Raw genomic sequence first — 56,727 nt, 5'->3', positions numbered from 1 at the left:
GCTATCTGAAAAAGTCAGTACTCAGTTCACGCAATATCCCCGTTGCATCGGTTCCGCCGTTCAGGGCGGTCTGGTTCGTTATGGGTGGAAAGGAAGGTGATTACGAGCTGCCCGGCGTTATTGCTCTTGTGGCGGCTATTTATTCTGAGCTTAGTTCACGCTCGAAAAATAGGACAGCAGGGAAGTGGTTAAGGTTCATTAAAATATGTTATCGCCAGCGCCTTTTTGTAGCGCTGTGAACCGGGGCGCACGACAGCTGAGCCGCACGCCCGTAAAACCGGTTTCGCAGAACGGGGATTTACTGCTTGATCAGGCGAAAGACGCTTTCCGTGGCGCCATCCAGACCCTTACGCTTGGCGAAGGGATGGTCCCGTGCCAGCGTATTGGTGCGCAGGTGTTCGATGTCGTAGTCGTCGGCGTACAGTTCCCGGACTTCATCGTCGCTTACATTGAACGGTGGCCCCTGGAGGTTGCCCTCGTAGTCAAGGGTGATCAGCAGTATGCGGGTGCCGTCCGGGATGATCGCCGTCAAATGTTCAACGTAGCCGCGGCGCATTCTCGGGGGCAGGGCAATCAGCGCGGCGCGGTCGTAAACCAGGCGAATGTGTTTGAGGTCCTCCGGGACCAGCTGGAAGAAATCACCGCACCAGAGCTCCAGGTTGCCGTGTTTGAAGGTGGTGAAGGGTTCGCCCGGATGAACCTTGGCTTTCTCCTGGCCTTCCTCGAAGAAGTCCTTGCAGGCCACCTGGCTCAGCTCCACCCCGATGACCGGATGGCCGCGGTCGTGCAGCCACCACATGTCGTGGGCCTTGCCACACAGCGGGACGAAAACCGCATCGGCGGACTTGCCGGCCAGATCGGGCCAGTGGTCGTGAAGGTACTGATTCACCGTGCCTTCGTGGAAGCCGATTTCTTTTTTTGCCCAGCGCTCATGCCAGAATGCATGTTCCATGATAGCGGCCCTCGTTTGCGCGTTTGCTTCAGTCTAACCTAATCTGTGCCTGTCTGAATTCAGGAGCGAAGTATGAAAGCAGTCTTTCTCGATGCCGATACGCTGGGAAGCGATGTCGACCTGTCTCCCCTCGAGCGGGCCGCCGGTTCGATCCAGCAGCACGGGCGAACGACGCCGGAGCAGGTGCTGGAACGTATCCGGGGCTTCGATACCATCATCACCAACAAGGTGGTGCTCGGCCGGTCTCATTTTGAAGCGTGCCCGGAGCTGAAACACATTGCGGTTGTGGCCACGGGTCTGAATAACATCGATCAGGAGGCCGCCCGGGCACACGGCATTCGTGTGATGAACGTGACCAACTACGGCCGCTCGACGGTTGCCCAGCACACCATGGCGCTCATGCTCGCGCTGGCCACCCGCTTGCTGGATTACGACCGGGACGTTCGGGCTGGCCGCTGGGCCAGAAGCGATATGTTCTGCCTGATGGATCACCCGATTCTCGAGCTGGAGGGCCGCACGCTGGGTATCGTTGGTTACGGTGATCTCGGTCAGGGTGTGGTCGAGCGGGCGCGGGCGTTTGGCATGAACATCCTGCTGGGAGCACGGCCGGGCCAGGAAGCCGGGGAGGTGGATGGTTTGTCCCGCTTACCGCTGGACGAGCTGCTGCCAAAGGTGGACGTGCTGTCGTTGCATTGCCTGCTGACCGACGAGACCCGCAACCTCATCGGGGCCCGTGAGCTGGGCCTGATGAAAAAAGACGCCCTGCTGATCAATACCAGCCGTGGTGGTCTGGTGGATGAAGCGGCCCTGGCCGATGCGCTTCGGACGGGGCAGATTGGCGGCGCAGGCTTTGACGTACTGACTGAGGAGCCGCCTCGAAACGGGAACCCGCTGCTGGCCGAGGACATTCCCAACGTGATTATCACGCCTCATTCGGCCTGGGCGAGTCGCGAGGCGAGGCAGCGGATCGTGAATATCACCGCGAACAATCTGGAATCCCTCGCCTAGTTGGATGGCAAAAAAAAGCCCCGGCAGAGTCGGGGCAAATGAAATCGTCCGGTGTTTTTCTCAGAAGGTCCAGCCAACGCTGGCAGAGGCACCAAACTGATACATCTCCAGGGCGATGGTCTGGTTGGGCGACAGCGGATTGGGTCCGGATACCTCTTTCGCCGGCGAGTAAAACACCATGCCGGAGAGCTGGAGGTCGGCGGCAAGGTGGTGAGTAAAGCCGCCTGTGAGGTGCCATTCCTGTACGCCCGGAGCGAGGATGTTGAACAGCACGTCTTCGTCGGAGATTGGGTTTTCTCCATAGCTGACACCGGCGCGCCAGGCATGCTCGGGCGTCTGCTGCCATTGCCAGCCCAGTTTGAAGACGGTCATGTCGTCCCAGCCAAAACCGGCTCCATCGTCATCGCCGAGCTGGGCGGTCTGCAGATTCGGCAGCAACGGGTTACCGACGCTGTCGATTTCGCTGTAGCGGATGTGCTGCAGGTCCAGCAGGAACCAGTGGTCCTGAAGCCCGGACCAGGCAATCCCGGCCTTGAACATCTGTGGAATATCAAAGTCACCCTGCTCGGCGAACAGGCCCCGATACTTGTCGAATTCGTTCATGTGCAGGATATTGCGCCAGCTGACGCCGCCGCGCAGGGTGTCGGTGATTTGCCCCTGCCAGCCAACCTGGAAACCATAACCCCAGGCGTCGTCGGTGCCGTTATTGGTGACGGCAGCGGGATCGGATGAAAAGTTCGAAAACGCACCGAGCCCTTTGGCCTCGAACTGCTGGTAGGCAAACAGCGGGGAAATCCCGAAGGCTTGATTGTCGGTGAATTCCCAGGACCAGGTCGGAGCGATGAACACCTGCTTCAGATCCACGCCCGTGTGGCCGCCGTAGAACGGTCCGCCGTTTGTGCCAGGGTAGGAGGTGTTCATGCCACCGTTGGCAAAGACCGACAGGCCGAGAGCGTGATTTTCGTTGAGCTGGCGGTTAAAGCCCAGGTGAGGAATAACAAAGCCATTACGGCTGCTGTCATAGGTGCCCGGCTGCAGTGAAAACGCCGGCTGCGGCAGAACGTCGCCTTCCACTTCGTACTGGCGACGTGGGGAAAACACTTCCAGGCCGCCGTCGATCCGGTTCCCGACAAAGGCCATGCCGGCCGGATTGGTGGCGGAGGCAATGCTGTCCTGGGACAGCGCGACGCCTGCACCGGCCATGCCTTTATTGATGGTGCCATAGCCGTGGGCAAAATATCCGTTGGTTGCCAGCGCGGCTCCCGGAATCATGGTGGTGGCCGCAACGAGGGCCAGCGAATACTGCAGACGCATAAATGAACACCTGTTCGGAAAAATCGTCAATTTCGGCGACGGTTTTACAGGAAATGATTTATAACCGGAAGTGAAAAGCTGAGATATAGTTATGCTTTTGGGTTTGGTTCGCATTTGGTCTGGAATTGACCATACTCTGTTGAGTTGGGTATCTGACTGATATCCTGTACAAAACCCCCGGACAACAGGATGGTGAGTGGCTTCTTCCCAAATGAGAGATCGGCTCAAGGCCGCTGAAAACTGGATTCTTGCCAACCCCACGCCACCAACCCAGTGGCCCTGGACCTGGCTGTACAAGATCGGTCGCACCTCCTATGCGCTGATCCGGGATCTGGTCAGCGGGCTCCTGACCCTCCACGCCATGGGCCTGGTTTACACCACCCTGCTGAGCATTGTGCCCCTGCTGGCATTGAGTTTTTCGGTGCTGAAAGCGATGGGCGTGCATCAGCGGATGGAGCCCTTCCTGTTCCAGTTTTTCGAGCCCATGGGCCCCCAGGGGGTGCAGATCGCCGAGCAGATTCTCGGTTTTGTGGATAACATGAAGGTCGGGGTTCTCGGCTCTCTTGGTCTGGCGCTTCTGGTGTATACCGTTGTATCCCTGCTGCAGAAGATCGAGCGCTCCTTCAACATGATCTGGCGCGTGCCGGACATGCGCTCGCTGGCCCAGCGCTTCAGTAATTACCTGAGTGTGATCATGGTGGGGCCTTTGCTCATGGTTTCGGCCATTGGCGTGAGCGCCACCATCTTCTCTTCGGAGCTGGTTCAGAAGCTGCTCGCTATTGAACCGTTCGGTTCGGCCATCCTGATGGTGAGCCGGTTAACCCCGTTCCTGCTGGTGGTTGGTGCTTTCACCTTCGTCTACATCTTCATGCCCAATACCCGGGTCAAACTCCGGTATGCCTTTATCGGCGGGCTGGTTGCCGGGGTGTCCTGGCAGGCGGGGGGCATGCTGTTCGCTTCCTTCGTTGCCGGCTCTGCGAAATACGCGGCCATTTATTCCAGCTTTGCCATCGGCATCATCCTGCTGATCTGGACCTACCTGAACTGGATGATCCTGCTGCTTGGCGCCAGCCTGACTTTCTATCTGCAGAATCCGGGGTCGGTGGCCAAGCGCCGGCAGGTGCAACTCGCGCCGGAGTTGCAGGAGAAAGTGGCGCTCTCGCTCATGTGGCTGGTATCCGTGCCGTTCAGTAAGGGAGAGCCCGCTCCCCAGCAGGAGGCGCTGGAGCAGCGGCTGCGCGTGCCCGGTGAAGTGACCCGGGGCGTGAGTGACAAACTGATTCGGGCAGGGTTGCTGTCGCTGGCCGGGCGTCAGGGCGATCAACTGGTGCCCGGCCGGGTTCTGGACCGCATAACCATTGACGATGTGCTGACCGCAGTCCGCCAGGATGAGGATGGGGTGGTGGACCGGTTGCCGTTTCCAATACCACTGCGGGAGATCCGGGGTGAACACGACCTGTTTGATAAGACCTTTGCCGAACTTGCCAAGGACCCGGACCAGGTCGACCGCGCCGTGAAAGAGGGAATTGAGATTGCTGAGCAGGATGGCAACAAGGCTCAGCAAGTTGAAACGCGAGCCAAACGGGATGAAGAGGCGGCCCGGCCTGAATAAAATCGCGGCCGCCTGAGCCCGGTGCGCCGTTACAGCGCGGCGTGCCCGAATACGAAGACCAGTTGGCAGATACCGGCGGTCATCCCCAGGAAGGCACCGACCAGTATCAGCTTGATCTCATCTTCCTGGAAGCAGGGCCTCAGCAGATCCTGAAACTCCTCTGAAGACAGCGCCGTCATGCGCTCCACCATAATCGATTCCACCGCCCGTGCCCGGTCCTGTTCGAACACCGGGTTAGTGAAAGAGGTTTTCGAGATCTCGATGGCTTTTTCACCGACCTGATTCTTCAGGGTGGCAAAGCCGGTGGGGCCGAAAGCAACCTGGGTCAGGGCCTTGCCCATGCCTGCGGTTTCATCCACCAGCGGTTTGATGTGCTTTTTGACCATGTTGCGGGCCCGGTCGCCCTTGGGGCCATCCATAATCGCCCGGATGATGTTGCCCACCGTGAGGATTTCGTGGGTCACGATATGGCAGAACGACTCGGCCACTTCGGGCTGGCGCTTCAGGAACAGCCCCTGAACCTTGAACGGCCCCACCTTTTTGGCGTGCAGCGGACGGAAGATAACATTCAGCGCGATCCAGTTGGTGGCCCAGCCCACCAGCAGTCCGAAGAAGGGCAATACCCACCAGGCCGGATAAACGTACCAAACGGCCATTTGAATGAGACCAAACAAAAAACCGAAGTACAGGCCGGAGTTGATGATGAAGCGGAACTCCACCTCGCCACACTCCAGGAAAATCCGGTTCAACAGACGTTTGTCCCGGGCGAGGCGGTCGATCACCATACCCTTGATGTCCAGCAGGTCCTCGATGTTGTCCGAGATATCGCCCACCAGGTTATCGACCAGTTGCGGAGTGGACTTGCGCACCCGCTCGTACACCATCTTGCGGGCCGAGGAGGGCAGGTTCTCCCAGAAGGTGGGGTGCTCCCTGGCCATCATCTCATCCACGTATTCCTCAATGCGGGGATCCACTGAACTGATAATGTGGGTCGCCAGTACCTTGGGGTCGATCTGCTGGAAGATTTCATCCACCGTGCCGATCTTGGCGATGGTGGCATCCACGCTTATGGCCGCCATTTTCCGGGCCTTGGAGGGAATGATCCCCTGCCAGCCGAAAATCGGTGGTTTGCCGATGAATTCGAGCGGGTAAAACGTCATTTTTATCGCCAGCCAGTTGGTGGTCCAACCGATCAGGGCGGCAATAACGGGGATACTGAGGTATTGCCAGAACTCAGGGTTGGTGAGCAAACTCGTCATCCGGAACTCGCGCTAGGTGATTCTTTAGTATCGTTTTTTGACCTGTGGGGCAGGCGCTCGAAACTACGGGCATTGACCCAGCATCATGTGGATCGGTGCGAGTACTGTCAATGACTTGGATGCCAGTCTGAGACGGCGGTACGGCCTTGTTCAGGCGCTGTCGCCAAAGTCGCCCCACAGCCACTGGCAGAGGGCGATGGCGGCCACGGGCGCGGTTTCGGTACGCAGCACCCTCGGGCCAAGGGCGACGGGCAGAAATCCGGCCGCTTCGGCCCGGGTAATCTCCTCGGCACTCAGCCCGCCTTCCGGTCCGATCATCAGCGCGACCTGCGAGGGAGGAGTCATGGATTGCAGGGATTGTTCCGTTCGGTGGTGCAGAACCAGACGCAGATCGCACTCGCGGCTGAATTCCAGCCACTGGTCGACTGTCATCACCGGGTGGATGTCAGGGACCCGGGCGCGGCCACACTGTTCAGCGGCACTGACGGCTACGGACTGCCAGTGGCGCAGGCGTTTTTCTTCCCGGTCGCCTTTGAGTCGGACGTCGCAGCGCTCGGTGGTGAGCGGCACAATCTGGGTCACCCCCATTTCAACCGCTTTCTGAACCGCGTAATCCATGCGGTCACCCTTGGACAGGGTTTGCCCGAGAACGATCTGCAATCCGGATTCGGTCGGATTGTCGGCCGGTGTGCCCACCGCAACCTCAACCCGCTTCTTACCGGATTCGGTGATGGTGGCCGGGTAGTCCTTGCCATCGCCATTGAACAGGAGCAATTCCTGGCCCGGTTGCATGCGCAGCACCCGGCCCACATGTTGGGCGGCGTTTTCATCCAGTTCCGTTGTGGCACCCTGGCCCAGAGGGGCGTCGGTGTAGATGCGGGGGATGCGCATGGTGTGTGGGTCCTGTGTCAGTCTCGAACGGCGATATCAATACCTTCGGTCGCCACCTGGGCCAGATGCCGGATCTGATCCTCGGTGATGACGTACGGCGGCATGAAGTAAACCACATTACCCAGGGGGCGGAGCAAGGACTCCCGCGTCAGTGCGTGCTGGTACACCCGGATACCGCGACGTTCCTGCCAGGGGAACGGGGTTTTCGAGGCTTTGTCCTTCACCATTTCCACCGCCAGGGTCATGCCGTGCTGGCGAATATCCCCGACGTGGGGATGATCTGCGAGGTGGGCAACACTCTCCGCCATGCATGCCGACAACCGGCGGTTGTTCTCGATCACGTTGTCGTCCCGGAAGATATCCAGCGTGGCCAGCGCCACAGCGCAGCCAATCGGGTTGCCGGTGTAGCTGTGGGAATGCAGGAAAGCCCGCAGGGTTTCGTAATCGTCGTAGAACGCATCGTAAACGTCGTTGGTTGTCAGTACCACCGACAGGGGCAGGTAGCCGGCGGTCAGGCCTTTGGACAGACACATGAAGTCGGGAGTGATACCAGCCTGCTCGCAGGCGAACAGGGTACCGGTCCGGCCAAAGCCCACGGCAATCTCATCCGCGATCAGGTGCACGCCATAGCGGTTGCAGGCCTCGCGGAGTTTGGTGTGATAGATCGGGTGGTGCATGCGCATGCTGCCGGCGCACTGTACCAGCGGTTCCACGACGACGGCGCAGATTTCCTCGTGCTTTTCGGCCAGCAGTTGCTCCATGGCTTCAAACTGGCGCAAGGCGTAGGCTTCGTCGGTCTCGCCCGGTTCTTTGTTGTAGGCGTCAGGTGACGGCGCGGTGAGCACTTCCATCAGCAAGGGCTGGTAGGTGTCCTTGTAGAGCGCCACATCCCCCAGCGCCAGGGCGCCCAGGGTTTCGCCATGGTAACTGTTGCTCAGGTTGACGAAGTTTTTCTTGGACGGTTTGCCGTGGTTCTTCCAGTAGTGGTAACTCATCTTGAGCGCGGCTTCGATGGCCGAGGAACCATTGTCGGCATAGAAGCATTTGTTTAACCCTGCCGGCGTCACCTCAATCAGACGCTCGGAAAGATTGACCACCGGTTCGTGGCTGAAACCGGCCAGAATCACGTGTTCCAGCTGTCCGATCTGCTCCTGAATAGCGGCGTTGATGCGCGGATTGGCGTGGCCAAACAGATTCACCCACCAGGAGCTGACTGCGTCGATATAGCGGTTGCCATCAAAGTCTTCCAGCCAGACACCGCTGCCTTTTTTGATAGGCACCAGTGGCAGGCTTTCGTGATCTTTCATCTGGGTGCAGGGATGCCATACGGCTTTGAGATCGCGAGCGACGAGATCGGCGTTGCGCATGTGTGGTCTCCGGTGACGCTGAGAGTTACTGAATGAGTGCTGTTAACCTCGGCGGATAATACAGTTAACAGCGGGGGCAGGCCACCCTGCCAAAGGCGCATGCCCCGTCGACCAATGTCGCTCCGGTATGAGCGCCCCGGAATGCCGGAAAAGTTGGATAAGGGTATAGCTATGGAGCTGGCACTGAGACACCCTTGGGGCGTGAGCCTCGAGATCGTGCTTTGCGCCTTTTTCAGTGAAGCGCATATTCTTGAGAAGAACGAGCGCTTGGGGCGCTTAATCGCTTTCTGGACTAGGTTTGTTTGAAAAGCAAACGCCAGTCGCTCAAGGAGGCTCTTAGGTGCCCGCCTCGGTTTATCGTTTTGGCAACTTTCGCTTGGACCTTGCCCGGCACGAACTGCTGTGCGACAACCGGCCCGTCGCGGTTGAGCCCCAGGTTTTTTCCGTCCTCAAGGCCCTGATCGAAAACCGGGAGCGGACGGTTGCTAAGGACGACCTCATGGCGATGGTCTGGCCGGGGCGAGTGGTGTCGGACTCGGCGTTATCCAGCCGTATCAAGAGCGCCCGCCACGCCATCGGCGATGATGGCAAAGCTCAGGCGCTGATAAAAACCATTCACGGTTTTGGCTTCCGGTTTGTGGGCGAGGTCGTCGAGGATGATGTTCGGCCTTCCACCGGTGGCTGCGCAGATCAGCGACCTTCCATAGTGGTTCTGCCTTTTACTCTGCTGGGCAACGATGTCAAACAGGCGGTGTTGTCGCAGGGCCTGGCCCACGACATCATCACCGGATTGTCGCGGTTGCGCTGGCTGAAGGTCATTGCCCGGGCCAGTGCTTTCCGGTTAACGGCAGCTGGTATGTCCTATGCCGAGATGCACCGGTTAACCCATGCCCGCTATTGCCTGGCTGGCTGTCTGGAAATAGACGGCAAAGAGCTTGCCATCAATTTTGAACTTATTGATATGGCCGCTGAGTCGGTACTCTGGGCCGAGCGAATAACCGGTTCGCTGGACGATGTGCACGAAGTGCGCTCGGATATCGTTACCCGAACCATTGCTGCTTTTGAACTGCAGATCTCGGCCCACGAAGTGCAGCGCGCCAAACTCAAATCTCCCGATAACCTGGACACTTGGGAGAGCTACCATCTCGGTATCTCGCACCTGTTTCGTTTTACTGAAAAAGATAATCAGGCAGCCACCACGTTATTTCGCCGGGCCGTCGAGCTGGAACCCGGTTTTGCCCGAGCTCATGCCGGCCTGTCGGCAGCGGAATTTCAAAATGCCTTTAACGCATACAAGGGGGTGGATCGGGATACCTCGGTGCGCATCGCCAGGGAAAGTGCCGAGCGCAGTATCGAGCTGGATAGCCTGGACCCCATGGCGAATTTCGTGATGGGGCGAACGCACTGGCTATCTGGTGATCCCACGGCCAGCTTACCTTGGCTGGAACGGGCGGTGGCCCTCAATCCGAACTACGCTCAGGGCTATTATGCCCATGGCTTGGCGTCCCTGATGGCCAGTGAGGAACTCAGGGGTTACCAGGATTCCGAACAGGCCGTATCACTGAGCCCACTGGACCCGTTCCTTTATGGGTTCTACGGCATTCGGGCCTTCTCTTACATCGCCGATGGCGATGTGGCCAATGCTCGCCTATGGGCCGTGAAGGCCGCGTGCCAGCCAGGGGCTATACCGGTCATGGATTTGCTGGCGGCTGCCACGTGCGCCATGGACGGCGCCAGTGATCAGGCGGAAACTTGGCTGAGAAAGGCCAGGGGGCGAAAACCCGATATTGATAGTGATTATTTTTTCCGGGCACTGCAGTTCAGTCCGGGTGTTGTTCGCCAGCGAATTCAGGCGGCATTCAGCCGTCTGGGGCTTTGAATCTCCATTTCCACGACTTCTCCAGAATTCCCCAGGAAATCTTCAAGCGGCTGTTTTGGCCATTTGCCTAAATAACCTCTCCGGCAACACGCAAAGCACGAGGTGATTTATGCAACGCTTTCCCATTATGGCCATTCATGGCTCTGCCAGTTCCGGCGCTATCTGGCGCTCTCTTAAAGAACAATGCGCCGGGCAGAGAACGGTATTCACGCCCGACCTTATGGGCTACGGCAAGGCGGCGTCGGTTGCCTTACCGGAACGTCCCAGTTTGGCGTATCGGGCCAGTCCTTTGGTTAAGGGCATCAGACGACATGGTCCCGTACACCTGGTCGCGCATTCCTTCGGCAGCTCCGTAGCACTGGAGATTCTAAGAACGATTCCCCACTGCATTTTGAGCCTCACGTTTTACGAGCCTGTCTTGCCCGCCATCTTCAAAGGCGGACAGGAAGAGCAGGATATGAAGTTCCTTGGGGATTTCGTGGACCTTTCCCGTCTTGTGTCCGGGGCCTCCCCGAGTGTTGGAATGGAGTCCTTCATCAATTTCTGGGACCGGCAGGGTGCCTGGAATGACCTGCCGGAGATCGGCAGAAACAAGCTGTTAAGGGCCGCGCCCATGGTTTACCGGGACTTCCAGGAGGCCATCAGTCAGCCCGAGGGCATTTACGAAACCATCGAGTGCCGACTGCCGACTCAGATCTTTGTCGGGCAGACCACTCAGCCTCATGCCAGGCGTATGGCGGACCTGCTACTGCAAACGGCTATTCCCCATGGTGAACTCACCATCATGGATGGGATGGGGCACATGGGGCCTGCTACCCACACGCAAACCATAAACGGAGCCATCCTTCGTCACGTACAGGAAAGTGAAACCCGTGCGATGGCGGCGTAACCAGGCTTTGACCTCTCGATAATCGGAGACACGTTATGAAACTGTTCAAACTCAGCTACAGCCTGGTGAGCTATCTGTTGTTTCTGGGCGTCTTTACCTACTTCATTGTGTTTATGGCCGGTGATGCGCTGGCGATTCTCGTGCCGGGCCTGGCGGGGCTCAAATCCGTCGACAGCGGTATCGTGGCATTGGTGATACCGGGCCTGCCGGCTGGGCTCAGCAATGTTGTGCTCTTGCTGGTCTTTTCCCTGCAGCACAGCATTATGGCCAGACTGGGATTCAAGCGGTTGATTACCCGCTTGGTTCCGGAAAGTGCCGAACGCAGTACGTATGTGCTGGCTACCTGCCTGGTACTGGCTTGGCTGTATCTGGCCTGGCAGCCGATGCCCACCGTGGTTTGGCAGGTTGAGGGAGGCGTGGTTTATCCGATCTTCCTGCTGTTTCTGATGGGGGCGGGACTGGTCTTGTGGTCAACCTTCATGATCAGTCATTGGCAGCTGTTCGGACTCGCGCAGGCGTGGCAGGAATTCCGGGGCATTGAGCCACAGGGGCAGCCCTTTATTGAGCCGGCTGCCTACAAGTACACCCGTCACCCGCTCTATCTTGGCTTGCTGATTGTGCTGTGGGCTACCCCTTCAATGACCGTGGGCCATATGCTGATTGCCTCTTTGTTGTCGATCTACATTTTCATCGGCATTGGCTACGAAGAGCGAGATCTGCTGCGCCAGTTTGGTCAGGAGTATCGGGACTATATGGATAGGGTGCCTCAGCTCCTGCCGTTTGGACGGAAGAAGTTATAAGTTGCGATGCATGTTGGTTTCAGAAATAGAACGGCCCGGTGGAACCGGGCTTTTTTTCTGTGACTTAATCGGGCTTCATCCATTGTCCCCATCGGAGTTTTGGCGCATGTATGTTCTCACGCATTTCGGGGAGGATAAGCGCGAAACTCTGCAACAGCTCATTCGAGAATACGGCTTCGGGCTGCTGATCGTCGCTGATGAGGACGGCATTGAGGGCGAAGGCGATGGTTGGCATTGAGATTTCGATGGAATCGCTCACTGGAAAGGTAAAAGCGGGCCAGAATCAGCCGCAGCACAACCGTGTCGGTGTTAAGGCAGGGCGTGAGAGCGCGGAAGACCTTTTGGGTGGCAAAAGAACGATATCCGATCTCGTGCCGGGTTCATGACTCTCTCCATCCGAAGGACCATCGAGCCAGATGTCCCCGTCCTGATGGCCCTGTTTACCCGCGCAGTTCATGAACTCGCCGCCGACAGTTACACCTTGGCCCAACGGGAAGCCTGGGCACCGAAGGTGCCTGATATTGGGTCCTGGAGGACCAGGCTTGATGAACTGACAACCTACCTTGCCGAAGTCGACTCGGAACCCGCTGGCTTTCTCTCGATTCGGGCGCCGGGGTGCCTATAACAATTGCCGCCCTCCCGCTCGTTCCAATCATGACCTGGACGAATTCAGTGAGCGAGAACCCGTGACAGAAACGCCTGGGTGCGTTCGTTCTGCGGATTATCGAATACCTCCTCTGGCTTGCCCTGTTCCACGATCTGGCCCTGGTGTATGTAGATCACACGGTCGGCTACTTCCCGGGCGAAGCCCATCTCGTGCGTGACCACCATCATGGTCATGCCTTCTTTGGCCAGTTCACGCATGACATCCAGCACCTCACCGATCATTTCCGGATCCAGCGCAGAGGTGGGTTCGTCGAACAGCATCAGCCGGGGTTCCATAGCCAGTGCTCGGGCAATGGCCACCCGTTGCTGCTGACCACCGGATAACTGAGAGGGATATTTGTCGGCCTGGTTGCCGATGCCCACGCGATCCAGCAGGCGTTCAGCGGTCGCCCGTGCCACCGTGTCCGACGTATCTTTGACCTTCTGGGGCGCCAGCATGATGTTCTTGCGCACGGTCAGGTGTGGAAACAGGTTGAACTGCTGGAACACCATGCCCACTTCCTTGCGGATCGCGTTCAGGGATTTCTGGTTGCCGCCTTTCGGGGCGAGCGGATGGCCGTCGACGATCAGCTGGCCGGATTCATACTCTTCAAGGCCGTTAACGCACCGGATCAGGGTCGACTTGCCGGAACCACTGGCACCGATGATAACCACCACTTCACCGGGCTCCACGGTGAGGTCGATGTTTTTCAGGACATGCAGCTCGCCGAAGTATTTGTTCATGTCCTTCATTTCTACGATATGAGTCATGACATCCTTCCCATCAGACAGAGGCGACACCGCGCCGCTCGAGTATGCGCAGTATGGTGGAGAGGGTGAGCGTGATCGCGAGGTAAAGGATCGCTACAACAAAGTACACCTCGAAGGCCGTAAAGGTGTTGGCGATGTAGATCTGGCCCTGTCGGACCAGTTCGCCAACGCCAATCACCGAGAACAGGGAGGTGTCCTTGATGCTGACAATCGCCTGGTTGCCCAGTGGCGGAATCATGCGGCGGAAGGCCTGCGGCCAGACGATGGACCAGAAGGTCTGGGTACGGGACAGCCCAAGCGACAGGCCGGCTTCGGTCTGGCCCTTGTCGATGGATTGCACGCCACCGCGTACCACCTCGGAAATATAGGCGCCGGAGTTGAGGGCAATGGCGGCGATGCCGGCGGTCAGAGGTTCAATGGGGTCACCGATCAGGTCGGGCAAGCCGTAAAAGATAAACAGTACCTGCACCAGAATGGGGGTGCCCCGGAAGATCTCGATGTAAGCGGTCGCTGGCCAGCGCAGGAACCACTTTTTATTGATACTGAGCAGGCCGAAAATAATGCCCAGCGCAAAACCAATAACCAGACCCGCGAAGGAAATCAGCAGGGTATAGGGAATACCCTTGAGCAGGAAAGGAATGGAGTCGATGGCGGCTTGCCAGTCGAACTGAAACTGGAATTCCACGGTGGCAATCTCCGAAGGATGGCGTCAGTGCGATGTGGCCGGGGCATCGCAGCCCCGGCGAGAGGTTAATAGACCCGGGGGGCTACCTCACATGTCTTCCGGCATCTCGCCAAACCATTTCTCATAGATGGCTTTGTAGGTACCGTCTTCCTTCATGGCGGCAAGGGCCTCGTTGACATCATCAACCCACTCACTTCCCTTTTTGAGTGCGATGCCGTATTGCTGCCCTTCGTAGAGCGGGCCGACGGTGGTGACCTTGCCGTCGCCTCTGGTGCGCGCAAAGTAGCCCACGTTTGGCGCATCATAGAAAACCGCGTCCACCGCCCGGGACATCAGTGCCATGTACATGTCGGAGCTGCCCGGATAGGGGGTTACTCCGTCATCCTCGTCGATGTTGGCCATCAGGTAGTCGTAACTGGTGGAGCCGATTTTGGTGCCGATTTTTTTGCCTTCGAGATCCTCCAGGGTGCTCACGCCATCCTCGCCGTTGCGCACCAGAATTCGCAGCCCGGAATCGTAGTATGGGTCAGAAAAATCGACGATCTGCGAGCGCTCTTCAGTAATGGTGATACCGGCAATGGCGATGTCGACGTTACCGGTCTGGAGTGCCGGAATGATGCCGTTGAAGTCCATGGTGTTCAGGTCGTAATCGAAGCCGGCACGTTCGGCCACTTCCGCGATGATCTCCATGTCGAAGCCGACCATTTCACCGGTTTCCTGGTCCATCATCTCAAACGGAACGAAGCTCGGATCAGTGACCACGCGCAGGGTTTCTGCGCTCGCTGCGCCTGCGGCAAGGGTCAGTGCCACAGTGGCGCCAATCTTTTTAAGCCAAGTCGTGCTCATGCTTTTCTCCTCTCGCTTCTCGCTATGCCCCTGTTGCCCGGTAAGGCTGTCCGACAACCACCGCGTCTGACTGCGAATGTCGGGGGCGCGTGAATAGAAATGCTCGGGGCGAGTTTAGTTCAGGAAAGCGGAGTGTGCAGATGTTGGCACGGGTGTTTGTGCCGCTAAGAGACTGGCTATTGAAGTGAGATAGGCATGGCCAGGGCCATCCGGACCATGCCTCGGAGGATCAGAACGAAATCCGTTCGTTCTCGTTGATACCCAGGTTTTTCCAGATGTTCAGGCTGGGCTGGGCCTGGTTCAGGGTGTAGAAGTGCAGGCCGGGAGCGCCGGCTTTCAGCAACTTTTCACACATGTCCGTGACGACCTCTTCGCCGAACTTGCGGATGCTGTCGGTATCGTCACCGTATGCCTCCAGCTGCTTGCGGATCCAGCGCGGGATTTCCGCTCCGCACATGTCGGAGAACCGAACCAGACTGGAGAAGTTGACGATCGGCATGATGCCGGGCACCACCGGTACGGTGACATCCATCTTCTCCAGACGGTCGATGAAATAGAAGTAGCTGTCCGCGTTGAAGAAGTACTGCGTGATCGCGCTGTTGGCGCCAGCCTTCACCTTGCGGGCGAAGTTTTGCAGATCCTCTTCCGCACTGCGGGCCTGGGGATGGAACTCCGGGTAGGCCGCCACTTCCAGGTTGAAGGTGTCTCCGCTGTGTTCACGAATGAATTCCACCAGTTCGTTGGCGTAGCGCAGCTCTCCGGATGCTCCCATGCCGGAGGGCAGGTCGCCCCGGAGGGCGACGATGCGGTTGATGCCGTGCTGCTTGTAAAGATCCAGCAGTTCGCCGATCTCCTCGCGGGTGCCCCCGACGCAGGACAGGTGCGGCGCCGTGGAAATGCCCTGCTGCTGCAAGCTGAGCACGGTGTCAATGGTACGGTCACGTGTCGAACCGCCGGCGCCAAAGGTGACCGAGAAGAAATCAGGGGTCACCTCGGCCAGCTGGTCGCGCACAGCTTGCAGTTTTTCCTTGCCCTGTTCGGTTTTGGGCGGGAAAAACTCGAAGCTAAAGCGGCGCTTGAATTGTTGTTGGCTATCCATGTGTCTGTCCGATCAGTACTTGTAACTTTCCGGCTTGTACGGGCCTTCAACCGGTACACCGATGTATTTTGCCTGGTCCGGCGTCAGCTTGGTGATTACGCCACCAAAGCCTTCCACCATGGCGCGGGCAACTTCCTCGTCGAGTTGCTTGGGCAGAACCTGCACGTACACGCCCTTGGCCTTGCCGTCTTCCGGCAGGTCGGCAAATTTGCGTTCGAACAGGTACATCTGGGCCAGCACCTGGTTGGCGAAGGAGCCGTCCATGATCCGCGACGGGTGGCCGGTGGCGTTGCCCAGATTCACCAGACGGCCTTCAGACAGCAGGATCAGGTGATCGTTGGTGGCCTTGTCGCGGTAGATCACGTGGACCTGCGGCTTGACCTCGTCCCATTCCCAGTTCTTGCGCATGTAGGCGGTGTCGATCTCGTTGTCGAAGTGACCGATGTTGCACACCACGGCGCCGGTCTTCAGGGCCTTGAGCATATTGGCGTCGCACACGTTGACGTTACCGGTGGTGGTCACCAGCAGGTCCGTGTTCTGCAGCAGGTCGGTGTTGATGCTCGCTTCGGTGCCGCTGTTCACGCCGTCGAGGTACGGGGAAACCACTTCAAACCCGTCCATGCACGCTTGCATGGCGCAGATCGGGTCGGCCTCGGTGACCTTCACGATCATGCCTTCCTGGCGCAGGGAAGCGGCAGAGCCTTTACCCACATCGCCGTAGCCGATGACCAGGGCTTTCTTACCGGCCAGCAGGTGGTCGGTGGCGCGCTTGATGGCATCGTTCAGGCTGTGACGACAACCGTATTTGTTGTCGTTCTTGGATTTGGTCACCGCGTCGTTCACGTTGATGGCCGGTACCTTCAGGGTGCCGTCGCGCAGCATTTCCTGCAGACGATGCACGCCGGTGGTGGTCTCTTCCGTCACGCCGTGACACTTGGCGATCACTTCCGGGTAGGTGTCGTGCAACAGTGCCGTCAGGTCGCCGCCATCGTCCAGGATCATGTTTGGCTCCCAGCCGCTGACATCGGCGCCCACCGTGCGTTCCAGGCACCACTCGTATTCTTCCTCGGTTTCGCCTTTCCAGGCGAACACCGGAATGCCCTGAGCCGCGATGGCCGCAGCCGCGTGGTCCTGAGTGGAGAAGATGTTGCAGGAAGACCAGCGAACGTCGGCGCCCAGTTCCACCAGGGTTTCGATCAGTACCGCAGTCTGCACCGTCATGTGGATGCAGCCCATGATGTTGGCGCCTTTCAACGGCTGCTCGGCCTTGTACTTTTCGCGCAGTTTCATCAGCGCCGGCATTTCGCCTTCGGCGATGTTGATTTCCTTGCGCCCCCAGTCGGCCAGGGAAATGTCGCGGACTTTGTAGTCGCTGAAGCTGTTCAGTTGTTCTGCCGGAGTGCTCATGGGTGTTCTCCTGTTCGCTCTAGGCCTCTGGGGGGCTGTTGCCCGCCGGGCCTTAAATGGAAAAGTTGTCGGGCGTATGCCATGAGGGATACGCCCGTAAACGTGATTTAGATACCTGCGGCGTCCTTCAGTGCGTCGGCACGATCGGTCTTTTCCCACGGGAAGGCGGTGAAGGTCTTGCCGCCAACGGTCATCTCATACGGGTTCCGACCAAAATGCCCGTAGGCTGCGGTTGCCCGATACATCGGGTGCAGCAGGTCGAGCATGTTGGTGATGGCGTACGGGCGCAGGTCAAAGTGCTCGCGCACCAGTTGGATGATCTTGTCGTCGCTGATCTTGCCGGTGCCGAAGGTGTTCAGGGAAATCGAAGTCGGCTGCGCGACACCGATCGCGTAGGACACCTGGATTTCGCACTTATCGGCCAGACCGGCGGCGACAATGTTCTTGGCCACGTAGCGACCGGCGTAGGCTGCGGAACGGTCCACCTTGGACGGGTCCTTGCCAGAGAAGGCACCGCCGCCATGACGGGCCATGCCGCCGTAGGTGTCGACGATGATCTTCCGGCCGGTCAGGCCACAGTCGCCCACCGGGCCGCCGATAACGAACTTGCCGGTCGGGTTGATGTGGAACTGGGTGCCGCTGTGCAGCAGCTCGGCCGGCAACACGTTCTTGACGATCAGCTCCATCACCGCTTCTTTCAGGTCCGCCTGGGTCACATCTTCGTCGTGCTGGGTGGAAAGAACGATGGCGTCGATGCCGACAACCTTGCCGTTCTCGTAGCGACAGGTTACCTGGCTCTTGGCATCTGGGCGCAGCCAGGGCAACAGGCCGCTCTTGCGGGCCTCGGCCTGACGCTCCACCAGACGGTGGGCAAAGGTGATAGGCGCCGGCATCAGCACGTCGGTTTCGTTGCTGGCGAAGCCGAACATCAGGCCCTGGTCGCCCGCGCCCTGGTCTTCCGGCTTCTGGCGGTCTACGCCCTGGGCAATGTCGACAGACTGCTTGCCGATGATGTTGATCACACCACAGGTATCGCCGTCATAGCCAACGTTGGAGGATGTGTAGCCGATGTCTTTAATAACGCCGCGTACCAGGTCTTCCAGATCCACCCAGGCACTGGTGGTGATCTCGCCGCCAACGATGGCCACACCGGTCTTCACCATGGTTTCACAGGCAACCCGGGCGTGCGGGTCATCGGTCAGGATGGCATCCAGAACGGCGTCAGAAATCTGGTCGGCGAGTTTGTCCGGATGGCCCTCAGAAACAGACTCGGAAGTGAAGATGCTGTAGTCAGACATAGTGTTGCTCCTCGTTGAGCGATTCACGATCGTGCCGGGTCTGTTTTTAGGCACAGATGCCGGCGTCCTTGTTGTTTGTGTCGTTCGGTTGTACGTATTTGTACGTACGGTGTATCAAAGGTTTTTGATATGCCTTCAGGTACATGGGCTTACGCAAGGGTTGAGGCCTTCCAGAACTCTCGAACCTGAATCTGGAAGCCGTTGCGCAGGCCGATAAACAGTTGTTCGCCAGCGGCGAGGCCGGCGTCTGCCGCCCAAGCCGTCAATTCCTCAGGCTCGAAGCCCAGCCACAGGTCGCCGCAGTTCTGCTTGGCCCAGTCCTGGTCGTGGCTGCACAGTTCGCTGATCACCAGGCAACCTTCGCTGTTCATCAGCGCGGCCGCGTCCAGAAAGATATCGGCCGGGCTCGGAACGTGGTGCAGCACCATGTTTGCCACCACCAGATCAAAGTTGTCGCCCCGGCCCAGCAGCGTGTCGGTGACCCCCTCGATGAGATCCACATTGTGCAGGCGCTCATCGATGCAGGTGCGGGTCGCCTTCGCCAGCATGTCCTTGCTGTTGTCCAGCGCTACGACGTGACTGGCCAGTCCGGACAGCACGTGCAGGAAGGCGCCTTCGCCGGGGCCGATCTCCAGGGCGGTCTGCCAGTTCTGCTTGGTGGCACGTTGCCTGAGCAGCTGTGCGACCGGCTCCGCATACAGTTCGAACGAGGCAATCAATTCCTGTTGTTCGCGGAATTGTTCCGCGTGACGGGCGAAGAAGGCCTGCGACTGGTCCGCCCGTTGAGTCCGGATCGCGTTAATTCTTTCCTGCAGGCTTTCTGGCAGAGCGATCTGGTCCACGGTTTCAAAGATCTGCCGGATGATCTGGTCGGTCAGCTTGTCGCTGTCCAAGTGCAGTGGGCGGCGATAAAAAATCGCGTTGCCTTCGCGCTGGGGCTCCAGCAACCCGGCCTTGTGCAGCACCTTGAGGTGGTGGCTCATGCCCGACTGACGCATATCAAACAGCTGGCTCAGTTCCAGTACGCCAAAGGTGTCCCGCCGCAGCACGCGCAGGATTTCCAGCCGCATAGGGTCGCCGCTGGCCTTGAATATCGGTGCCAGGGAGGTGACGGAAACAAGCTGATCTGCGTGTGCATTCATGGATGTCATGGTTGCGCAGTGTAGGAGGCTTTTGCTGGTCAGGCAATAGCCATATCAAAAAAATTTGATATAGGTTTTATTTCGGCCGCCGGTGTCATGTTTCGGGAATCCACAGGCAGGGATTGTCGCATTGGCGGTACGCCGATTTGCCCCGGCATACCGTAATCGGCGAAAATACGCGCCTCTTTTTTTGCAGTCCGAATTCTTTCCCCGACCAAACTGGAGAAACGTCAATGCCGTCTCGTAAAGATCTCGCCAACGCCATTCGCGCGCTGAGCATGGATGCGGTTCAGAAAGCCAAATCCGGCCACCCGGGAGCGCCCATGGGTATGGCGGATATCGCCGAGGTGCTGTGGAACGATTACCTGAGCCACAACCCTGCCGATCCCAAGTGGTCCAACCGAGACCGCTTTGTGCTGTCCAACGGCCACGGCTCCATGCTTCAGTACGCTCTGCTGCACCTGAGCGGCTATGACGTTTCCGTGGATGACCTGAAGAATTTCCGTCAGCTGCACTCCAAGACCCCGGGTCACCCGGAGTACGGCTACACGCCGGGCGTGGAGACCACCACCGGCCCGTTGGGCCAGGGCATTGCCAACGCGGTTGGCTTCGCGATCGCTGAAAAGGCCATGGCGGCCCAGTTCAACCGCCCCGGTCACGATATCGTTGACCACCACACCTACGCCTTCCTGGGCGACGGCTGCCTGATGGAAGGCATCTCCCACGAGGTAGCCTCCCTGGCCGGTACCCTCGGCCTCGGCAAGCTGATCTTCTTCTACGACGACAACGGCATCTCCATCGACGGCGAGGTGGAAGGCTGGTTCACCGACAACACGCCGCAGCGCTTCGAGTCGTACGGGTGGCAGGTGATTCCTGCTGTTGACGGCCACGATGCGGAGGCGATTCGCGCCGCGATTGAGGCCGCCCGTGCCAACACCAGTCAGCCCACGCTGATCTGCTGCAAGACCATCATCGGCTTCGGTTCGCCCAACAAGCAGGGTAAAGAAAGCTGCCACGGCGCCCCGCTGGGGGATGACGAAATCGCTCTGACACGGGAGCAGCTGGGCTGGAACCATGGCCCGTTCGAGGTGCCGGAAGACATCTACGAGGCCTGGAGTGCCCGTGACCGGGGTGCGGCTGCCCAGAGCGAGTGGGAAGCGACGTTTGCCGAGTACGAAAAAGCCGAGCCTGAGCTGGCGGCCGAGTTCAGGCGCCGTATGGCCGGCGACCTGCCTGCCGACTTTGCCGAGAAGGCCCAGGCTTACATTCAGGAGTGTCAGGACAAGGGCGAAACCATCGCCAGCCGTAAGGCGTCCCAGAACACCCTGAACGCCTACGGACCCCTGCTGCCGGAACTGATGGGCGGTTCTGCCGACCTGGCCGGTTCCAACCTCACCATCTGGGGGGGCACCAAGGGCCTGACCAGAGAAGACGCCAGCGGCAACTACATCTTCTACGGTGTGCGTGAGTTCGGCATGGCCGCGATCATGAACGGCATTGCCCTGCACGGCGGATTCGTGCCCTACGGCGCCACCTTCCTGATCTTCATGGAGTACTGCCGTAACGCCGTGCGCATGGCCGCACTGATGAAACAGCGTTCCATCTTTGTGTTCACTCACGATTCCATCGGTCTGGGTGAAGACGGCCCGACCCACCAGCCGATCGAGCAGCTGGCGAGCCTGCGCACCACGCCGAACATGAGCACCTGGCGCCCGGCCGATACGGTCGAATCTGCCGTGGCCTGGAAGTATGCGCTGGAGCGTAATGATGGCCCGACCGCCATGGTGTTCTCGCGTCAGGGGCTGCCGCATCAGGCGCGTACCGATGAGCAGTTGGCGAACGTGGCCAAGGGTGGTTACATCCTGTCCGACAGCGATGGCACCCCGGAGCTGATCCTGATCGCCACCGGCTCCGAAGTGTCGCTGGCCCAGGACGCAGCCGCCAAGCTGCGCGAAGCCGGTACCAAGGTTCGCGTGGTGTCCATGCCGTCTACCGACGCGTTTGACGCCCAGAGCCCCGAGTACAAGCAACAGGTTCTGCCGCTGGAGGTTACCAACCGTGTGGCGATCGAGGCTGGGATGGCCGATTACTGGTACAAGTACGTTGGCCTGGATGGCCGGGTGGTTGGCATGACGAGCTTCGGTGAGTCTGCGCCGGCGGGTGAGCTGTTCAAGGAGTTTGGCTTCACCGTCGAAAACCTCCTGGAAGTGGCCTCTGAACTGCTGGACGCCTGATGACCGACGCTGCGCCTTTTCGGATTGCCATCAACGGCTACGGCCGTATTGGCCAGTGCGTGTTGCGGGCGCTCTACGAAAACGGCTTTCGCGACCACCTGCAGGTGGTCGCGATCAATGAGCTGTCGGACCTGGACACCATCGCCCACCTGACCCGTTACGACTCCACCCACGGTCGGTTTCAGGGCGAGGTCGCGGTCCAGGGACGGGATCTGGTGGTCAACGGCGACCAGATCCACGTCCTGCGTCACAGCGAACCGGCTGAGTTGCCCTGGGATCTGCTCAAGGTTGATGTGGTGCTGGAATGCTCCGGGGCCTACTCGGATCGACAAACCGCCCAGCGGCACCTGGACGCCGGCGCCAAGCGACTGCTGTTCTCCCAGCCCGCCGAATCGGATGTCGACCGGACCGTGGTCTTTGGCATCAACGATGACCAGCTGAGCGCTGAAGATCGCATCGTGGCGGCGGGCTCCTGCACCACCAACTGCCTGGTGCCGGTGATCCAGGTACTGGACGACGCGTTTGGCGTAGAGCAGGGCAGCACCACGACGATCCACGCGGCAATGAATGACCAGCCGGTCATCGATGCCTACCACCATCAGGACCTGCGGCGCACGAGAAGCGCGCTGCATAATATTGTACCGGTCGATACCGGCCTCGCCGTTGGTATCGAACGGCTGTTGCCACACATGAAGGATCGATTCAGCTCCGTGGCCATGCGGGTGCCGACGCTGAACGTGTCGGCGATTGATATGGTGGTTAATGTCCGGCAGCCAACCGATGTGGACACAGTGAATGAAGTTCTTCAATCAGCGGCGAACGGCCCGCTGAAAGGCATCCTCGGCTTTACCGATGAGCTGCTCGCCAGTTCCGATTTCAATCACGATGCCCACTCCGGCATTGTGGATGGCGGCCAGACCCGGGTTACCGGCGGCACCATGGTCAAGGTGTTGTGCTGGTTTGATAATGAGTGGGGATTTGCCAACCGAATGCTGGATGTCAGCTGCAGCTGGCTGAAGCACCATGCTTAATCTGACTATTAGTTGAAGGGACGAACGTTATGGCCATTAAGAAAATGACCGACCTGAACCTCGCCGGCAAGCGAGTGCTGATCCGCGAAGACCTGAACGTGCCGGTAAAGGGTGGCAAGGTAAGCAGCGATGCCCGTATCCGCGCGTCACTGCCGACCATCAAGGCGGCAAGGGATGCTGGCGCCAAGGTCATGCTGATGTCACATCTGGGGCGCCCGGAAGAAGGCGTTTACGACGAGGCGTCGTCCATGAAGCCGGTAGCCGAGCATCTTTCCAGCGTTCTGGGGCAGGAGGTTCGTCTGATCCAGGATTATCTGGACGGGGTCGAGGTTGCCGACGGCGAGGTGGTGCTGTTCGAGAACGTTCGCTTCAACAAAGGTGAAAAGAAAGACGACGAAGCACTGGCCAAACAGTATGCGGCCCTGTGCGACGTCTACGTCATGGACGCCTTTGGAACCGCGCACCGCGCCCAGGCCTCGACCCACGGCGTCGCTCGTTTCGCGCCCGAAGCCTGCGCTGGCCCTCTGCTGGCGGCCGAGCTGGACGCCCTGGGCAAGGCGCTGGATAACCCGGCCAAGCCAGTGGTTGCGATTGTTGGCGGCTCCAAAGTGTCCACCAAACTGGACGTACTCAACGCGCTCGAGAAGGTCTGTGACCAGATCATCGTGGGCGGTGGTATCGCCAATACCTTCCTCGCCGCGGCCGGTCACCCGGTAGGCAAGTCCCTGTGTGAACACGATCTGGTGGATACCGCGAAAGACATCGCCGGTCGCGTTGAGATTCCGCTGCCGGTCGATGTGGTTGTGGCAAGTGAATTTGCCGAGACTGCCACCGCCACCACGAAAAACATTACCGACGTCACCGACAATGACATGATTCTGGATGTCGGGCCGGAGACTGCTGGCCAATTCGCCGATCTGCTGAAAAATGCCAAGACCATTCTGTGGAATGGCCCAGTGGGCGTGTTCGAATTTGACCAGTTCGGTAATGGCACCAAAGCGCTGGCCGCGGCGATCGCCGAGAGCGATGCCTTCTCGCTGGCCGGCGGCGGCGATACCGTGGCGGCCGTTGACAAGTACGGTGTGGCTGACAAAATTTCCTACATCTCAACCGGTGGCGGTGCGTTCCTGGAGTTCGTGGAGGGTAAAACCCTGCCGGCTGTAGCGGTACTGGAAGAACGCGGCGCGTAAGACTGGGGCAGAAGATGCCCTGGTCTGACACAGAATTCGACTGACTCATACACTTTAAAACGAAGGAGACGACCCATGGCCCTGATTTCGATGCGGCAACTTCTGGATCACGCCGCCGAGCACGGTTACGGTGTGCCAGCCTTTAACGTCAATAACCTGGAGCAGATGCGCGCCATCATGGAAGCTGCGGACAAGACCGATTCCCCGGTGATTGTCCAGGCCTCCGCCGGTGCCCGTAAGTATGCCGGTGCGCCGTTCCTGCGCCACCTGATTCTTGCTGCCATCGAAGAGTTTCCTCACATTCCGGTGGTGATGCATCAGGACCACGGCACCAGCCCGGCGGTGTGCCAGCGTTCTATTCAGCTGGGCTTCAGCTCGGTCATGATGGACGGTTCTCTGGGCGAAGACGGCAAGACCCCGACCGATTACGAATACAACGTTGACGTCACCCGTCGCACCGTCGAGATGGCGCACGCTTGTGGCGTCTCCGTTGAGGGCGAGCTGGGCTGTCTGGGGTCTCTGGAAACCGGTCAGGCCGGTGAAGAGGACGGTATTGGCGCGGAAGGCACGCTGGATCACAGCCAGATGCTGACCGATCCGGAAGAAGCCGCCGACTTCGTGAAAAAGACTCACGTTGACGCCCTGGCCATCGCGATCGGTACCAGCCACGGCGCCTACAAGTTTACCCGACCGCCCACCGGTGACATCCTGGCCATCGATCAGATCAAGGCCATCCACGCCCGGATTCCGGACACCCACCTGGTGATGCACGGCTCCAGCTCTGTACCCCAGGAGTGGCTGAAGATCATCAACGAATACGGTGGTGAAATTCCGGAAACCTACGGTGTGCCGGTTGAGGAAATCGTCGAAGGCATCAAGCACGGCGTGCGCAAGGTCAACATCGACACCGACCTGCGTCTGGCCAGCACCGGTGCGGTGCGTCGCTTCCTGAGCGAGAAGCCGTCCGAGTTTGACCCGCGCAAATTCCTCAAGGAAACCATGAAGGCCATGACGGAGATCTGTGTGGCTCGTTATGAAGCCTTCGGTACCGCCGGTAATGCCAGCAAGATCAAGCCGATGAATCTGGACCAGATGTTCGAGCGTTATGCTGCTGGCGAGCTGGACCCGAAGGTCAAGTAAGTTTCGGTAGAGCTGTTGCTTCAGTAGCCTGAGGGTTGCTGGGGCGCAGTGGGGCGCAAGCCCGGTTCAAAACACCCCCGCAAGTACGTCCTTGTAGGGCTTGGCTCTGGCCATCCCTGGCCACGGACAGTTTTGAACCGGGCTTGCGCCCCGACACACTCTCCGGGCTGTGAAGGCTCGTTAAAAACACTCAACCCTGACCTGCCTCAATTCCGCACATACCCACCCTTGTAATTTCCCGAACCTCATCAAATATAGTGGTTAGTAGCTGAGCAAAATGCTCAACGGTTGATCAGTGTTGAGGGCCCGAATGGACTTTAAAGACTATTACGCCGTGCTCGGTGTGAGCGAGTCCGCCTCTGCCGAGGAGATCAAAAAAGCCTATCGGAAGCTGGCCCGGAAATTTCATCCGGATGTCAGCAAGGAAGCGGGCGCCGACGACAAGTTCAAGGATCTCGGCGAAGCCTATGAGGTGCTGAAAGATCCGGAAAAGCGGGCGGAATACGACCAACTGCGAAAGTATGGTGCCCGGCCAGACGGTTCATTCCAGCCACCGCCTGGCTGGCAGAGTGCGTCCGGCTTCGGCGGCGGCGGTTATACCGACGCCGACGCCCGTCAGTTCAGCGATTTCTTTGAAGAAATCTTCGGTGGTGGCCGCCACGGTGGGGGCTTTGGTGGCGGCCATGGTTTCCGGCAGTCCGTGCGCATGCGGGGTGAAGATGTTCATGCCCGGCTGGCGCTGTTTCTGGAGGAAGTGTTCAACGGCTGCGAGAAACAGGTGTCGTTTACCGTGCACGAACCGGACGAGCATGGCCGCCTGATGCCACGACAGAAAACCCTGAATGTGAAAATCCCGGCCGGTATGCGGGAAGGTCAGCATCTCCGGCTGAAAGGGCAGGGTTCGCCGGGCATTGGCGGCGGCGCAGCCGGCGATTTGTTGCTGGAGATCGAGCTGGCGCCGCATCCGACCTTTGCTGTCGAGGGCCGTGATCTGCTGGTGACCGTGCCGGTCACCCCCTGGGAGGCGGCGCTTGGTGCCTCTGTCACGGTCCCGACCGTAGGCGGCAAGGTCAACCTCAAGGTGCCCAAGGGCTCCTCCAGTGGCCGTAAATTACGATTGAAGGGTAAGGGCTTTCCGGGCAAACACCCGGGGGATCAGATCGTGGTTCTGCAAATTGTTATGCCCGAGCAGCACAATCCCGAGGCCGAAAAACTGTATGAGCAGTTGGCCGAATCCGAAAAAGCGTTCAATCCACGCAGCAAGCTGCACGTGTAAGCAGGGAGCAATGGCATGAGCAGAGACGACGAAGTGCTGGTGGTGGAGATTACCGATCCGCAGGTTCGGTTGACGTTTCGGGAGATTTGCGAGCAGGGTGAATGCCATGCAGAGATGGTTCTGAAAATGGTAAGCCACGGCATCATCGAGCCGGTCGGGCCTGTGCAGGGGGCGCAGATAGCCAGCTGGCGGTTTGACCTGGCGGCCTTGATGCGGCTCCGGAAAGCGGTTCGCCTGGAGCGGGATTTGAAAATGAATCTGCCAGGGCTGGCAATGTCGTTGGATCTGCTGGATGAGGTGGACGCGATGCGCCGGGAAATCGCGGCGCTTCGCCATCAGCTGCGCCATCTCTCGGGCGAGCACGACAGCAACTGACGCTCCCGGCTAGTTCGCGCCGTCAAGTTTCTTGATTTCCTCATATATCTTTTCGGCTTCTTCCATGAGCGTGCCGTGGGTTCGCAAGTCCCCATTGCGCTGGGCATGAAGCGCCTTTGCCAGCTTATCCTCATACGCCTTTTGTAATTTTTTCTTCGGGTCGCCTTTCAAAAATCCCAGCATGGTTCTTTGTCCGTTTTGTCAGAGTACTCCCACACTTACGACTGCTCGGCCGGAAAGATCACAAAACTTTCATGACCACGAGCTGGACACCAATTAAAAACGGAACTAAATTCCTGAATCATTAATTGGGAAAATAATCCCAATTTGGCGGTTTGAGTATCAAAACCGCTTTGTTTCGCTCAGAAAACTGGAGAACAACGATGAAGCGCAAGCCGATAGCAATCGCAGTCAAGCTGATCATGACCGGCTCCCTGGTGGGTGCCCTTGCCGCCTGTGGCGGCGGTGGGTCCGGAGATTCCGCAAGCAATGGCAGCTCCTCTGGCTCCAGTGTCGGTGCGGTTTCAGGGTTTGGCAGTGTCTATGTCAACGGTACCCGTTTTGAAACCGACGGCAGTGTTGTAAGCAATGACGGGCTGAGCCGCGAAGATCAGCTCGAGAAAGGCATGATTCTCAAGATCGACGGCGACTGGAGCGATCAGGGCGAGGGCCGTGCCGATCAGGTCACGTACGACGACACGCTCCGGGGCCCCGTCTCAGCCATGACCTGGGACGAGGTCTCCGGCACCGGAACCCTGACCCTGCTGGGTCAAAGCGTCTTACTGGATAGCAAAACGGTGTTCCGTGGCGCGACTCCAACAGACATTGCTGGCAACGCCACAGGCTACCGCGTAAGAGTCAGTGGCTGGCGGATGGCGGATGGCAGCGTTCAGGCAAGTTATGTCGGTGCCCAAATCATCGGTGACGACTTCGACGACGCCAATGAGGTCGAGATCCAAGGCGTGGTCGCCGATCTGGACACCAGCGCCCAGACGTTCACCATCAATGGCGCACTGATCAACTACACCAGCGCGACCGGCGATGACGATTTCGCCCTGGACGACCTGGCCGACGGTATTGTCGTGGAGGTCGAAGGTTTCCTAGACGGCACCACCATCATGGCCGAGGAAATCGACGATGAGGATGAACTGTTCAACAACGACGACGACGTCGAGATCTCCGGAAGCATCTACGACTTCGACGTCGCCAGCGGCCAGTTCTCCCTGGACGGGATCAGGGTACAGATCAATAGCGACACGGAATTCGACGATCTCGACGAAGACAGCCTCGCGAACGGGCTATTCGTGAAAGTGGAAGGCGAGGCGGTCAATGGCGTGCTGGTCGCCGAAGAGATCGAGGGCCGGGAGTCGGATGCGGAGCTGGATGGCCGAATTGAGTCCATCGATCTGAACAACGAAACCATGGTTGTTAGCGGAGTTCGCGTCCAATTGACGGGCAATACCCTGATCGATGACGACGACAGTGGTGAGGATGGCCGCCGCAGTCGTGCCCGGGACCTCGAGAGCCTGCAACTGGGTGACTTTCTCGAGATTGAGGGTCGGCAGCGCAGCGAAGAGGGTGGTTTCCTCGAGGCCATCAGCATCGAGCGGGAAGACAGCGACGAGGATGACGATTTCGAGCTTGATGCACGAATATCTGCCATCGGCGCTGATTCCATCACGATCATGAACCTTGAGGTACTCAGCAACAACTTCAGCCTGTCCGGGGCTCAGGTGGGTGATGAAGTGGAAATTGACTATCGCCAAACCACCGGTGGTCAGTACGAACTGACCGGCAACGTCGAAGTCGAGGGCAGTGGCGACAGCTCTGAGGATTAAGTAGCGAGTGCCAGTTCTGGCCGGTTTGTGCCGGCCAGGATGTCTGGCTTTTCAAATCGCTATGGGAATACAATCCCAAACATGAAAAAGACCACCCCCCTGAATCAAGCGCTGTACCGCATTCTGCGTCCCTTAGCGAGGTTACTGCTCAGGAACGGCATTCCTTACGGTGAGTTCTCCGAGCTGGTCAAACGCGCCTATGTGGAGGCGGCCTTGAAGGATTTTGACGACGGCCGGCGCAAACCCTCGGATTCCCGCGCCGCCGTGATGACCGGATTGACCCGCAAGGAAGTCAAGCGCCAACGGGAATTTCTGGCAGGTCAGACCTTGGAGAGTGGCGCTGCGCTGCATGCCAACCGGGCATCGCGGGTGGTGTCCGGCTGGGTGCACGATGCGGCTTTCCAAGCCAAAGGCGGTGAGCCCGCTATGCTGTCATTTGACGGTAAGCTGAGCTTCAGCGACCTGGTCAAACGCTACAGCGGTGACATGCCGCCCCGGGCTGTGCTCGATGAGCTGTTGCGGGTCGGCGTGGTTTCGGTGGATGCGGAATCGGGCCAGCTGGTGTTGCAGCAACGGGCTTATGTCCCGACGGGAGACAGCGAGGAGATGCTGCAGATTTTTGGCGACGACGTTTCGGACTTGATCGCGACCATTGATCACAACCTGGTGCGCGACGAATCCGGTCAGCCGCCGCTGTTTCAGCGCACCCTGACCTACAACAACATTCCGCCGGAAGTGATGGAGCGCTGGCGCACGCACGCCGCGGCCCAGTCGCAGGCTTTGTTGGAGCGGCTGGACCAATGGCTGGGTCCTCACGATCGGGATATTGCCCGGCAAGGGCCTGATGGCGAGCCCGTTGACTCTGTCCGCACCGGTGTGAGCATTTTCTACTTTGAAGAGCGCACCGACAAAGCCGAACCCCAACCATAGCGGCCTCTCCCCAGACAGCTGGGTGGCGCCGATGAACAGATACCGGCCAGCAGCGCCGGTACGGGAGAGTACAGGTATGAAACGGCACCTTCGCAACCGGATTGTCGGGCTGGCCGCCGGCACAGTTACCTTCGGCGTGATCTCCGCCTGCGGTGGTGGTGGCAGTGACCTGGGCATTGCCGACGGGGGCATTCGGGGTACCGGCTCCAGCGTTGGGCCGGTTTCGGGATTCGGGAGTGTGTTCGTCAATGGTGTGAAGTTCAACACCGACAGCATCCCTAATCAGGAGGTCGAAAGCGACGATGGCATCGAGTTTGAGACCGACCTTCGCAAGGGCATGATCCTCCGAATTGAAGGCCAGTGGCGCGACGATGGTACCGGCACGGCAGACCAGCTGATCTACGACGATACCCTGCGGGGTCCGGTGGATCAGGTGGTGGCCGATCCAAGCGGTGCTGGTGACTTTGCCACCCTCACCGTCATGGGCCAGTCGGTGCGCGTTAACCGTCAAACCTTCGTCCGCGGTACCACCTATGCCACGCTGCTCAGCGCTGCGGCCATCACCGAGCACGTGCGCGTGAGCGCATGGCGCCAGGCCGATGGCTCCTACCGGGCGGGTTATATTGAAACCATCGCTGTGGATGCCACCGATGTTGAGTTGGAGGGCCAGGTGTCCGCCGTCGATGTCGAACAGAACCGGTTCACCATTGGCACGATAACCGTCGAGTACGATGAGGACAGCGTCAGCTTCGGTTCTGGGCTGACCGAACCGGCCCTGGGCACCGCCACCATCCTCGAAGTTGAGGGCAGTCTGGCCGGCAACGTGTTGACCGCCAGCACTATCGACCGGGCCGACGGCCGCCGATTCAGCCGCAATGCCGGCGAAGATATTCAGCTGACCGCGACCATCGATGCCTCCTATACCGCATCCGGTACCGCCGCACGGCCCGGAGAGTTTCGCATTGGGGAGCAGACCATCAGGGTGACGGACGCCACCGAACTGGACGACGACCTCGAGGTCTCTGATCTGAACGAAGGGCTTCTGGTCCAGGTCGAGGGCGAGTTCCTTTCGGATAACGTGATTGAGGCGGAGAAAATCGAGCTCAGGGACGGCAACGCCAAGGTAGATGGGGTGATCACCTCGGCTGCGGACAACGTCTTCCTTATTGGTGGTGTCGAAGTTCGGGTCCTGTCGACTACGGCGTTTACCGTTGAGGGAGGCTTCGACATGTCGTTCGAGACCCTACCCATCGGCACCACGACCGTGGAAGTCGAGGGCGTTGAGAAGCAACAGGGCACAGACGTGTTCATTGAGGCATTGAAAGTCCAAGTGGACGATGAAGCCGCCGCTGCCGAAGATCGAATCCAGTATAAGCTCGAGGGTAAACTTGCCGCTATCTCCCCAGGCGCCATTACGATCCTAGGTGTGACGATCGACGCGGCTTCCACAAGCTACGCCGATAACTCTCAGGCCGAAATAACGAGTCGATTCGGCAATGGTGAGGTTGTGATTCTCAAGGTCGAATACGTGCGGGATGGCGATAGCTTCACCGCTGTCGAAATCGAACTCGAGGACAATGATGACGACTGACTACAAAACCTGTACATAAATACGGCCCAAACCGGCCCGGGTTTTGCTAAACATACCGACACAAGCTTCGCAGGGACGCTGGATCGGATGCAAAGGATGCATGAAGTACTCAGGCTAGCGGAGTCCGTATGTCATTTTCTTCCCTACGACGGCTGATCTCAAGTCGTCTTCTCCGACCGGTATTCATGGTGCTGGTGGTGGCCGGCCTGATTCAGGTAATGGTCAGCCAATGGCTGATTTCCAACCAGGTGGAGCGCCTCGTCGACACCGCCGGTACCGCGCTTGAGGCCAGCAGCGCGCAGGTGAGTGCCTCCTTTGGCGCAACCCGCGAGGATGTCCGCTCCCGCCTGGAGGCCATGCGGCAGAAGACCACCGAGGAACTCTCCGGCGAGCTTACCCGCCAGCAGACCACCCAGCAGGAACGCGTGGCAGAGAATGTCCGCACCGCGGTCATGGCGGAAGCCCAGGGCCTGGCCGATGTCCTTGCGGCGGTTGCCGCACCGCTGATCTGGGACCGCGACGTTCCTCGTCTGACCGATCTGGTTGAACTGGCGGATGCCCGTGAATCGGTGCTGTTCGCGGTCTACTACGACCAGTACGGCGACCGCCTGACTCGCTATGTCGACCGGACTGACGATCGGGTGCGCACCTTAATGGAACAGGGCGAGGGCCGTGGCGCGGCAAATCGCGTCCTCGATGCGGCAAGCCGTGACCCGAATGTCGTGATCGTCACTGCCGACATTGCGCCGCAGGGGTCCTCGATTGGCCAGCTAAAACTGGGCTTGTCGCTGGAGGGTATCAACCGCGATCTGAACGCTCTCGAACAAGAATTCAGCGCCACCATAACCGGCAGTATTGATGCGCTGCGCGACACGTTGGATTCGGAGACCGAGCAGGTCAATCAACGTCTGCAGCAGCAACTGTCCGGAATGGATGCGGACACCCGGTCCAGAATTCGGGGCTCGGTCGACGCCCTGAATGTCGAGGCGTCCAGCCTTGCCGCCAATCTGTCCCTGCTGGCCATCGGCTCAGTAGTCGTGCTGGTCCTGCTCATGGCGCTGATGCTCGGTGGCGGGCTGTTGCCCCGGGTGCTCCGCCTGAGCTCCGCGGTCTGGGACATCGCCGATGGCGAAGCCGACCTGACCCGCCGGGTATCCTTGAAGGGCAAAGACGAGTTGACGGAAATGGCCCTGGGCGTCAACCGGTTCATCGACCGGATTCAGGAGCTGGTATCGGATGTGAAAGCCTCCGCGGAATCCGCGGCGGGCCAGGCTCGGAAGCAGGGCGACATCAGCCAAAACGCGGTGGCGGCAGTGAATCGCCAGCAGCGGGAAGTGGCAGACGTGTCTGAAACCATGACGGCCATGTCTCAGAGTATTTCGGAAGTGGCCGGGAGCATCCAGGAAGTGGCCGGTTCGGTGCAGACCATCGGCGCCGAGAGCGAGGCCACCGCCAGTATTTCCCGGGATGTGCGGGCGCGCTTGGGCGCGGTGGTGCGTCAGGTCGAGGAAGCCGTGCAGGCGGTAAACGCGCTGAACAATCAGAGCACGGAGATTACCTCGGTGCTGTCGGTGATCGGTGCCATTGCCGAGCAGACCAATCTGCTGGCCCTGAACGCTGCCATCGAGGCGGCCCGGGCTGGCGAGTCCGGGCGCGGGTTTGCCGTGGTGGCCGATGAGGTACGTACCCTGGCGAGCCGGACACAAGAAAGCACCACCGAAATCGAGGGCATTATCGAGCGCCTGCAGCGGGGCAGCCACGAGGCGGTTGCGGTGATTGATCAGGTTTCGGGCCAGGTTGCCGACTCGTCCACCGAATTCCGTAAGGCCGACGAGCATTTCGAGCAGATCAACGAATTGCTCGGCAGCTTGCAGGAGCGGGCGCTGTCTATCTCTTCAGTGGCCGAACAAGAAGGTCGGCATGCCAGCAAGGTCAGCGTCAGTGTCGAGCATATCGCCCGCTCATCAGAGGCGACGGTGGAGGCCATCCACCGGTCCGATAGCGCCAGTCAGCGCATTGGCGAGCTGCTGACTGCGCTTCAGGCGAAAGCCTCTCAATTCAAGGTGTAACTCACTTCCCCGCGCGGGCACCTCACCGGTGCCCGTGATTGCACGGGCTCAATCTGGTTCGGGCCTGGCCGCGTTCCATCTTGAGTGGATTCACCAGAGTTTGCGCGTTCACCGTGTGATGAATTTGGCTGACACCCTGGTTGGCGATGGATTCAGCTAAGGCCATGAGTTTTCCTTAATTTTTGTTGGAACTCTTTTAAGATATAAGGGATCTTAGCTGACATTTTCCATTCATCCTGAAGAAGAAGGAGCCCGCAATGGGTGAAGCTAAACGTCGCAAGGAAACCGGTACCCCCGCCCCCCGCAAGGCCAGCAAACGCCCATTTTACATCGGCGTGGGCCTGCTGATTCTGGCGGCCGTGGTGCTCGGGCTGTTTTATCTCACGGCGCAGCCGGAACCAACATCAGACGACCTGCCGGTGGCCAGCGCCAACGCCGAGCCATTTCCTGCGGAACTGGATCAATTTGGCATCTCGGTTGGCCCCGACGATGCCCCCGTGGTGGTGCGTGAGTTCGCCGATTACCAGTGCCCGGCCTGTGGCCGGTTTTCCGAGGCTGCCCGTCGTCTGAAAGACGAATACGTCGACGCCGGCAAGGTGCGGTTCGTGTTCTTTGATCTGCCGCTGCAACAGCACGCCAATGCGGTCCCTGCGGCCATGGCCGCGCGCTGCGCGGGCGACCAGGACGCGTACTGGGCCATGCACGATCGGCTGTTCGATGCTCAGACTGAGTGGAGTGGCTCGGGCGATCCCGTGGCGACCTTTACACGCTATGCCGAAGATCTGGGGCTTGAGGAGCGCCGCTTCAGACGCTGTATGACCACCGATTTGCATCTCGACGACATCGAGCAGAGCCGGCGCGTTGCCATGCAGCTTCGCCTGACCAGCACCCCCAGCGTCCTGGTCGATAACATCCTGCTGACGCGCCCCGGTTGGGGGCAGATGTCTGCAGTTGTCGAGCGGGAGCTGGCCGCGAAACGCTGAGGTGCGACGCTCTTTATTGAGCGCTTCGGACACCCCGCACTTGAACAGGGCGCAAAGTTGGTTAAAATTTGCGCCCTCTCAGCCTCTTTAGAGAGCCATAATCAAAACCCATGCTCCGGATTTACGATCCGGCCCGCAGGAGAAGTTAATGAGCCATGACGTTGTTGTCTGCGCACTGTATAAGTTCGTGGACCTGAATAACTATTCCGACCTCCGCCAGTCCCTTCTGGACACCATGCTGGACCACGATGTCCGGGGCACGCTGCTGCTTGCCCGAGAGGGCATCAACGGCACCATCGCCGGCAGTCGCGAGGGTATCGATGCGGTAAAAACCTGGCTGGCCGCCGATGCGCGCTTCAATGGTGTGGATTACAAAGAATCGTTTGTGGACATCCAGCCGTTCAAGCGCACCAAAGTGAAGCTCAAAAAAGAGATCGTCACCATGGGGGTTGAGGGCATCGACCCCAAGCGCGTGGTGGGAACCTATGTTGAGCCGAAAGACTGGAACAACCTGATCTCTGACCCCGAGGTTGTTCTGATCGATACCCGAAACCAGTACGAAGTGGAAATCGGTACTTTCAAAAATGCGGTCAATCCGGCGACCGATACTTTCCGCGAGTTCCCGGACTACGTGAAAGAAAACCTGGACCCGGCCAAGCACAAGAAGGTAGCCATGTTCTGCACCGGCGGTATCCGCTGCGAAAAATCCACGGCGTACCTCAAGGAGCAAGGGTTTGAAGAGGTGTATCACCTGAAAGGCGGTATTCTGAAGTACCTCGAGGAAGTGCCCGAGGAAAACACCATGTGGCACGGTGAGTGCTTCGTCTTTGATGACCGGGTGACCGTCAATCACCGGCTTGAGCGCGGTGATTTCGACCAATGCCACGCGTGTCGCCGGCCGATTACCGAGCAAGACAAGGCGCGTCCGGAGTACCAGCAGGGTGTCAGTTGCCACCAGTGCGTTGATTCGCTGACCGAGGAGCAGAAGGCGCGCTTTGCCGAGCGCGAGCGCCAGATGCGCCTGGCGGAACAGCGTGGAGAAACACACGTCGGTGGTGAGGCTGCCCATATCATCGCTGAGCGCAAGGCTCGCAAGAAAGCGGAGCGTGAGCGTCAGGCACAGAAAAGCCAGGCAGGAGAGCAGGCCCGTAATACCGCGGAAGCCTGAAACCGCCCGGCCAGGGAGATGGCTTCGTGAAATCGCAAAGGGCAATCGCCGCGGTCCTGGTGACCGCGGCCCCGCTGCTGCAAGCCCAGACAAATCCGGGCTTGCAGGCCGAGTTTGAACTCGGGCTTCTGGTGACCACCGGCAATACCGATGAACGCAACATCAGTGGCCGGATCGGGCTGGCTCGGGAGTATGTGCGCTGGCGCAACACCGGCGAGTTCAACGCCCGCCACATCGAGGCGGATGACGAAACGACCGCCGAAGAATACCGGGCGGAGGGTGAAACCAATTACAAGTTTGATGAACAGCAGTATTGGTTTCTCCGTGGTGCCTGGGAGGACGATCGTTTCTCCGGCTACGCCTTCGAGTCCTCGGTCACGGCCGGTTATGGTAACCGGATTTGGGAGCAGGGGGAGGTGTCCTTCCTGAGCGTGTCCACCGGTCTGGGTTATCGGTACAACGAACTGGATGAGCCCCAGGCCGATGGCACCCGGGAAGAAGAGTCTGTCATCGCCCGTTTTGCCGCCGAACTGGCGCACGAGATATCGGATCGATCGCTGTTCCGGCAGAAACTGAGCTCTGAAGTGGGTCTGGAAGAAACCAATACCATTACCCAGTCTGAAACCTCATTGCAGGCCGCGGTCATTGGCAATCTGGCGCTGAAGCTTGCCTATCGCGTCAAGCATGTCTCAGCACCACCCGAAGGCGCAGAGCGTACGGACACCGAAACCGCGCTCTCGGTGCTCTACACCTACTGATCAGACCTTGTTGCGAAGCCCCAGCTCATCCGGGTAGGGGGTCAGGTATTGCTGAATACTCAGGTAATCCACCGGCTCCCGCCGTTGCGCCATTCGCAGCAGGGTCATGGGCACGACCAGCGGTACCTCGCCCCGGCGGTACGCCTCCATCTGCTCGATCAGGACTTTGCGCTCCTCATCCCCGAGGCTGTCCCGCAGATAACCCATCAGATGTTGCATGGCGTTGGTGTGCGAACCCCGGCTGACTCTCTGGCTCATGGCTTCCATGAACAGGTGCAGGTACTGCTCGGCCGTTTCCTCCAGTGGAGCGGACTTCAGGTCAGACAGCAGCGGGCCGAGTTGCCGGTAGATCTTTTCGCAGTGGGCCAGTAGCTGAAACTTGTGCCGGGTGTGGAATTCGATCAGCGCCTTGGGGCTCAGGTTCTCGCCCGCGACATTCTGCATCCAGTCGTCGTAGGCAAACACCCGCTCGATGAAGTTTTCCCGAAGCATGTCATCGTGCAGCCGGCCCTCTTCTTCCACCGGCATCAGGGGGTAGGCCTTCATCAGGGCTTCGGCGAACAGCCCGCGGCCATCCCTTCGGGTCACCCTGCCATCTTCGTTATGAACCTTGATCCGCTCCATGCCACAGCTGGGGGACTTGGCCATCAGGATGTAGCCGCGCAGATCTTTCAGGCTGGGCAGGATGCGCTCGATAAAACCGTTCATGGCGTCGGTGTGGTCTGCCGTGCCCTTGCTCTCGATCAGCCGCAGGCCCTGGTCGTATTCCCGCAGGTGAATGGCCGGGCGAGGCACACCCAGGCCCGCTTCCAGCTCGGGGCAGATCGAACGAAACTCGAAGTGCTTGGACAACACCTGGGTGCAGTAGCGCGAGTGCTTGTGGCCGCCATCGTGTCGAACTTCTTTGCCCAGCAGACAGGTGCTGATTCCAACGGGGATCTGGCTCACGGTTTATCTCCGATCGTGAAAGACGCGTTGTGGGTACGTGTTTTCAGTCTAAACCGATCATGGTGCAAAGGTGAAACCGCTCAGGATGCGTGCGCCGAATCGTCCTCTTGCGACTTGTCTCTCTGGGTCAGGGCACTGGCGTAGATGTGGCGCACATCGGCGGCAAACTGTTCGATGGAGAAGTCTTTGGCAAACGCCAGTGCCTGCTCCGACAGGGTGTTGCGAAGGTCATCGTCTTCCAGCAGCTGGCGTACCTGTTTGATCCAGAGCTCCTGGTTCTCAGGCGTTTTGAACCCGTTAACGCCCTGCCTGACCACATCATCAATACCGCTGGATCTGACCGCTACCACGGGCAAGCCGGCGGCCATGGCCTCCAGTATGACCATGCCCTGGGTTTCTGATTTCGAGGCAAACACAAAGGCATCGCCGAGGTGATACCAGTGGGGCATTTGCTCGGGGGGGATAGCCCCGACGAGCGTCACCTGTGCCGCCAGATCCAGATCACGGATCTTCTTTTGCAACCGCTCGCGCTGGTGGCCCTCGCCGATGATCAGCAACCGGAAGGCCCGGTCGGTCTGCTTGCGCAGGGTGCTCATCGCGTCGATCATGAAGTCGATGTTCTTTTCGTTGGATAGCCGGGACACACTGATCAACACCCGCTCATCGCTCAGTTGCAGTTTCTGCCTGAGCTCGCTCACCTGCTCGGTGCAATCTTCCTGGAAACGCTGGTACTCAATGCCGGTGGGCTGCACATAGGTCGGGCTCTTGACGCCGATCATCCGGAGGTATTCCTCCGCCGAGTGGGTTGGCACGATGATGCCGTCGCATTTGTTGGCGAAGCGGCGGATCAGGCTGTGCGAGATCAGATTCCGGAACAGGGCGCCGGGCAGGGGAACGAAGTGGGCGTAGTGCTCCAGCCGGGTGTGATAGGTATAGATGGCCGGCACCTTCAGCGATCGGGCCAGAAACAAGCCCAGCGAGCCAAGCCAGAAAGGGTGGTGCAGGTGAATTATGTCGGGCCGGAAGTCCCTGACGCCCTTGCGGATTCGCTTCAGGAAAAGGTTGGCAATGCGGAATTCTCTTTTTTCACCCAGTGCCAGGAGTGCGGGAACCCGCAGCACACCGGCCTCGGGGTCGGGCTGGTCTTTGTACCTCGGCGCCACGATCAGGGTCTGGTCACCGCCCTCTTGCAGGCCCCGCCGGAGGCGTTCAATGGATATGGGCACACCGCCGATGAAGGGCAGGTAGTTATTGGTGAACATGGCCACCCGAAGGGAGCGGTTCAGCCACGCAGAGGGGTCCAGATCGTAGTCGGGGTAAAAGTTCTTGCTGACGAACAACGCGGAATACAGCTTGATGGCGATGGCAACCAGTATCGCCAGAATCAGCAGGAAGTTCAGGTAGCCGGAGTAAAGCAGCGAATACAGAAACAGCCAGGCACTCTCCAGGCGCTTCAGGATCGGGTGCTGGCCAACGGGCAGGCGTTGCAGGCTGTGGCTGATGTCGCCATTTTTATCCACCTCGACACGGACATAGTGATAGAAACTGGTGTCGTCATTCAGCACCAGCCCACCGGCGCCACCCGTTGTGATGAAGGTTGCGTTCCCGGCAGGGCTCTCTGAATACAGCGAGAGGTTGGCGGAGAACACCAGATCAATCTTGTGCTTGTCGATGGTCTCAAGCAGCGCAGCGCGGAATTCCGGTGGATGCAGGTAATCTTCCTGTTCGTCGAACAGCGGGTCCTGCGTTGCCGGCTTCGGGGGGTGTCCAACAAACAGGATGCGACTGTTTGAGTTGTCCCGGGCGAGCACATCATCCAGCCAGCGTAGCTGCCAGCGCCAGGAGGTTTTTCCGGTCGAATCCAGGAAAATCAGGCGGCTGTTCCCGACCCGGGCACTGAAAAAATGAGGTCCGAAGTGCTCGTAGAACCGAAAGCTGCCAAATTCCTCGTATTCATGCGGGCCGAACGTGAGCAGATAGGGAATATCCAGGTGAGACAGGCTGCCCAGCAGGGCCCGGTACTTGTCCGCACCCCCGCCACTGACGGCATTGCCGGCAGAAATGAGGAAATCCACACCGGACTCGTTGAGCACGGGAACCATGCGCTTCTCGAAAATCCCGATGGAATTGTTGATGTTGCCCACGACCGCGAAGCGGAACGCCTCTTTGTCTGCGACCCTCTGCTGAATCCGGTCCAATTGTTCGGTGTGCAGCGCCCGGTAGTCTTCCAGGAAATAATTCAGGTAGGCCTTGTACCCCACCAGGACGGTGATCGTCAGCAGGCACAGATAAAACAGGAGCTTCAGCGGCTTGCGAACCTTCATCTGGAATGCCTTCTGCTTTTGTTCAGTTCATTGTGCATGACAAACATACCCACGATCATGCCCAGGTAGATGGTCAGGAAGCGCCAGGACACGGTAACCAGAATGAGATGGTTGCCCGATACGATGCCGCTGAAAAAACTGCCGAAGACGCCCTCGGATATGCCCGAGGCGCCGGGTGTCGGCGAGAAATACATGATAAAGGTGGTGACCACCAGCAACCCGAGTGTCATCAGATAATCCACCTGGTAATCGAGACTGTGAATCAGCAGGGCAGGAAAGCTGAACAGGCTGAGCAGAAAGGTGCCGGTGAAGAACAGCGACAGCAGCACGAACGGGCGCGGGCCTTGCAGGTAGTGGCCAAAGCTCTGGGACAGGCGGAGCATTTCCCGCCGCGCTTTGAATTGCCATCGGCGGTGTTTTTCGTCTCCGATCAGGTGCCAGCGGTGCAGGGCGCCAAGCAGCCGGCTCAGCGGCACAATCAGCCAGCGGGTCCTGAACAGCAGAATGGCGAAGAATCCCAGATACAGTGCAATCAGAACCGCCAGGGCGGCGCCAATCTCGCCGGTAACGGTGTGCTCTTTCAACGCCGGCAGGGTTAACAGGAAAACCGGGGTCAGGCTGAAGATAAATACAACCGCCAGGATCGTGCGGATGGTGGTCGCTGCAGTTGCCCGGCCCACCGGCACGCCCTGCCGTGTCAGGTACCAGATTTGCGCAAATCCGCCGCCCGTGGCCATGGGCGTGACGTTTGAGAAAAACAGGTTGATGAAGACCAGGCGCACCATGCGCGGCAGCGGCAGCCGATGACCGAGTGCCCGGAGTGTGTAGTACAGGCGCAGGGCATCAGAGACGAAATAGATCAGCAACAGCACGGCTGCGGCCAGCAGGGTGGTCGGTTCCAGCAATCTGGTATCGAAGCTGACCGATCGGCCGGCAAACCGGTCGAACACCGTGTACAGCCCTGCGGCGCTGAGCACAAGGAACAGGAGGCTGAAGAGTACGAGCCTTCGGCCGGAGGTTTGCTGCGCGTCGTCGTGTTCTTTGGGCGTGGTCATGGCTGGCCTGCAGGGATCAGACCCGCAGTCTACAGGAAGAGGGGCGAGGTCTGTCCAGCGTATGAACGGCCTGAAACCGGAGTTATATCAGGCCAGTGCGTGCCGGATCAGGTCTTTCTGGTGCTCTGCGAATTCGCGAATTAACGCCTGAGCCTTGGTGCTATCCCGGGACAGGATGGCCTGCGGCAATTGATCGAAGAACGTGCCGGTTTGCTCCAGGTCCTGGCGGTAACGGTCGGCGCCAAGGAAATAGGCCCGGCTCACAGCCGGTTTGAAGTTCGAGAGGGCTTCGGTGAGGTAGGGGTTGTTGACCAACTCGCAACAGGCTTCCATCACGCTGAAGCTGGCTTCGACGACTTCGGTGGTCTGGATGTCGGGCTGGCGGATTTTCACCAGCGCCGTTTCCACGGCATTGACCAGAAGCGCCTTGTCGGCTTCCTGCCAGCGTTCGCAAAGCCGGGCAGCCAGCATCATCAGCAAATGCATATACACATCGTAAAGCTCTGCCGCGTGCTCGGCGTCCAGGCGCGTAGCCGAGGCACCTTTTCGTGGTGTGATGTCTACCAGATGCCAGCGTTCGAGGGTGTACAGCGCTTCTTTGACCGATGCCCGGCTGACATTAAGCTTCGCGGCCAGCGTCGCCTCCTGAATGCGCTCACCGGGCCGGATTTGCCCGGTCATGATCCGTTCAGCCAGATAGTTGGCAATCTGCTCTGCCAGGGTGTTGGGAACCTGAAAATCCATAGACCTTCTCTGATCAGGTGTAACCCGCCAACCACACTGCCAGGCAGGGGTAGGCGGCGTCTGAGGATATGCGCCCGAGTGTATCACAGCCTCTGCACGGGCAATCCTCAGTGCATGGATTGCAGGCGGGTTCTCAAAAAAACGGAAAACCTGACCAGCCTGGTTGACGACTGCTATATTGTAGGACAATAATTCAGTAAAGACAGAGGCGGTGAGTGCATCGCCGTTCGTGTTGCCAAGGAGAGAGCGTAATGAGTACCCGACACCTATCCGCCAGTCCCGAAGCTGCCCGCCGGAAGGTTCTGCTGACCCTGAAGAAGTTCAGTTACCTGATTGCCATGGTTCCGCTGGTCTTGCCGCCGCTGTTACTGGCTGCGGGCCAGGCAACGGATCTCGTCAATTGGTTTTCCTGGGGGGTGCCTGTTGTCGTGTTCGGCATCATCCCGGTGCTGGATATGCTCCTCGGCAAGGATTCCCTGAACCCGGATGAAGAACTCGATGTCCCGTCCATGAACAACGAGCGGTTCTATCGGCTGGTTACTCTGGGGTGGGTTGTGGCGTTTGCGGTGTTACTGGTGTGGAGCATGCTGGTGCTGGCCTCCGGCACCTTCAGCCTGGCAGGTGGCGTTGGCTGGGTGTTGTCCATCGGGATTGTCGGCGGATTGGGTATCAACGTGGCCCACGAGCTGATCCACAAGGACAGCAAGCTGGAAAGTCGCATGGGGGGCTTGCTGTTGTCGCTGGTCTGTTACGGTGGCTTCAAGGTGGAACACGTCCGGGGTCACCATGTGCACGTGTCTACGCCCGAGGACGCCTCGTCTTCACGCTACAACCAGTCGCTGTATGACTTTCTGCCCCGGGCCTATGTCCGCAACTTTCTGAACGCCTGGAAACTGGAGGCAGAACGGCTGACGCGTAAGGGTCACAAAGTGCTTTCCTGGCGCAACGAACTGATCTGGTGGTACGGCATCAGTGTGCTGGCCACCGTGGCGTTTACCCTGGCCTTTGGCTGGCTGGGGGCGGTTTTCTTCCTGGGGCAGAGCTTCATTGCCTTCACCCTGCTGGAGATCGTCAACTACCTGGAGCACTACGGCCTGCACCGCCGCAAGCTGGACAACGGCCGCTACGAGCGCACCACGCCCGAGCACAGCTGGAACAGCAACTACTTTCTGACCAACGTGTTCCTGTTCCACCTGCAGCGCCACAGCGATCACCATGCCTTCGCCAAGCGTCGTTATCAGGTCCTGCGCCATCACGACATCGCGCCGCAGCTGCCTGCCGGCTACGCCGCCATGATCGTGGTGGCCATGATCCCACCGCTGTGGAAGCGCATCATGAATCCCCGGGTAGAAGCCTACTACCGTGGCGAGGAGCATCAGCTGGCGTCCTGAACCCTGCCACCCTCTTTCCAGACTTCAGAAGAGCGTCTCTGAAGCCGCCGGGGTAACAGCCGGCTCTCCGACCCCAGCGGTGCCGTTCTGGCCGTGGGGTCTTTTTTTGCCCTTGAAATCGGTGGTCTGCGTACACAGGTATAACAGCTCAAGTTCATTCGAGAGGGAAAACGCCATGCCCAAGCATTTCGAGCAAGCCCCGGGGCTACACGACGAACCCGTTCCCGAGACGGAAGGCTACGTATTTAACCAGACCATGATGCGCATCAAAGACCCCGAGCGCTCGATGGATTTCTACACGCGGGTTCTGGGCATGCGCCTGGTTCGCAAGCTCGACTTCCCCGAGATGAAGTTCTCTCTTTACTTCCTGGGTTACCTGGATGACCGACAGGCCGCGCAGGTGCCGACGGACGATGACTACCGAACCACCTACACCTTCGGCCGCGAAGCCATGCTGGAGCTGACCCATAACTGGGGCACCGAGGACGACAACGATTTCGGTTACCACAACGGCAACGAGGAGCCGCAGGGCTTTGGTCACATCGGTATCGCGGTACCCGATGTCTACGCGGCCAGTGAACGGTTTGAAGAGCTGGGTGTCGAGTTCGTGAAAAAGCCGGACGACGGCAAAATGAAAGGGCTGGCGTTCATCAAGGATCCGGACGGCTACTGGATCGAAATTCTCCAGCCGAACATGTTGCAGAAGCAGAGCCGGGGTAGCTAAGCCTCCGGTGACTGTACCCCGGTATCGGCCACTTTACGGGTGCCGGGGTTGCCTCCCCATCGTGACGCGACAATCACTGCCACCGTCAGAATAAGGGCACCAGCCAGACCGGTGGGCCCCAGTACTTCCCCGAGGAAAACCCAGGCCAGCAGCGCCACGAACAGCGGTTCCAGCGTGACAATGATGCTCGAAAGCGTGGCCGGCGTTGTTCTCATGCCGGAAAAGAAACTCACGTAGCCGATGCAGGTCGGCACGATACCGATGTAGCCCACCATCAGCCAGTGGCGAAGTGTCAGTGTCTCCAGGCCATCGAAGCCCCCGGTGACAGACACCACTGGTAAAAGGATCAGTGCGGCGGTGCCAAAACAGAAAAAAGCGGTTGTGAACGCCGGTGTGCCAGCGGCGCTGTAGCGGCTGGTCAGGGTAAATCCGGTATACACCGCTGCCGCCAGAAGCGCCATCAGAAGGCCCATCAGGCGCAAGGAGCCGGTTGTTTCCATGTCACTGAGTACCAGCATGGCGGTACCGGCAATCGCGGCCATCAGGGCCAGAATGGTCAGCAATCCGGGTTTCTCGCCCAGCAGCGGGGCGGCCAACATGGCGACCAGCACCGGTGGCAGGCACAGGGCGATCAGCGTGGCAATCCCGGCGCCAGTAAGGTCAACGGCGAGCAGATAACTGCTTTGATAGATGGCCTGGAACAAGCCGAGGGCGGCCAGTGGTACCAGGGCTTTGAACGTCATCCGGCCACGGGATGTACCGGCGTCGGCGGATAGGCGCTCACGCTCGCGCCGCATCAACAGCCAGAAAAACGGCAGCGCAACCACAAGGCGCAGAAAACCCAGGGTGATGGGTTGCAGCTCGGTACCGGTAAACAGGAATTTCGCGACGATGCCGGTGGTTGCCCAGAGCAGGGCTGCCAGGGCAATCAGCAGGGCGCCTTGAATCATTCGATAATCAACACAATCAGCTCTTTGGGGCCGTGAACACCGTAAGCGAGCGTCTGCTCGATGTCCGCCGTTTTAGACGGGCCGGATATTAGCAGAGCGTTGGTCGGCATGCCCGCTTTCCAGTTCTGGGCATCAAGGGCTTCATACAGCGTTGTATAGATTTGGCTGGCCTCCAGCACCGCAATGTGGATCGGCGGCACCAGACTCATCAGCCGGGGCTCGTCCGCCGTTGGCCACAGGATCAGCGAGCCGGTCTCGGCAATGCCGCCCCGGGTGGAGGTGATGCCAGCGTCGACATCGTTGAACAGGGCCGGCTGCCAGCTTTCAATGGGCTCATCGTAGATCAGCAGATTCGGCAGATCGTCCCGCTCTGCGTGCGCGCGCAGGTCCTGGCCAATCTGGTGCTGGCTGGGAATCAGCAGATTGCGCGCTTTGCGTGCCGACAACACCTCGGCGACGTGGTCAATCCAGTTATCCCGGGTGCATCGGTGGACTTCACCGTGCACCGATTCAATGATCTTCTCGAACCGCTCGATGCGTTCCTCGGTGCTCCAGTCGGGCCGCTCAAGCACGGAAAAGTCGCTGGCGGGCGCTACCAGATCGCCACCGGTGCGGTTTCTCAGGCGTTGCAGGATGATGTCTCGGGCACTCACTTGCCGCGCTCCCTGAGCTGTTGATGAAGGGTTTTGCCGGCCAGTTTGGGCGCTGTCCGGAAATCCGTCCAGGCACCGGCACGTGCCGGCTGCAGTTTGCGGAACCGGGACGCAAACCGGGTTCCGGTCCGGTAGATGCCCGGGCGGCTGTGCATCCAGCTCCAGAATTTCCAGATGGCGGCCTCCAGCGGTGTTCGCTTGGCCCCGTGCCCGCGAACCTTGGCGGGGTGCAACTTGTCACCATCCACGGATTCCCGGCGCAGGCGCACCAGCAAATCGGGGATTGGAATTTTCACCGGGCAGACTTCGCCACAGGCACCACACAGGCTGGATGCACTGGGCAGATGCCGGCCTTCGTCCAGCCCGATCAGGTGCGGCATCAGGATCTTGCCGATAGGACCCGGATAGGTGGTGCCGTAGGTGTGGCCGCCAACCCGGGTATACACCGGGCAGTGGTTCATGCACGCCCCGCAGCGAATGCAGCGCAGGGTATCGAGCAGTTCGTCATCCTGGTAGATGACGGAACGCCCGTTATCCACCAGCACCAGGTGCACCTCTTCGGGGCCATCGAGTTCGTCGGCCTTGCGCGGACTGGAAATCATGTTGAAGTAGGTGGTGATGTGTTGCCCGGTGGCCGACCGGGTCAGCAGCGCGAGCAGGGCGGACACGTCCGCCAGATTGGGTACGACTTTCTCGATGCCGGTGACTGCGATGTGGCAGGGCGGCACGGTGGTGGTCATCCGTCCGTTGCCCTCGTTTTCCACCAGGCACAGGGTGCCGGTTTCCGCCACCGCAAAGTTCACGCCCGACACGCCCACGTCGGCGTTCATGAATTTTTCCCGCAGCTGCTGGCGGGCGGCGGCCGTCAGGTACTCGACGTCGTGGGACAGGTCGGTGCCGGTTTTTTCGTGCATCAGTTCGGAGATTTCGCCGGTGTTCTTGTGGATGGCCGGCATGATGATGTGGGAGGGCGTCTCGTTGGCGAGCTGAACAATGTATTCCCCCAGATCCGACTCGAGCGCTTCAATTCCCTCACCCTCAAGGAAGTGGTTGAGCTCCATTTCCTCCGACACCATGGATTTGCCCTTGATGACGCTCTTGGCTTCTCGGGCGACACAGATATCGCGGACAATCCGGCAAGCCTCGTCGCCATCAAGCGCCCAGTGCACCTTGATGCCATTCTCCGTCAGTTTCTGTTCCAGCTGTTCCAGCAGGTCGGGCAGGTTGGCCAGTGCCCGCAGGCGAACGTTGGCGCCCAGTTCCCGCAGGGTTTCCAGGTCCCAGCCTTCAAACGCCGCTTTGCGTTTGGACATCAGCCCGTCCATCGCCTTGCGGAAGTTCTGGCGAATTTGCGGGTTGTGCAGCGCTTCGTGGGCCCGGGGGTGGAACTCTTTGACATCAATGTGCGGATGGGGGGTGGTCGCGCTCATTGCCCATCTCCTTTATCGTCGTTCGTGCGCTCCCAGAGGAAACTGAGGATGTGCCTGCCCGCTATGGGGTGTCGGTTTTTCTCTGCGAACCCGTTGATGTTCATCAGGCAGCCGCAGTCGGTGGTGACAAAAGCACGAGCGCCGGTATCCACCAGGGTTTCGACCTTCTCTTCCACCATGGCACCGGAAATCTCCGGATGGCGCACCGCGAAGGTGCCGCCAAAGCCGCAGCACTCTTCGGCTCGTGCCTGCTCCACCAGCGTCACGTTGTTCAGTTGCCCCAGCAGCTTCGGGCCTACCTCCGCAACGCCCATTTCGCGACGGGCCGAGCAGGAGGTGTGCATGGCCACGGTGGTCGGCTCTCCGAGGTCGTCGAGCTTGATGTGACAGACGTTCAGCAGGAAATCGGTCAGCTCCCACACCCGCCCGGCGACGCCCGCGGCTTTGACCTCGTCTGCAGTATCCTTGAACAGGTCCGGGTAGTGCTTGCGCATCATGCCGCCGCAGGACCCTGATGGCACAACAATCGGCCAGTCTTCAGGAAACAGATCCAGTTGAGCGCGGGCCACGCTTCGGGCCTCGTCATGATAGCCGGAGGTGAACGCGGGCTGGCCACAGCAGGTCTGATCCTGGGGGAAGATCACCTCGATACCTTCGCGTTCCAGCAGCTGGATGCCGGCCATGCCAGCGTCCGGATAGAACATGTCAATGAGGCAGGTTCCGAAGAAGTAGACTTTGTCCGGCTTGGACGGGTAAACCTTGATGGGATCGGCCATGGCTCAAACGCTTAAGTCATTGAGAGTGTTGCTCAATGATAGGAGGGCAAACAGCGTGTTGCCAGACGACTTTTGTTTAGGGACTGGTAAATGGACGAGGTCGACGTTTGCGCGGCGGGGATGAGCGGAAAGGGCAGCCGGGTGCGGTGCTGCCCCCGGAGCGGGATTACTCTACGGTGATCCGTTCCGCGTTCTTTTCAACCGTGCGCTCACCAATGCCCTTGACCTTGGTCAGCTCTTGCGGGGTGCCGAATGGGCCGTTGGCTTCACGGTAGGCCACAATGGCTTCGGCCTTGCTGGGGCCGATGCCGGTCAGCTCCGCCAGGGTCGCAACGTCGGCGGTATTGATGTTGATAGCGGCCGGGTTGGCGTGGGCGAACGAGGTCAGCAGACTAAACAGCAGTACCAGAGTGGCAAGAATGGGTGTTCGGTTCATTATCGGGCGTTCCTGTCATCGTTTTAAGTTAATGAAAGCGTCAGGAGGCACGGCCGGTCGATCAACTCGGCTGCTGGTTGAGTAACTCAGTGGTTTGGTGTTCCAAAGGGGGGAGGTGAAGGGAAAGCGATGGGTGGGGACGGTGCACGGGCAGGATCACCATCCGTGTGATCCTGCGCCCGTGGCTGACCCCTGCCTGATCCTTCAGGCGTGCGCTCATCCTGAGCACGTCATCCCTGTTGTCTTCCCTGTAACCCCAATCCGTGGGGCGGCTCCAGTGCCTGGAACTCTCATCCGTGAGCCAACGTTCCTTGCTGGCCTGTCATCCCTGACACTCTCCATTCTAGTCCTGGCGGGCACTGGAAGAATCGGATATCCGCTTTGGGGGGTGTGCGATATATCCCACGATGATGTAGGTGATCTAGAGCACAGAAAGTGAACCTTAGTTCAGTATTTGTGCGCCCTGTAGCGCGATTCGGTTGTGGTCGCAGGCTCTGTAAGCGAATGGCCGCCGTCTTCCCGCGTGATCTCGCTGACCACCTGTTGCGCGTTGCGAATGTGGTCGGTCAGTAACGATTTGGCCCGGGTTATATTGCGCACCAGCAGCGCCGACAGAATCTCGCCGTGGGTGGCCGGTTTGCCGGCTTTGCCGCGCTTGTGCAGGCCCAGAGCCAGAGCCAGGCGCAGCCTTTCAGACACTTCCCGGTGGATTCGAACCATCTCCTGGTTACCGGCGGCCCTGACCAGCGCATGGTGAAAGCAGGCTTCCGGCGGCCTGTCGGGGCCCGTTATACCCCGGCCTGACACGGAGGGAGGTGACTGGAGCCGGAGCAGGGCCCGCAACTGGAGGTTTGTTTCGGGGCTGGAACAGAGTTTGTCGACCGCCGCCAGCTCAATGGTCAGGCGCAGCTCGAAAAGATCGTCCAGTTGTTTCGGGTCCAAGGGTTTTACCCGCCAGCCACTGCGAAAGAGCACCTCAACATAGCCCTCCTGCTGCAAACGGTACAGTGCTTCACGAACGGGAGTGCGGCTGGCACGCAATCGGCTGCCAATTTCACCTTCACTGAATCGGTCACCCGGCATCAGCCGAAAACTGAACAGGTCGGCTTTTACGCCTTCGTAGACATGCTCCGCCATACTGCCTTTTCTGGCGCCAGTATCCTTGGGCATTGCACGGTTTCTCCGTGGCGGAAGGTGGTGGTGAGCCGGTCAGGCTCTTATACCCCGGCTCCGCAAGGCCCGTGCCAGCCGTAAAATAAATTGAATGTGTATATATTTCATTGGTTTAGGGTTTTTCTGGTGCCGCAGTGTCCTGGCGAGTGCACCAGTTAGACGCACGTCGCGTGTTTTTCTTCCGCTTTTGGTGCGTTACCGGAGCAAGCGCTGTTGAAAAGATCGCCGGTCCTTGCCTTGTATACCAGTTAAGTTATTGAACTGTTGGAGTAAAGATGGGAGATGGAACAGCTAATGCAGATGCGTGAGGGCGTTAAAGAAGAACGAACAATCTCACGACAACCACAGGAAGGACGACGCACAATGAACATCAAAAAACACGTGAAACTAGGTCTCTCGGCACTGGCGCTGTCAGTGTCCATGCATTCTGTAGCTGCTGAAGATCCGATCAAGGTAGGTATTCTGCATTCCCTGTCCGGCACCATGGCCATCAGTGAGTCCACCCTGAAGGACACCATGCTGATGCTGATCGAAAAGCAGAACGAGGCTGGTGGTGTGCTGGGCCGTCAGCTGGAGCCAGTCGTTGTTGACCCGGCTTCAAACTGGCCGCTGTTCGCGGAAAAAGCCCGTGAGCTTCTGGAAAAAGAAGAAGTGGACGTGATCTTCGGTAACTGGACATCGGTCTCCCGTAAATCGGTTCTGCCCGTCGTTGAAGAACTCAACGGCCTGCTGTTCTACCCGGTCCAGTACGAGGGTGAAGAGTCCTCTGAAAATGTGTTCTACACCGGCGCGGCGCCCAACCAGCAGGCCATTCCTGCGGTGGACTACCTGATGAACGACATTGGTGTTGAGCGCTGGGTTCTGGCGGGCACCGACTACGTTTACCCGCGCACCACCAACAAGATCCTTGAGACCTACCTCAAGGACAAGGGTGTGGCCGCCGATGACATCATGATCAACTACACCCCGTTCGGTCACTCCAACTGGCAGTCCATCGTTTCCGATATCAAGAAGTTCGGTAGCGCGGGCAAGAAGACCGCCGTGGTGTCCACCATTAACGGTGACGCCAACGTACCTTTCTACCGCGAACTGGGTAACCAGGGTATCGACGCCGCCGACATCCCGGTGGTTGCCTTCTCCGTAGGTGAGCAGGAGCTGTCTGGTATCGATACCGGTCCTCTGGTTGGTCACCTGGCGGCCTGGAACTACTTCATGAGTGTCGACAGCGACGCCAACTATGAATTCATCGATGCCTGGGTTGATTACACCGGCAAGGAAGATGCCGTCACCAATGACCCGATGGAAGCGCATTACATCGGTTTCAACATGTACATCGAAGCCGTCAAGAAAGCGGGCACTGCCGATGTCGACGCGGTTAAAGACGCCATCATCGGTGTTGCCGTACCGAACCTGACCGGTGGTTACGCCACCATGATGCCGAACCACCACATCACCAAGCCGGTGCTGATTGGTGAGATCCAGGATAACGGTCAGTTCTCCGTGGTCTGGGAAACTCCGTCCACCGTTGCCGGCGATGCCTGGTCTGACTTCCTGCCAGACTCCAAGGACCTCATCAGCGACTGGCGCAAGCCGCTCAAGTGCGGAAACTTCAACGTGGTTACCGGCACCTGTGGTGGTAAGGCCGACGTTGCCTCTAACTAAGATCTGACCTGACCGCGAACGGGGCGTCGGCCCCGTTCGCCGCTCAGCCCCTCCAACCTTCATGGACAGGACGCAACCCATGGGCATCATGCGATGGCTCAGTCAGCTTCTGCTTGTCTGGTTTTTACTTTGCCCCGGTCTCGTTTCCGCGCAAGTGGATGACTCGGAGGCCCAGCAACTGCTGACGCAACTGGCGGAATCCTCCTTCGCTGCCAAGAAAGACGTAATCAATCAAATCGCGGGCAGTGGTGATGAACGCGCCCGAGGCTGGCTGGAGGCCTTTGCGGCCAACAAGCTGGGCCGCATCGACGCAAGTGGTGAATTCATCGTCGTGCTCAAGAACCGGGGTCGGAACTGGACCGTCGCCAGCGCCCTGACCGGCGAGAATCTGGGTGAAATGTCCCGCCGGGACATCGACACCATTCGGGTCAACAACTCACTGCGTAATGAGCTGGAAGGCATCCTTTCAGTCATTGACCTTAAAAGCCCCGACAAGGCCAAGCGCCTCTCTGCTGCCCGCGCCCTGAAAGGCAGCGTGGACGAAACTCTGGCCGAGCGACTGCCCGAGCTGATCGAAGCTGAAGACAGCGGATCGGTTCAGGCAGCGCTGGCAGAGGCCCTGGCCATTTACCAGGTGGAAGAACTGGGCGATGTGGCCGCCGTCGCCACCTTGTCTGGCAGCCTCAACTCCGAAGCCCGCGCGGCGCTTCAGCAGGCCATGCGCAGCGATGATCCACAGCTCGCCGCAGCGGCGAAAGCCGCCATGAAAAGCATCGAACAGAAACTGAAAATGAACCGCGCCGCGGAGACCCTGTATTTTGGCCTGTCACTGGGTTCGGTGCTGGTGCTGGCCGCTATCGGCCTGGCGATCACCTTCGGCGTGATGGGCGTTATTAACATGGCCCACGGCGAACTTATCATGCTGGGGGCCTACACCACCTGGGGCATGCAGCAATTGCTGCCGGGCCAACCGGGCCTGGCGCTGATTCTCTCGATTCCGGCGGGCTTTCTGGTCGCCGCTCTGGCGGGCATCGCCATTGAGCGCTCCGTCATTCAGCACCTGAAAGGCCGGCCACTGGAAACCCTGCTGGCGACCTTTGGCATCAGCCTGATCCTGCAGCAGCTGGTCCGCACTGTGATTTCCCCGCTCAACCGCACCGTGGTCACCCCGGACTGGATGAGTGGCTCGGTGATGATCAACGAAGCCCTGTCCCTGACCCTGAACCGCATGTACGTCATCGGTTTCGCTCTGGTGGTGTTTGCCGGGCTGATGCTGATCATGCGCAAGACCCGCCTGGGCCTGGAAGTCCGGGCCGTCACCCAGAACCGGGCCATGGCACGCTCCATGGGCATCCGCGCCACCCGCGTGGACATCCTTACCTTCGGCCTGGGTTCCGGCGTGGCCGGGCTGGCGGGCGTGGCCCTGTCTCAGATTACCAACGTGGGCCCGAATCTGGGCCAGAGCTACATCATCGACTCGTTCATGGTGGTGGTGTTCGGCGGCGTCGGCAATCTCTGGGGCACGCTGCTGGCGGGGCTCTCACTCGGCACCATTAACCAGTTACTGGAACCCTGGGCGGGCGCCGTGCTGGCCAAGATCATGGTGCTGGTCCTGATCATCCTGTTCATTCAGAAACGCCCCCGGGGACTCTTTCCCCAGAAGGGCCGTGCGGCGGAGGGTTGAGGTATGTGGTTGACTAGACCTTTTCAGGAACGCTCCACGCAAATCTTTCTGGGCGTGCTATTCACTGCGCTGGCAGTGGTGACGGTGCTGCACCTCACCATGCCCAAGGACAGCGCCCTGTACGTCAGCTCCTACACCGTGACGCTGCTCGGCAAATATCTGTGCTACGCGCTGCTGGCGGTGGCGGTGGATCTGGTCTGGGGCTATCTGGGCATTCTCAGCCTTGGCCACGGTGCCTTCTTTGCCCTCGGCGGCTACGCCATGGGGATGTACCTGATGCGCCAGATTGGCGATCGGGGCGTGTATGGTGACCCGATCCTGCCGGACTTCATGGTGTTCCTGAACTGGCAGGAGCTGCCCTGGTACTGGCTCGGCTTCGACATGGCCTGGTTCGCCTTCATCATGGTGCTGCTCGCGCCGGGCCTGCTGGCGCTGGTGTTCGGCTTCCTGGCATTCCGGTCCCGGGTGACCGGCGTGTACCTCTCCATCATCACCCAGGCGCTGACCTTCGCGCTGATGCTGGCGTTCTTCCGCAATGAGATGGGCTTTGGCGGCAACAACGGCCTGACCGACTTCAAGGACATCCTTGGGTTTGATCTGCGCACCAATGCCACCCGATTGGGCCTGTTCATTGCCAGCGGGATCGCACTGGCCATCGGCTACGTGATCTGTCGCGGCATCGTTACCAGCAAGCTGGGGCGGGTCAGTGTTGCCTGCCGCGATGCCGAAGCCAGAACCCGCTTCCTCGGTTACCGTGTGGAACGGGTACAGTTGTTTGTGTTCGTCATCTCCGCCATGCTGGCGGGTGTTGCTGGTGCGCTCTACGTGCCGCAGGTCGGCATCATTAACCCGAGTGAATTCTCGCCGCTGTTCTCCATCGAGATCGTGGTGTGGGTTGCCTTGGGTGGCCGGGCTACACTGTATGGTGCGGTCATTGGCGCGCTGCTGGTGAACTACGCCAAGACGGTATTCACCGGCGTCATGCCCGACGCCTGGCTGTTCGCCCTGGGCGGGCTGTTCGTGATCGTCACCGTGTTCCTGCCCAAAGGCATTGCCGGCCTGCTCAGCAAACGCAAGAAAGCCCGGGCGTCGGATGACGACCTGACCGATGCACAGGAGGTGGCCGCATGAGCATGTTTCAGGAATTGACCAACCGGGACCGGGTGTTTGAATTTCTGGCACCCGTCGAGTCACCGGTGGATGTGCGCCACGGCTCCATTCTGTATCTCGAGGACGTCAGCGTCAGCTTCGATGGCTTCAAGGCCATCAACAACCTGAACCTGACCATCGACGATGGCGAACTGCGCTGCATCATCGGCCCCAACGGCGCGGGCAAAACCACCATGATGGATATCATCACCGGCAAAACCCGCCCCGACACCGGTTCGGTGTGGTTCGGCAGCCGCCACAATTTGCTGACCATGAACGAGCCGGACATCGCCAGTCTCGGCATCGGCCGGAAATTCCAGAAGCCCACCGTGTTTGAAGCCCTGACGGTGTTCGAAAACCTCGAGCTGGCTATGGCCACCGACAAGCGAGTGTTGCCGACGCTCACTTCCAGACTCGCCGGGGAAGATCTCGACCGGATCGACGAGGTGCTGACTCTGATCGGCCTCAAGCGTCTGAAGGACCGGGAAGCCGGCATTCTCTCCCACGGTCAGAAACAGTGGCTGGAAATCGGTATGCTGTTGATGCAGAAGCCCCGACTGTTGCTGGTGGATGAGCCGGTGGCGGGTATGACCGAACAGGAAATGGAACGCACCGCCGAGCTGCTGACCAGCCTCGCGGGCAAGCAGTCTGTGGTGGTGGTCGAGCACGATATGGGCTTCGTTCGCTCCATCGCCCGCAAGGTGACGGTGTTGCATCAGGGCAGTGTGCTGGCGGAGGGCTCAATGGATCAGGTCTCCAATGACCCGGAAGTTGTCAAAGTGTATCTGGGGGAGGACGCCTGATGCTGAAGATTGACCAGCTGAACCATTTCTATGGCGAGAGCCACACCCTGTGGGATCTGCACCTGGATGTGCCCCAGGGCAAGTGCACCTGCGTGATGGGCCGCAATGGCGTGGGCAAGACCACCCTGATGAAGTGCATCATGGGCGAGGAAACCCCGAAAAGCGGCTCCATCGAGTTTGCCCGGGATGTGGAACTCACCACTCGCAAGATGGAAGACCGCCCGCGTCTGGGCATCGGTTACGTACCTCAGGGCCGGCAGATATTCCCCCTGCTGACCGTGGAAGAAAATCTGCGCACCGGGCTGGCCGTTCGCGCCGACGGCAGCAGGAAAATCCCGGAGCGGGTGTACGAACTCTTCCCGGTGCTCAAGGAAATGAAAAACCGCCGCGGCGGCGACCTGTCCGGCGGGCAGCAACAGCAACTGGCCATTGGCCGCGCCCTGGTGATTGAGCCCCGCCTGCTGATTCTGGATGAACCCGGTGAAGGCATTCAGCCCAACATCGTGGCCCAGATCGGCGAGGTCATCCGCAAACTGATCGAAGAAGATGGCCTGACCGTGCTGCTGGTGGAACAGAAACTGCCGTTTGCCCGCAAGTACGCCGACCGCTTCGCCATTCTCGATCGCGGACGCCCGGTGGCCGAAGGTGAAATTGCAGAATTGTCCGATGAATTGATCAAGAAGCACCTGACGGTATGACGGCTTTTCAACCCATCGTTAACCAAGAGGCCGCGAACGACTCCGGCCACCGCTTCGACACGGACCGGCAGTGGGCCGCGTCTCTGTCCCTGGGCTTTATTGCCCGGAACGAGGGCGAGCGACAGGTTACCCGCCTGACCCGCCGGCACCATCATGGGCCGTTGCGGGTTCAGCGGCCTTTCTACCCGGAAGGCCCGGAAGGCTGTTGCCACGTGTACCTGCTGCACCCGCCGGGTGGGCTGGTGAGTGGCGATGTGCTTCGTATCGAGGCCGAGGTAGGCGAGGGCGCCCATGCCCTGTTGACCACCCCTGCTGCCGCCAAGCTCTACAAGGCCGACAGCCACGGTGTGGCCTGGGGCCAGCACACCAAGTTAACCGTGAGCAAAGACGCCATTCTCGAATACCTGCCCCAGGAAACCCTGGCCTTCGACGGTTCCCGGGCGAGCAAAGCACCACCATCGAGTTGGAAACCGGCGCCCGCACACTGGGCTGGGAAATCCTCGCCCTGGGCCGCCCGGCCAGCCGGTTGCCGTTTGTGTCCGGCCATCTGGAACAGCAGTTCCGCCTGACCATGAACGGCCAGCCCCTGTGGCTCGAACGACAACCCCTGGACCCCAACCACCCGCGCTTTGCCGGCAAATGGGGGCAGGGCGGTGCCACCGTTCAGGCCACGCTTTGGGCCGTAGGGCTGGAAGACGAAGTCGAAGCCATCGAAGCGGTGCGCGAGGCATTGCCCGAGAACCATCGCTGGGCAATCACCCGGCGCCGTGGCGTGGTGCTGTTGCGCTACCTCGGCAACGAACGAAACGAAGCCTGGGCCCTGTGTCAGCAGGCCTGGGAAATCCTGCGCCCGCGCCTGACCGGGCTGCAGGCACACATACCAAGAATATGGCTGACGTGAATTTGGGAGTGGGAAGCGGGCAGGTACGTCCCTCCGGGACACGCTGTGAATACGTCCATGTAAGCTCAGCGGCAGCATCCATGCTGCCGATGGTCCCGAATGGACGTCCCTGCCCACTTCTCCCGATCCTTTGAGTTATTCGCATTTTAAAAGAACAAACATCGGAGTCGCGCAATGGAATTAACGCCCAGAGACAAAGACAAGCTGCTGCTGTTCACCGCAGCACTGCTCGCTGAACGCCGCAAGGCCAAAGGCCTGAAGCTGAACTACCCGGAAGCCATCGCCCTGATCAGCGCCGAAATCATGGAAGGTGCCCGCGAAGGCCGCTCCGTGGCCGAACTGATGAGCTCCGGCACCGAAATCCTCACCCGGGATGACGTCATGGACGGCGTTGCCGACATGATCACGAAGTGCAGGTGGAAGCGACGTTCCCCGATGGCACGAAACTCGTGACGGTTCATAACCCCATAGTTTGAGGAGTGGCTGAGATGATTCCCGGCGAATACCAGATCCAGGACGGCGACATCGAACTCTGCGCCGGCCGCGAACGTACCACCATCGAGGTGGCCAACACCGGCGACCGCCCCGTGCAGATCGGCTCTCACTACCACTTTGCCGAAGCCAATCCGGCGCTCGACTTTGACCGTGACAAGGCACGTGGACTGCGACTCGATATCGCAGCCGTACGGCCATTCGCTTCGAACCCGGTCAGACTCGCGAAGTCACCCTGATTCCTTTCGCCGGTGGCCGGGAAATCTACGGCTTCCGCGGCGAAGTGA

At 59.5% G+C, this 56,727-nt stretch carries 51 protein-coding genes and 2 pseudogenes; 29 read left to right on the top strand and 24 right to left on the bottom strand.

The genetic code is table 11. The features are described from left to right. Positions 1–298: 298 nt before the first annotated feature. Complete coding sequence (gene tmpT, locus LPB19_RS00270; protein ID WP_206644107.1) at positions 299–952, bottom strand: thiopurine S-methyltransferase; 654 nt, start codon at positions 950–952, stop codon at positions 299–301. Between the two features lie 72 nt (positions 953–1,024). Here tmpT and LPB19_RS00265 point away from each other — a divergent pair, with 72 nt between their 5' ends. Then, on the top strand, positions 1,025–1,960 hold the full coding sequence (locus LPB19_RS00265; protein WP_206644106.1) for a D-2-hydroxyacid dehydrogenase: 936 nt from the start codon (positions 1,025–1,027) through the stop codon (positions 1,958–1,960). A 60-nt stretch (positions 1,961–2,020) separates the two neighbouring features. Here LPB19_RS00265 and LPB19_RS00260 read toward each other — a convergent pair whose 3' ends face one another. Beyond that, entirely contained in the window at positions 2,021–3,274 is a 1,254-nt protein-coding gene (locus tag LPB19_RS00260; RefSeq protein WP_206644105.1) for an OmpP1/FadL family transporter, read from the bottom strand. Positions 3,275–3,470: 196 nt separating this feature from the next. On the opposite strand from LPB19_RS00260, the gene LPB19_RS00255 reads away from it, so the two are divergent. After that, the gene (locus tag LPB19_RS00255; protein WP_206644104.1) at positions 3,471–4,886 is read left to right on the top strand and encodes a YihY/virulence factor BrkB family protein; all 1,416 of its coding nucleotides are present in this window, start codon (positions 3,471–3,473) and stop codon (positions 4,884–4,886) included. A 29-nt stretch (positions 4,887–4,915) separates the two neighbouring features. On the opposite strand, the gene LPB19_RS00250 is transcribed toward LPB19_RS00255, so the two are convergent. From LPB19_RS00250 to LPB19_RS00240, 3 genes are all read right to left on the bottom strand, one after another. Continuing rightward, a complete protein-coding gene (locus LPB19_RS00250; protein ID WP_206644103.1) occupies positions 4,916–6,145 on the bottom strand; it encodes a DUF445 domain-containing protein in 1,230 nt (409 codons plus the stop codon). Between the two features lie 150 nt (positions 6,146–6,295). After that, positions 6,296–7,036, bottom strand: coding sequence for a 16S rRNA (uracil(1498)-N(3))-methyltransferase (locus tag LPB19_RS00245; RefSeq protein ID WP_206644102.1), 741 nt, complete (start codon positions 7,034–7,036; stop codon positions 6,296–6,298). A 17-nt stretch (positions 7,037–7,053) separates the two neighbouring features. After that, entirely contained in the window at positions 7,054–8,403 is a 1,350-nt protein-coding gene (locus LPB19_RS00240; RefSeq protein ID WP_206644101.1) for an adenosylmethionine--8-amino-7-oxononanoate transaminase, read from the bottom strand. A gap of 340 nt (positions 8,404–8,743) precedes the next feature. Between LPB19_RS00240 and LPB19_RS00235 the strand changes: the two genes are divergently transcribed. From LPB19_RS00235 to LPB19_RS00220, 4 genes are all read left to right on the top strand, one after another. After that, on the top strand, positions 8,744–10,282 hold the full coding sequence (locus LPB19_RS00235) for a winged helix-turn-helix domain-containing tetratricopeptide repeat protein (protein WP_206644100.1): 1,539 nt from the start codon (positions 8,744–8,746) through the stop codon (positions 10,280–10,282). Between the two features lie 109 nt (positions 10,283–10,391). After that, positions 10,392–11,171, top strand: coding sequence for an alpha/beta fold hydrolase (locus LPB19_RS00230; RefSeq protein WP_206644099.1), 780 nt, complete (start codon positions 10,392–10,394; stop codon positions 11,169–11,171). 35 nt (positions 11,172–11,206) lie between these two features. Further along, complete coding sequence (locus LPB19_RS00225; RefSeq protein WP_206644098.1) at positions 11,207–11,971, top strand: methyltransferase family protein; 765 nt, start codon at positions 11,207–11,209, stop codon at positions 11,969–11,971. Between the two features lie 106 nt (positions 11,972–12,077). Beyond that, positions 12,078–12,209: an FMN-binding negative transcriptional regulator gene (locus LPB19_RS00220; protein ID WP_206644097.1), complete on the top strand. Its 132-nt coding sequence runs from the start codon at positions 12,078–12,080 to the stop codon at positions 12,207–12,209. A 431-nt stretch (positions 12,210–12,640) separates the two neighbouring features. On the opposite strand, the gene LPB19_RS00215 is transcribed toward LPB19_RS00220, so the two are convergent. The 7 genes from LPB19_RS00215 to LPB19_RS00185 all read right to left on the bottom strand — a co-directional run bounded on the left by LPB19_RS00215 (position 12,641) and on the right by LPB19_RS00185 (position 19,873). Then, entirely contained in the window at positions 12,641–13,387 is a 747-nt protein-coding gene (locus LPB19_RS00215) for an amino acid ABC transporter ATP-binding protein (RefSeq protein ID WP_323127897.1), read from the bottom strand. Positions 13,388–13,400: 13 nt separating this feature from the next. Continuing rightward, positions 13,401–14,072, bottom strand: coding sequence for an amino acid ABC transporter permease (locus LPB19_RS00210; RefSeq protein WP_206644096.1), 672 nt, complete (start codon positions 14,070–14,072; stop codon positions 13,401–13,403). Between the two features lie 87 nt (positions 14,073–14,159). Then, positions 14,160–14,918, bottom strand: coding sequence for a transporter substrate-binding domain-containing protein (locus LPB19_RS00205; RefSeq protein ID WP_206644095.1), 759 nt, complete (start codon positions 14,916–14,918; stop codon positions 14,160–14,162). A gap of 229 nt (positions 14,919–15,147) precedes the next feature. Further along, entirely contained in the window at positions 15,148–16,017 is an 870-nt protein-coding gene (gene metF / locus LPB19_RS00200) for a methylenetetrahydrofolate reductase [NAD(P)H] (RefSeq protein ID WP_206644094.1), read from the bottom strand. A 12-nt stretch (positions 16,018–16,029) separates the two neighbouring features. Beyond that, positions 16,030–17,424: an adenosylhomocysteinase gene (gene ahcY, locus LPB19_RS00195; RefSeq protein ID WP_206644093.1), complete on the bottom strand. Its 1,395-nt coding sequence runs from the start codon at positions 17,422–17,424 to the stop codon at positions 16,030–16,032. A gap of 107 nt (positions 17,425–17,531) precedes the next feature. Continuing rightward, the gene (metK, locus tag LPB19_RS00190) at positions 17,532–18,722 is read right to left on the bottom strand and encodes a methionine adenosyltransferase (RefSeq protein WP_206644092.1); all 1,191 of its coding nucleotides are present in this window, start codon (positions 18,720–18,722) and stop codon (positions 17,532–17,534) included. Positions 18,723–18,871: 149 nt separating this feature from the next. Beyond that, positions 18,872–19,873, bottom strand: a complete 1,002-nt coding sequence (locus tag LPB19_RS00185; protein WP_206644091.1) for a metalloregulator ArsR/SmtB family transcription factor — start codon at positions 19,871–19,873, stop codon at positions 18,872–18,874. A 224-nt stretch (positions 19,874–20,097) separates the two neighbouring features. Between LPB19_RS00185 and tkt the strand changes: the two genes are divergently transcribed. The 6 genes from tkt to LPB19_RS00155 all read left to right on the top strand — a co-directional run bounded on the left by tkt (position 20,098) and on the right by LPB19_RS00155 (position 27,110). Further along, the gene (tkt, locus tag LPB19_RS00180) at positions 20,098–22,098 is read left to right on the top strand and encodes a transketolase (RefSeq protein ID WP_206644090.1); all 2,001 of its coding nucleotides are present in this window, start codon (positions 20,098–20,100) and stop codon (positions 22,096–22,098) included. After that, the gene (gene gap / locus LPB19_RS00175) at positions 22,098–23,129 is read left to right on the top strand and encodes a type I glyceraldehyde-3-phosphate dehydrogenase (RefSeq protein WP_206644089.1); all 1,032 of its coding nucleotides are present in this window, start codon (positions 22,098–22,100) and stop codon (positions 23,127–23,129) included. Before tkt ends, gap begins: the two co-directional genes overlap by 1 nt. Before the next feature lie 29 nt (positions 23,130–23,158). Continuing rightward, positions 23,159–24,319: a phosphoglycerate kinase gene (locus LPB19_RS00170; RefSeq protein WP_206644088.1), complete on the top strand. Its 1,161-nt coding sequence runs from the start codon at positions 23,159–23,161 to the stop codon at positions 24,317–24,319. 75 nt (positions 24,320–24,394) lie between these two features. Continuing rightward, entirely contained in the window at positions 24,395–25,459 is a 1,065-nt protein-coding gene (fba, locus tag LPB19_RS00165) for a class II fructose-bisphosphate aldolase (protein ID WP_206644087.1), read from the top strand. 310 nt (positions 25,460–25,769) lie between these two features. Further along, positions 25,770–26,735, top strand: a complete 966-nt coding sequence (locus LPB19_RS00160) for a DnaJ C-terminal domain-containing protein (protein WP_206644086.1) — start codon at positions 25,770–25,772, stop codon at positions 26,733–26,735. 15 nt (positions 26,736–26,750) lie between these two features. Further along, positions 26,751–27,110: a chaperone modulator CbpM gene (locus tag LPB19_RS00155; RefSeq protein ID WP_206644085.1), complete on the top strand. Its 360-nt coding sequence runs from the start codon at positions 26,751–26,753 to the stop codon at positions 27,108–27,110. Positions 27,111–27,119: 9 nt separating this feature from the next. Here the strand turns inward: LPB19_RS00155 and LPB19_RS00150 are convergent, their stop codons facing one another. Continuing rightward, positions 27,120–27,293 carry a DUF6435 family protein gene (locus LPB19_RS00150; protein ID WP_206644084.1) on the bottom strand — a complete coding sequence of 58 codons (174 nt, stop codon included), beginning with the start codon at positions 27,291–27,293 and terminating at the stop codon, positions 27,120–27,122. Positions 27,294–27,493: 200 nt separating this feature from the next. Between LPB19_RS00150 and LPB19_RS00145 the strand changes: the two genes are divergently transcribed. The 4 genes from LPB19_RS00145 (at position 27,494) to LPB19_RS00130 (ending at position 33,538) form a co-directional block, all read left to right on the top strand. Further along, complete coding sequence (locus LPB19_RS00145; protein WP_206644083.1) at positions 27,494–28,948, top strand: DUF5666 domain-containing protein; 1,455 nt, start codon at positions 27,494–27,496, stop codon at positions 28,946–28,948. A gap of 81 nt (positions 28,949–29,029) precedes the next feature. Further along, positions 29,030–29,878 carry a DUF6502 family protein gene (locus tag LPB19_RS00140; RefSeq protein WP_206644082.1) on the top strand — a complete coding sequence of 283 codons (849 nt, stop codon included), beginning with the start codon at positions 29,030–29,032 and terminating at the stop codon, positions 29,876–29,878. A 76-nt stretch (positions 29,879–29,954) separates the two neighbouring features. Then, positions 29,955–31,469, top strand: a complete 1,515-nt coding sequence (locus LPB19_RS00135) for a DUF5666 domain-containing protein (protein WP_206644081.1) — start codon at positions 29,955–29,957, stop codon at positions 31,467–31,469. A gap of 128 nt (positions 31,470–31,597) precedes the next feature. Next, a complete protein-coding gene (locus LPB19_RS00130) occupies positions 31,598–33,538 on the top strand; it encodes a methyl-accepting chemotaxis protein (RefSeq protein WP_206644080.1) in 1,941 nt (646 codons plus the stop codon). Between the two features lie 22 nt (positions 33,539–33,560). On the opposite strand, the gene LPB19_RS00125 is transcribed toward LPB19_RS00130, so the two are convergent. Continuing rightward, positions 33,561–33,704, bottom strand: a complete 144-nt coding sequence (locus tag LPB19_RS00125) for a hypothetical protein (RefSeq protein ID WP_206644079.1) — start codon at positions 33,702–33,704, stop codon at positions 33,561–33,563. A 91-nt stretch (positions 33,705–33,795) separates the two neighbouring features. Between LPB19_RS00125 and LPB19_RS00120 the strand changes: the two genes are divergently transcribed. The 3 genes from LPB19_RS00120 (at position 33,796) to LPB19_RS00110 (ending at position 36,447) form a co-directional block, all read left to right on the top strand. Further along, the gene (locus LPB19_RS00120) at positions 33,796–34,521 is read left to right on the top strand and encodes a DsbA family protein (RefSeq protein ID WP_206644078.1); all 726 of its coding nucleotides are present in this window, start codon (positions 33,796–33,798) and stop codon (positions 34,519–34,521) included. A gap of 148 nt (positions 34,522–34,669) precedes the next feature. After that, entirely contained in the window at positions 34,670–35,689 is a 1,020-nt protein-coding gene (gene trhO / locus LPB19_RS00115; protein WP_206644077.1) for an oxygen-dependent tRNA uridine(34) hydroxylase TrhO, read from the top strand. 26 nt (positions 35,690–35,715) lie between these two features. Then, complete coding sequence (locus LPB19_RS00110; RefSeq protein WP_206644076.1) at positions 35,716–36,447, top strand: DUF481 domain-containing protein; 732 nt, start codon at positions 35,716–35,718, stop codon at positions 36,445–36,447. On the opposite strand, the gene LPB19_RS00105 is transcribed toward LPB19_RS00110, so the two are convergent. The 4 genes from LPB19_RS00105 to LPB19_RS00090 all read right to left on the bottom strand — a co-directional run bounded on the left by LPB19_RS00105 (position 36,448) and on the right by LPB19_RS00090 (position 41,518). Next, positions 36,448–37,395, bottom strand: a complete 948-nt coding sequence (locus LPB19_RS00105; protein ID WP_206644075.1) for a YbgA family protein — start codon at positions 37,393–37,395, stop codon at positions 36,448–36,450. Positions 37,396–37,475: 80 nt separating this feature from the next. Further along, positions 37,476–39,719 (bottom strand): glycosyltransferase, encoded by a 2,244-nt coding sequence (locus LPB19_RS00100; RefSeq protein WP_206644074.1) that lies wholly within the window; start codon positions 39,717–39,719, stop codon positions 37,476–37,478. Continuing rightward, complete coding sequence (locus tag LPB19_RS00095; protein ID WP_206644073.1) at positions 39,716–40,774, bottom strand: lysylphosphatidylglycerol synthase transmembrane domain-containing protein; 1,059 nt, start codon at positions 40,772–40,774, stop codon at positions 39,716–39,718. Before LPB19_RS00095 ends, LPB19_RS00100 begins: the two co-directional genes overlap by 4 nt. 87 nt (positions 40,775–40,861) lie before the next feature. After that, on the bottom strand, positions 40,862–41,518 hold the full coding sequence (locus LPB19_RS00090) for a GntR family transcriptional regulator (RefSeq protein WP_206644072.1): 657 nt from the start codon (positions 41,516–41,518) through the stop codon (positions 40,862–40,864). Between the two features lie 251 nt (positions 41,519–41,769). On the opposite strand from LPB19_RS00090, the gene LPB19_RS00085 reads away from it, so the two are divergent. Next, a complete protein-coding gene (locus LPB19_RS00085; protein ID WP_206644071.1) occupies positions 41,770–42,909 on the top strand; it encodes an alkane 1-monooxygenase in 1,140 nt (379 codons plus the stop codon). A gap of 175 nt (positions 42,910–43,084) precedes the next feature. Continuing rightward, complete coding sequence (gloA, locus tag LPB19_RS00080) at positions 43,085–43,633, top strand: lactoylglutathione lyase (RefSeq protein ID WP_206644070.1); 549 nt, start codon at positions 43,085–43,087, stop codon at positions 43,631–43,633. Here the strand turns inward: gloA and LPB19_RS00075 are convergent. The 6 genes from LPB19_RS00075 to LPB19_RS00050 form a co-directional block, all read right to left on the bottom strand. After that, positions 43,630–44,583, bottom strand: a complete 954-nt coding sequence (locus LPB19_RS00075; protein WP_206644069.1) for a DMT family transporter — start codon at positions 44,581–44,583, stop codon at positions 43,630–43,632. The genes gloA and LPB19_RS00075 overlap by 4 nt on opposite strands. Then, positions 44,580–45,236 carry a LutC/YkgG family protein gene (locus tag LPB19_RS00070; RefSeq protein ID WP_206644068.1) on the bottom strand — a complete coding sequence of 219 codons (657 nt, stop codon included), beginning with the start codon at positions 45,234–45,236 and terminating at the stop codon, positions 44,580–44,582. The genes LPB19_RS00075 and LPB19_RS00070 overlap by 4 nt, the downstream gene beginning before the upstream one ends. Continuing rightward, positions 45,233–46,666 carry a LutB/LldF family L-lactate oxidation iron-sulfur protein gene (locus LPB19_RS00065; RefSeq protein ID WP_206644067.1) on the bottom strand — a complete coding sequence of 478 codons (1,434 nt, stop codon included), beginning with the start codon at positions 46,664–46,666 and terminating at the stop codon, positions 45,233–45,235. The genes LPB19_RS00070 and LPB19_RS00065 overlap by 4 nt, the downstream gene beginning before the upstream one ends. Continuing rightward, the gene (locus LPB19_RS00060; protein WP_206644066.1) at positions 46,663–47,442 is read right to left on the bottom strand and encodes a (Fe-S)-binding protein; all 780 of its coding nucleotides are present in this window, start codon (positions 47,440–47,442) and stop codon (positions 46,663–46,665) included. The genes LPB19_RS00065 and LPB19_RS00060 overlap by 4 nt, the downstream gene beginning before the upstream one ends. A 166-nt stretch (positions 47,443–47,608) precedes the next feature. Next, positions 47,609–47,878, bottom strand: a complete 270-nt coding sequence (locus LPB19_RS00055) for a ComEA family DNA-binding protein (protein ID WP_206644065.1) — start codon at positions 47,876–47,878, stop codon at positions 47,609–47,611. 447 nt (positions 47,879–48,325) lie between these two features. Further along, the gene (locus tag LPB19_RS00050; RefSeq protein WP_206644064.1) at positions 48,326–49,048 is read right to left on the bottom strand and encodes a GntR family transcriptional regulator; all 723 of its coding nucleotides are present in this window, start codon (positions 49,046–49,048) and stop codon (positions 48,326–48,328) included. 366 nt (positions 49,049–49,414) lie between these two features. On the opposite strand from LPB19_RS00050, the gene urtA reads away from it, so the two are divergent. The 8 genes and pseudogenes from urtA to LPB19_RS00010 all read left to right on the top strand — a co-directional run. Next, entirely contained in the window at positions 49,415–50,713 is a 1,299-nt protein-coding gene (urtA, locus tag LPB19_RS00045; protein ID WP_206644063.1) for an urea ABC transporter substrate-binding protein, read from the top strand. A 79-nt stretch (positions 50,714–50,792) separates the two neighbouring features. Beyond that, the gene (gene urtB, locus LPB19_RS00040; RefSeq protein WP_206644062.1) at positions 50,793–52,397 is read left to right on the top strand and encodes an urea ABC transporter permease subunit UrtB; all 1,605 of its coding nucleotides are present in this window, start codon (positions 50,793–50,795) and stop codon (positions 52,395–52,397) included. A gap of 3 nt (positions 52,398–52,400) precedes the next feature. Continuing rightward, on the top strand, positions 52,401–53,528 hold the full coding sequence (urtC, locus tag LPB19_RS00035) for an urea ABC transporter permease subunit UrtC (RefSeq protein WP_206644061.1): 1,128 nt from the start codon (positions 52,401–52,403) through the stop codon (positions 53,526–53,528). Then, positions 53,525–54,349 carry an urea ABC transporter ATP-binding protein UrtD gene (gene urtD / locus LPB19_RS00030; protein WP_206644060.1) on the top strand — a complete coding sequence of 275 codons (825 nt, stop codon included), beginning with the start codon at positions 53,525–53,527 and terminating at the stop codon, positions 54,347–54,349. Before urtC ends, urtD begins: the two co-directional genes overlap by 4 nt. Further along, entirely contained in the window at positions 54,349–55,047 is a 699-nt protein-coding gene (gene urtE, locus LPB19_RS00025) for an urea ABC transporter ATP-binding subunit UrtE (protein WP_206644059.1), read from the top strand. The genes urtD and urtE overlap by 1 nt, the downstream gene beginning before the upstream one ends. Beyond that, a pseudogene (locus LPB19_RS00020) lies at positions 55,044–55,948 on the top strand (urease accessory protein UreD). Before urtE ends, LPB19_RS00020 begins: the two are co-directional and overlap by 4 nt. 174 nt (positions 55,949–56,122) lie before the next feature. Then, positions 56,123–56,401 (top strand): urease subunit gamma, encoded by a 279-nt coding sequence (locus LPB19_RS00015; RefSeq protein WP_407943934.1) that lies wholly within the window; start codon positions 56,123–56,125, stop codon positions 56,399–56,401. 35 nt (positions 56,402–56,436) lie between these two features. Then, positions 56,437–56,726: pseudogene (locus LPB19_RS00010) on the top strand (urease subunit beta); the annotation flags it as partial. Position 56,727 lies beyond the last annotated feature (1 nt).

The organism is Marinobacter salinisoli (assembly GCF_017301335.1).
Lineage (GTDB): Bacteria > Pseudomonadota > Gammaproteobacteria > Pseudomonadales > Oleiphilaceae > Marinobacter > Marinobacter salinisoli.
This window is presented reverse-complemented; position numbering and strand designations above follow the sequence as displayed.

Excerpts from the sequence above, each read along its gene's own strand:
- tmpT (WP_206644107.1), bottom strand. The coding sequence starts at position 952 with ATGGAACATGCATTCTGGCATGAGCGCTGGGCAAAAAAAGAAATCGGC.
- LPB19_RS00265 (WP_206644106.1), top strand. The coding sequence starts at position 1,025 with ATGAAAGCAGTCTTTCTCGATGCCGATACGCTGGGAAGCGATGTCGAC.
- LPB19_RS00260 (WP_206644105.1), bottom strand. The coding sequence starts at position 3,274 with ATGCGTCTGCAGTATTCGCTGGCCCTCGTTGCGGCCACCACCATGATT.
- LPB19_RS00250 (WP_206644103.1), bottom strand. The coding sequence starts at position 6,145 with ATGACGAGTTTGCTCACCAACCCTGAGTTCTGGCAATACCTCAGTATC.
- LPB19_RS00245 (WP_206644102.1), bottom strand. The coding sequence starts at position 7,036 with ATGCGCATCCCCCGCATCTACACCGACGCCCCTCTGGGCCAGGGTGCC.
- LPB19_RS00240 (WP_206644101.1), bottom strand. The coding sequence starts at position 8,403 with ATGCGCAACGCCGATCTCGTCGCTCGCGATCTCAAAGCCGTATGGCAT.
- LPB19_RS00230 (WP_206644099.1), top strand. The coding sequence starts at position 10,392 with ATGCAACGCTTTCCCATTATGGCCATTCATGGCTCTGCCAGTTCCGGC.
- LPB19_RS00225 (WP_206644098.1), top strand. The coding sequence starts at position 11,207 with ATGAAACTGTTCAAACTCAGCTACAGCCTGGTGAGCTATCTGTTGTTT.
- LPB19_RS00220 (WP_206644097.1), top strand. The coding sequence starts at position 12,078 with ATGTATGTTCTCACGCATTTCGGGGAGGATAAGCGCGAAACTCTGCAA.
- LPB19_RS00215 (WP_323127897.1), bottom strand. The coding sequence starts at position 13,387 with ATGACTCATATCGTAGAAATGAAGGACATGAACAAATACTTCGGCGAG.
- LPB19_RS00205 (WP_206644095.1), bottom strand. The coding sequence starts at position 14,918 with ATGAGCACGACTTGGCTTAAAAAGATTGGCGCCACTGTGGCACTGACC.
- metF (WP_206644094.1), bottom strand. The coding sequence starts at position 16,017 with ATGGATAGCCAACAACAATTCAAGCGCCGCTTTAGCTTCGAGTTTTTC.
- ahcY (WP_206644093.1), bottom strand. The coding sequence starts at position 17,424 with ATGAGCACTCCGGCAGAACAACTGAACAGCTTCAGCGACTACAAAGTC.
- metK (WP_206644092.1), bottom strand. The coding sequence starts at position 18,722 with ATGTCTGACTACAGCATCTTCACTTCCGAGTCTGTTTCTGAGGGCCAT.
- LPB19_RS00185 (WP_206644091.1), bottom strand. The coding sequence starts at position 19,873 with ATGACATCCATGAATGCACACGCAGATCAGCTTGTTTCCGTCACCTCC.
- tkt (WP_206644090.1), top strand. The coding sequence starts at position 20,098 with ATGCCGTCTCGTAAAGATCTCGCCAACGCCATTCGCGCGCTGAGCATG.
- gap (WP_206644089.1), top strand. The coding sequence starts at position 22,098 with ATGACCGACGCTGCGCCTTTTCGGATTGCCATCAACGGCTACGGCCGT.
- LPB19_RS00170 (WP_206644088.1), top strand. The coding sequence starts at position 23,159 with ATGGCCATTAAGAAAATGACCGACCTGAACCTCGCCGGCAAGCGAGTG.
- fba (WP_206644087.1), top strand. The coding sequence starts at position 24,395 with ATGGCCCTGATTTCGATGCGGCAACTTCTGGATCACGCCGCCGAGCAC.
- LPB19_RS00160 (WP_206644086.1), top strand. The coding sequence starts at position 25,770 with ATGGACTTTAAAGACTATTACGCCGTGCTCGGTGTGAGCGAGTCCGCC.
- LPB19_RS00155 (WP_206644085.1), top strand. The coding sequence starts at position 26,751 with ATGAGCAGAGACGACGAAGTGCTGGTGGTGGAGATTACCGATCCGCAG.
- LPB19_RS00150 (WP_206644084.1), bottom strand. The coding sequence starts at position 27,293 with ATGCTGGGATTTTTGAAAGGCGACCCGAAGAAAAAATTACAAAAGGCG.
- LPB19_RS00145 (WP_206644083.1), top strand. The coding sequence starts at position 27,494 with ATGAAGCGCAAGCCGATAGCAATCGCAGTCAAGCTGATCATGACCGGC.
- LPB19_RS00140 (WP_206644082.1), top strand. The coding sequence starts at position 29,030 with ATGAAAAAGACCACCCCCCTGAATCAAGCGCTGTACCGCATTCTGCGT.
- LPB19_RS00135 (WP_206644081.1), top strand. The coding sequence starts at position 29,955 with ATGAAACGGCACCTTCGCAACCGGATTGTCGGGCTGGCCGCCGGCACA.
- LPB19_RS00130 (WP_206644080.1), top strand. The coding sequence starts at position 31,598 with ATGTCATTTTCTTCCCTACGACGGCTGATCTCAAGTCGTCTTCTCCGA.
- LPB19_RS00125 (WP_206644079.1), bottom strand. The coding sequence starts at position 33,704 with ATGGCCTTAGCTGAATCCATCGCCAACCAGGGTGTCAGCCAAATTCAT.
- LPB19_RS00120 (WP_206644078.1), top strand. The coding sequence starts at position 33,796 with ATGGGTGAAGCTAAACGTCGCAAGGAAACCGGTACCCCCGCCCCCCGC.
- trhO (WP_206644077.1), top strand. The coding sequence starts at position 34,670 with ATGAGCCATGACGTTGTTGTCTGCGCACTGTATAAGTTCGTGGACCTG.
- LPB19_RS00100 (WP_206644074.1), bottom strand. The coding sequence starts at position 39,719 with ATGAAGGTTCGCAAGCCGCTGAAGCTCCTGTTTTATCTGTGCCTGCTG.
- LPB19_RS00095 (WP_206644073.1), bottom strand. The coding sequence starts at position 40,774 with ATGACCACGCCCAAAGAACACGACGACGCGCAGCAAACCTCCGGCCGA.
- LPB19_RS00090 (WP_206644072.1), bottom strand. The coding sequence starts at position 41,518 with ATGGATTTTCAGGTTCCCAACACCCTGGCAGAGCAGATTGCCAACTAT.
- LPB19_RS00085 (WP_206644071.1), top strand. The coding sequence starts at position 41,770 with ATGAGTACCCGACACCTATCCGCCAGTCCCGAAGCTGCCCGCCGGAAG.
- gloA (WP_206644070.1), top strand. The coding sequence starts at position 43,085 with ATGCCCAAGCATTTCGAGCAAGCCCCGGGGCTACACGACGAACCCGTT.
- LPB19_RS00075 (WP_206644069.1), bottom strand. The coding sequence starts at position 44,583 with ATGATTCAAGGCGCCCTGCTGATTGCCCTGGCAGCCCTGCTCTGGGCA.
- LPB19_RS00065 (WP_206644067.1), bottom strand. The coding sequence starts at position 46,666 with ATGAGCGCGACCACCCCCCATCCGCACATTGATGTCAAAGAGTTCCAC.
- LPB19_RS00060 (WP_206644066.1), bottom strand. The coding sequence starts at position 47,442 with ATGGCCGATCCCATCAAGGTTTACCCGTCCAAGCCGGACAAAGTCTAC.
- LPB19_RS00055 (WP_206644065.1), bottom strand. The coding sequence starts at position 47,878 with ATGAACCGAACACCCATTCTTGCCACTCTGGTACTGCTGTTTAGTCTG.
- LPB19_RS00050 (WP_206644064.1), bottom strand. The coding sequence starts at position 49,048 with ATGCCCAAGGATACTGGCGCCAGAAAAGGCAGTATGGCGGAGCATGTC.
- urtA (WP_206644063.1), top strand. The coding sequence starts at position 49,415 with ATGAACATCAAAAAACACGTGAAACTAGGTCTCTCGGCACTGGCGCTG.
- urtB (WP_206644062.1), top strand. The coding sequence starts at position 50,793 with ATGGGCATCATGCGATGGCTCAGTCAGCTTCTGCTTGTCTGGTTTTTA.
- urtC (WP_206644061.1), top strand. The coding sequence starts at position 52,401 with ATGTGGTTGACTAGACCTTTTCAGGAACGCTCCACGCAAATCTTTCTG.
- urtD (WP_206644060.1), top strand. The coding sequence starts at position 53,525 with ATGAGCATGTTTCAGGAATTGACCAACCGGGACCGGGTGTTTGAATTT.
- urtE (WP_206644059.1), top strand. The coding sequence starts at position 54,349 with ATGCTGAAGATTGACCAGCTGAACCATTTCTATGGCGAGAGCCACACC.
- LPB19_RS00015 (WP_407943934.1), top strand. The coding sequence starts at position 56,123 with ATGGAATTAACGCCCAGAGACAAAGACAAGCTGCTGCTGTTCACCGCA.